Annotated in this window: 59 protein-coding genes and 1 pseudogene (2 of these 60 cut by a window edge); 30 read left to right on the top strand and 30 right to left on the bottom strand. The window is 68.8% G+C overall.

The genetic code is table 11. From position 1 onward, the window contains the following. The 3 genes from rad50 to D1409_RS12975 form a co-directional block, all read right to left on the bottom strand. On the bottom strand, positions 1–1,627 hold the 5' portion of the coding sequence (gene rad50, locus D1409_RS12985) for a DNA double-strand break repair ATPase Rad50 (RefSeq protein ID WP_123537410.1). 1,073 nt of this gene lie to the left of the window's left edge; the window shows 1,627 of its 2,700 coding nt (coding positions 1–1,627); its start codon is at positions 1,625–1,627; its stop codon lies beyond the left edge, outside the window. Continuing rightward, positions 1,624–2,952, bottom strand: a complete 1,329-nt coding sequence (gene mre11, locus D1409_RS12980; protein WP_123537409.1) for a DNA double-strand break repair protein Mre11 — start codon at positions 2,950–2,952, stop codon at positions 1,624–1,626. Before mre11 ends, rad50 begins: the two co-directional genes overlap by 4 nt. A 181-nt stretch (positions 2,953–3,133) precedes the next feature. Then, positions 3,134–3,400, bottom strand: a complete 267-nt coding sequence (locus D1409_RS12975; protein WP_123537408.1) for a MarR family transcriptional regulator — start codon at positions 3,398–3,400, stop codon at positions 3,134–3,136. A 248-nt stretch (positions 3,401–3,648) separates the two neighbouring features. Between D1409_RS12975 and pan1 the strand changes: the two genes are divergently transcribed. Continuing rightward, positions 3,649–4,860: a proteasome-activating nucleotidase Pan1 gene (gene pan1 / locus D1409_RS12970; protein ID WP_123537407.1), complete on the top strand. Its 1,212-nt coding sequence runs from the start codon at positions 3,649–3,651 to the stop codon at positions 4,858–4,860. Between the two features lie 109 nt (positions 4,861–4,969). Then, on the top strand, positions 4,970–5,110 hold the full coding sequence (locus D1409_RS24555) for a hypothetical protein (protein ID WP_164471675.1): 141 nt from the start codon (positions 4,970–4,972) through the stop codon (positions 5,108–5,110). A 94-nt stretch (positions 5,111–5,204) separates the two neighbouring features. Here the strand turns inward: D1409_RS24555 and D1409_RS12965 are convergent, their stop codons facing one another. Beyond that, positions 5,205–5,402, bottom strand: a complete 198-nt coding sequence (locus tag D1409_RS12965; protein ID WP_123537406.1) for a DUF5800 family protein — start codon at positions 5,400–5,402, stop codon at positions 5,205–5,207. Positions 5,403–5,540: 138 nt separating this feature from the next. Here D1409_RS12965 and D1409_RS12960 point away from each other — a divergent pair, with 138 nt between their 5' ends. Genes D1409_RS12960 through D1409_RS12950 form a run of 3 tightly spaced genes read left to right on the top strand, consistent with a single transcriptional unit; the run spans position 5,541 to position 8,339 of the window. Continuing rightward, a complete protein-coding gene (locus D1409_RS12960; RefSeq protein WP_123537405.1) occupies positions 5,541–6,701 on the top strand; it encodes a polymer-forming cytoskeletal protein in 1,161 nt (386 codons plus the stop codon). A 38-nt stretch (positions 6,702–6,739) separates the two neighbouring features. Next, on the top strand, positions 6,740–7,921 hold the full coding sequence (locus D1409_RS12955) for a redox-regulated ATPase YchF (RefSeq protein WP_123537404.1): 1,182 nt from the start codon (positions 6,740–6,742) through the stop codon (positions 7,919–7,921). Between the two features lie 22 nt (positions 7,922–7,943). Then, entirely contained in the window at positions 7,944–8,339 is a 396-nt protein-coding gene (locus D1409_RS12950) for a histone acetyltransferase (RefSeq protein ID WP_123537403.1), read from the top strand. Between the two features lie 24 nt (positions 8,340–8,363). Here D1409_RS12950 and D1409_RS12945 read toward each other — a convergent pair whose 3' ends face one another. Continuing rightward, positions 8,364–8,798, bottom strand: a complete 435-nt coding sequence (locus tag D1409_RS12945) for a DUF7124 domain-containing protein (RefSeq protein ID WP_123537402.1) — start codon at positions 8,796–8,798, stop codon at positions 8,364–8,366. A gap of 156 nt (positions 8,799–8,954) precedes the next feature. On the opposite strand from D1409_RS12945, the gene D1409_RS12940 reads away from it, so the two are divergent. Beyond that, positions 8,955–9,575: a histidine phosphatase family protein gene (locus D1409_RS12940; RefSeq protein WP_123537401.1), complete on the top strand. Its 621-nt coding sequence runs from the start codon at positions 8,955–8,957 to the stop codon at positions 9,573–9,575. Between the two features lie 242 nt (positions 9,576–9,817). On the opposite strand, the gene D1409_RS12935 is transcribed toward D1409_RS12940, so the two are convergent. Beyond that, positions 9,818–10,882, bottom strand: coding sequence for a guanosine monophosphate reductase (locus D1409_RS12935; protein ID WP_123537400.1), 1,065 nt, complete (start codon positions 10,880–10,882; stop codon positions 9,818–9,820). A 109-nt stretch (positions 10,883–10,991) separates the two neighbouring features. Beyond that, complete coding sequence (locus tag D1409_RS12930; RefSeq protein WP_123537399.1) at positions 10,992–11,846, bottom strand: UbiA family prenyltransferase; 855 nt, start codon at positions 11,844–11,846, stop codon at positions 10,992–10,994. Between the two features lie 126 nt (positions 11,847–11,972). On the opposite strand from D1409_RS12930, the gene D1409_RS25745 reads away from it, so the two are divergent. Then, positions 11,973–12,542 carry a lycopene cyclase domain-containing protein gene (locus tag D1409_RS25745; RefSeq protein WP_123537398.1) on the top strand — a complete coding sequence of 190 codons (570 nt, stop codon included), beginning with the start codon at positions 11,973–11,975 and terminating at the stop codon, positions 12,540–12,542. Positions 12,543–12,546: 4 nt separating this feature from the next. On the opposite strand, the gene D1409_RS12920 is transcribed toward D1409_RS25745, so the two are convergent. Next, on the bottom strand, positions 12,547–12,918 hold the full coding sequence (locus tag D1409_RS12920) for a hypothetical protein (RefSeq protein WP_123537397.1): 372 nt from the start codon (positions 12,916–12,918) through the stop codon (positions 12,547–12,549). Between the two features lie 136 nt (positions 12,919–13,054). Between D1409_RS12920 and D1409_RS12915 the strand changes: the two genes are divergently transcribed. After that, positions 13,055–14,368, top strand: coding sequence for an MFS transporter (locus D1409_RS12915; protein ID WP_164471674.1), 1,314 nt, complete (start codon positions 13,055–13,057; stop codon positions 14,366–14,368). Positions 14,369–14,382: 14 nt separating this feature from the next. On the opposite strand, the gene D1409_RS12910 is transcribed toward D1409_RS12915, so the two are convergent. Both D1409_RS12910 and D1409_RS12905 read right to left on the bottom strand, forming a co-directional pair. Further along, positions 14,383–15,285, bottom strand: a complete 903-nt coding sequence (locus D1409_RS12910) for a hypothetical protein (protein WP_123537395.1) — start codon at positions 15,283–15,285, stop codon at positions 14,383–14,385. Positions 15,286–15,352: 67 nt separating this feature from the next. Next, entirely contained in the window at positions 15,353–16,474 is a 1,122-nt protein-coding gene (locus D1409_RS12905; RefSeq protein WP_123537394.1) for a pyridoxal phosphate-dependent aminotransferase, read from the bottom strand. 233 nt (positions 16,475–16,707) lie between these two features. On the opposite strand from D1409_RS12905, the gene D1409_RS12900 reads away from it, so the two are divergent. Then, positions 16,708–17,358, top strand: a complete 651-nt coding sequence (locus tag D1409_RS12900; protein ID WP_123537393.1) for a DUF6517 family protein — start codon at positions 16,708–16,710, stop codon at positions 17,356–17,358. 60 nt (positions 17,359–17,418) lie between these two features. Here the strand turns inward: D1409_RS12900 and D1409_RS24550 are convergent, their stop codons facing one another. The 5 genes from D1409_RS24550 to D1409_RS24540 all read right to left on the bottom strand — a co-directional run bounded on the left by D1409_RS24550 (position 17,419) and on the right by D1409_RS24540 (position 20,176). Beyond that, the gene (locus D1409_RS24550; RefSeq protein WP_164471673.1) at positions 17,419–17,559 is read right to left on the bottom strand and encodes a hypothetical protein; all 141 of its coding nucleotides are present in this window, start codon (positions 17,557–17,559) and stop codon (positions 17,419–17,421) included. A 74-nt stretch (positions 17,560–17,633) separates the two neighbouring features. Beyond that, positions 17,634–18,341 (bottom strand): SDR family NAD(P)-dependent oxidoreductase, encoded by a 708-nt coding sequence (locus D1409_RS12895; protein WP_123537392.1) that lies wholly within the window; start codon positions 18,339–18,341, stop codon positions 17,634–17,636. 54 nt (positions 18,342–18,395) lie between these two features. After that, complete coding sequence (locus D1409_RS24545; RefSeq protein WP_164471672.1) at positions 18,396–18,533, bottom strand: hypothetical protein; 138 nt, start codon at positions 18,531–18,533, stop codon at positions 18,396–18,398. A gap of 273 nt (positions 18,534–18,806) precedes the next feature. Then, positions 18,807–19,970: a thiolase family protein gene (locus D1409_RS12890; protein ID WP_123537391.1), complete on the bottom strand. Its 1,164-nt coding sequence runs from the start codon at positions 19,968–19,970 to the stop codon at positions 18,807–18,809. 56 nt (positions 19,971–20,026) lie between these two features. Next, on the bottom strand, positions 20,027–20,176 hold the full coding sequence (locus D1409_RS24540; RefSeq protein ID WP_164471671.1) for a hypothetical protein: 150 nt from the start codon (positions 20,174–20,176) through the stop codon (positions 20,027–20,029). 115 nt (positions 20,177–20,291) lie between these two features. Here D1409_RS24540 and D1409_RS12885 point away from each other — a divergent pair, with 115 nt between their 5' ends. Continuing rightward, positions 20,292–20,912: a GNAT family N-acetyltransferase gene (locus D1409_RS12885; protein ID WP_123537390.1), complete on the top strand. Its 621-nt coding sequence runs from the start codon at positions 20,292–20,294 to the stop codon at positions 20,910–20,912. A gap of 64 nt (positions 20,913–20,976) precedes the next feature. Then, positions 20,977–21,678, top strand: coding sequence for a metallophosphoesterase (locus D1409_RS12880; protein WP_123537389.1), 702 nt, complete (start codon positions 20,977–20,979; stop codon positions 21,676–21,678). Positions 21,679–22,048: 370 nt separating this feature from the next. On the opposite strand, the pseudogene D1409_RS12875 reads toward D1409_RS12880, so the two are convergent. Beyond that, positions 22,049–23,341 (bottom strand): annotated as a pseudogene (locus D1409_RS12875) (NAD(P)/FAD-dependent oxidoreductase); the annotation flags it as partial. An 89-nt stretch (positions 23,342–23,430) separates the two neighbouring features. On the opposite strand from D1409_RS12875, the gene D1409_RS12870 reads away from it, so the two are divergent. Further along, entirely contained in the window at positions 23,431–24,627 is a 1,197-nt protein-coding gene (locus D1409_RS12870) for a pyridoxal-phosphate dependent enzyme (protein WP_123537387.1), read from the top strand. Between the two features lie 428 nt (positions 24,628–25,055). On the opposite strand, the gene D1409_RS12865 is transcribed toward D1409_RS12870, so the two are convergent. The 3 genes from D1409_RS12865 to D1409_RS12855 form a co-directional block, all read right to left on the bottom strand. Continuing rightward, positions 25,056–25,589 (bottom strand): type IV pilin, encoded by a 534-nt coding sequence (locus tag D1409_RS12865; protein ID WP_123537386.1) that lies wholly within the window; start codon positions 25,587–25,589, stop codon positions 25,056–25,058. Positions 25,590–25,773: 184 nt separating this feature from the next. Continuing rightward, entirely contained in the window at positions 25,774–26,394 is a 621-nt protein-coding gene (locus D1409_RS12860) for a GAP family protein (RefSeq protein WP_123537385.1), read from the bottom strand. A gap of 173 nt (positions 26,395–26,567) precedes the next feature. Continuing rightward, positions 26,568–28,328, bottom strand: coding sequence for a Rieske (2Fe-2S) protein (locus D1409_RS12855; protein WP_123537384.1), 1,761 nt, complete (start codon positions 28,326–28,328; stop codon positions 26,568–26,570). A 165-nt stretch (positions 28,329–28,493) separates the two neighbouring features. On the opposite strand from D1409_RS12855, the gene D1409_RS12850 reads away from it, so the two are divergent. From D1409_RS12850 to D1409_RS12820, 7 genes are all read left to right on the top strand, one after another. Beyond that, positions 28,494–29,093 (top strand): DUF5789 family protein, encoded by a 600-nt coding sequence (locus D1409_RS12850; protein ID WP_123537383.1) that lies wholly within the window; start codon positions 28,494–28,496, stop codon positions 29,091–29,093. A gap of 82 nt (positions 29,094–29,175) precedes the next feature. After that, on the top strand, positions 29,176–29,781 hold the full coding sequence (locus tag D1409_RS12845) for a cupin domain-containing protein (RefSeq protein WP_123537382.1): 606 nt from the start codon (positions 29,176–29,178) through the stop codon (positions 29,779–29,781). Positions 29,782–29,842: 61 nt separating this feature from the next. Further along, positions 29,843–30,643, top strand: a complete 801-nt coding sequence (locus D1409_RS12840) for a hypothetical protein (protein ID WP_123537381.1) — start codon at positions 29,843–29,845, stop codon at positions 30,641–30,643. 89 nt (positions 30,644–30,732) lie between these two features. Continuing rightward, positions 30,733–31,890, top strand: coding sequence for a molecular chaperone DnaJ (gene dnaJ / locus D1409_RS12835; protein ID WP_123537380.1), 1,158 nt, complete (start codon positions 30,733–30,735; stop codon positions 31,888–31,890). 425 nt (positions 31,891–32,315) lie between these two features. After that, positions 32,316–32,831: an Lrp/AsnC family transcriptional regulator gene (locus D1409_RS12830; RefSeq protein ID WP_123537379.1), complete on the top strand. Its 516-nt coding sequence runs from the start codon at positions 32,316–32,318 to the stop codon at positions 32,829–32,831. 177 nt (positions 32,832–33,008) lie between these two features. Further along, the gene (locus D1409_RS12825) at positions 33,009–33,338 is read left to right on the top strand and encodes a winged helix-turn-helix domain-containing protein (RefSeq protein WP_164471670.1); all 330 of its coding nucleotides are present in this window, start codon (positions 33,009–33,011) and stop codon (positions 33,336–33,338) included. 120 nt (positions 33,339–33,458) lie between these two features. Beyond that, positions 33,459–34,175, top strand: coding sequence for a hypothetical protein (locus D1409_RS12820; RefSeq protein ID WP_123537377.1), 717 nt, complete (start codon positions 33,459–33,461; stop codon positions 34,173–34,175). Between the two features lie 12 nt (positions 34,176–34,187). Here D1409_RS12820 and D1409_RS12815 read toward each other — a convergent pair whose 3' ends face one another. The 11 genes from D1409_RS12815 to D1409_RS12760 form a co-directional block, all read right to left on the bottom strand. Then, positions 34,188–34,940 carry a hypothetical protein gene (locus D1409_RS12815; protein ID WP_123537376.1) on the bottom strand — a complete coding sequence of 251 codons (753 nt, stop codon included), beginning with the start codon at positions 34,938–34,940 and terminating at the stop codon, positions 34,188–34,190. 138 nt (positions 34,941–35,078) lie between these two features. Next, the gene (locus tag D1409_RS12810; RefSeq protein ID WP_123537375.1) at positions 35,079–35,918 is read right to left on the bottom strand and encodes an aldo/keto reductase; all 840 of its coding nucleotides are present in this window, start codon (positions 35,916–35,918) and stop codon (positions 35,079–35,081) included. Between the two features lie 61 nt (positions 35,919–35,979). Next, positions 35,980–37,926, bottom strand: a complete 1,947-nt coding sequence (locus tag D1409_RS12805; RefSeq protein WP_123537374.1) for a hypothetical protein — start codon at positions 37,924–37,926, stop codon at positions 35,980–35,982. A 94-nt stretch (positions 37,927–38,020) separates the two neighbouring features. After that, positions 38,021–39,250 (bottom strand): digeranylgeranylglycerophospholipid reductase, encoded by a 1,230-nt coding sequence (locus D1409_RS12800; protein ID WP_123537373.1) that lies wholly within the window; start codon positions 39,248–39,250, stop codon positions 38,021–38,023. Between the two features lie 62 nt (positions 39,251–39,312). Continuing rightward, positions 39,313–39,813: a DUF7519 family protein gene (locus tag D1409_RS12795; protein WP_123537372.1), complete on the bottom strand. Its 501-nt coding sequence runs from the start codon at positions 39,811–39,813 to the stop codon at positions 39,313–39,315. Next, positions 39,804–41,159 (bottom strand): DUF58 domain-containing protein, encoded by a 1,356-nt coding sequence (locus D1409_RS12790; protein ID WP_164471669.1) that lies wholly within the window; start codon positions 41,157–41,159, stop codon positions 39,804–39,806. The genes D1409_RS12795 and D1409_RS12790 overlap by 10 nt, the downstream gene beginning before the upstream one ends. Beyond that, positions 41,152–41,730, bottom strand: a complete 579-nt coding sequence (locus tag D1409_RS12785) for a DUF7269 family protein (RefSeq protein WP_123537370.1) — start codon at positions 41,728–41,730, stop codon at positions 41,152–41,154. Before D1409_RS12785 ends, D1409_RS12790 begins: the two co-directional genes overlap by 8 nt. Beyond that, positions 41,727–42,428 carry a DUF4129 domain-containing protein gene (locus D1409_RS12780; RefSeq protein ID WP_123537369.1) on the bottom strand — a complete coding sequence of 234 codons (702 nt, stop codon included), beginning with the start codon at positions 42,426–42,428 and terminating at the stop codon, positions 41,727–41,729. Before D1409_RS12780 ends, D1409_RS12785 begins: the two co-directional genes overlap by 4 nt. A 31-nt stretch (positions 42,429–42,459) precedes the next feature. Then, positions 42,460–43,140, bottom strand: coding sequence for a DUF4129 domain-containing protein (locus D1409_RS12775; protein WP_123537368.1), 681 nt, complete (start codon positions 43,138–43,140; stop codon positions 42,460–42,462). 298 nt (positions 43,141–43,438) lie between these two features. Then, complete coding sequence (locus D1409_RS12765) at positions 43,439–44,302, bottom strand: 2-oxoacid:ferredoxin oxidoreductase subunit beta (protein WP_123537366.1); 864 nt, start codon at positions 44,300–44,302, stop codon at positions 43,439–43,441. Continuing rightward, positions 44,299–46,077, bottom strand: a complete 1,779-nt coding sequence (locus D1409_RS12760; protein ID WP_123537365.1) for a 2-oxoacid:acceptor oxidoreductase subunit alpha — start codon at positions 46,075–46,077, stop codon at positions 44,299–44,301. Before D1409_RS12760 ends, D1409_RS12765 begins: the two co-directional genes overlap by 4 nt. Before the next feature lie 226 nt (positions 46,078–46,303). Here D1409_RS12760 and D1409_RS12755 point away from each other — a divergent pair, with 226 nt between their 5' ends. The 11 genes from D1409_RS12755 to D1409_RS12705 form a co-directional block, all read left to right on the top strand. Beyond that, positions 46,304–46,933, top strand: a complete 630-nt coding sequence (locus D1409_RS12755) for an FAD-dependent oxidoreductase (RefSeq protein ID WP_123537364.1) — start codon at positions 46,304–46,306, stop codon at positions 46,931–46,933. Positions 46,934–47,020: 87 nt separating this feature from the next. Further along, entirely contained in the window at positions 47,021–47,200 is a 180-nt protein-coding gene (locus D1409_RS12750; protein ID WP_123537363.1) for an HVO_2753 family zinc finger protein, read from the top strand. A 2-nt stretch (positions 47,201–47,202) separates the two neighbouring features. Further along, entirely contained in the window at positions 47,203–47,469 is a 267-nt protein-coding gene (locus D1409_RS12745) for an elongation factor 1-beta (RefSeq protein WP_123537362.1), read from the top strand. Positions 47,470–47,757: 288 nt separating this feature from the next. Beyond that, on the top strand, positions 47,758–50,112 hold the full coding sequence (locus D1409_RS12740; RefSeq protein ID WP_123537361.1) for a methyl-accepting chemotaxis protein: 2,355 nt from the start codon (positions 47,758–47,760) through the stop codon (positions 50,110–50,112). A gap of 71 nt (positions 50,113–50,183) precedes the next feature. Continuing rightward, positions 50,184–50,474, top strand: coding sequence for a 50S ribosomal protein L21e (locus tag D1409_RS12735; RefSeq protein ID WP_123537360.1), 291 nt, complete (start codon positions 50,184–50,186; stop codon positions 50,472–50,474). Further along, complete coding sequence (locus tag D1409_RS12730) at positions 50,471–50,827, top strand: RNA polymerase Rpb4 family protein (protein WP_123537359.1); 357 nt, start codon at positions 50,471–50,473, stop codon at positions 50,825–50,827. Before D1409_RS12735 ends, D1409_RS12730 begins: the two co-directional genes overlap by 4 nt. A 72-nt stretch (positions 50,828–50,899) precedes the next feature. After that, positions 50,900–51,487, top strand: coding sequence for a DUF655 domain-containing protein (locus tag D1409_RS12725; RefSeq protein ID WP_123537358.1), 588 nt, complete (start codon positions 50,900–50,902; stop codon positions 51,485–51,487). Continuing rightward, positions 51,484–52,365 carry a 16S ribosomal RNA methyltransferase A gene (locus tag D1409_RS12720; protein ID WP_123537357.1) on the top strand — a complete coding sequence of 294 codons (882 nt, stop codon included), beginning with the start codon at positions 51,484–51,486 and terminating at the stop codon, positions 52,363–52,365. The genes D1409_RS12725 and D1409_RS12720 overlap by 4 nt, the downstream gene beginning before the upstream one ends. After that, a complete protein-coding gene (locus D1409_RS12715) occupies positions 52,362–52,967 on the top strand; it encodes a HemK2/MTQ2 family protein methyltransferase (RefSeq protein WP_123537356.1) in 606 nt (201 codons plus the stop codon). Before D1409_RS12720 ends, D1409_RS12715 begins: the two co-directional genes overlap by 4 nt. 105 nt (positions 52,968–53,072) lie before the next feature. Beyond that, the gene (locus D1409_RS12710) at positions 53,073–53,876 is read left to right on the top strand and encodes a CPBP family glutamic-type intramembrane protease (protein WP_123537355.1); all 804 of its coding nucleotides are present in this window, start codon (positions 53,073–53,075) and stop codon (positions 53,874–53,876) included. 95 nt (positions 53,877–53,971) lie between these two features. Continuing rightward, positions 53,972–54,762 carry the 5' portion of a 5-methyltetrahydropteroyltriglutamate--homocysteine methyltransferase gene (locus D1409_RS12705; protein ID WP_123537354.1) on the top strand. Its footprint extends 223 nt past the window's final position, so the window shows 791 of its 1,014 coding nt (coding positions 1–791); the start codon lies at positions 53,972–53,974; the stop codon falls past the right edge of the window.

Genomic DNA, 54,762 nt, shown 5'->3' with positions numbered 1-54,762 from the left:
GCTCGGCCTTCTCCTCGAGCGTCGACTCTCGTTGCTCGATCAGTTGCTCGACGTTCGAACGGTTGGTCCGGCAGTCGTCGGCCTCGCTCTCGACCTCGACGAGTTCCTCGGCTCGTTCGAGTCGGTCTTCGAGGTCGCTCTGGCGCTCGCGTGCCGCCGCGAGGTCGTCTTCGAGTTCGGCGAGTCGCTCGCGGTCGTCGTCGATGGACTCGACGTGCGGAGAGTCGTCCACGTCCTGACCGCACTCGGGGCATTTGCCTTCCGCGAGCAGTTCCTCGGCCTCCTCGATACGCTCGCGCTGATTCTCGACTTCCGCTTCGAGCCCTGCGACGGTCTCGCGGACCTCGCTCAGTTCGTCCGCGACGTCCTCGCGGAACGAGTCGGCCTCGCCGAACTCGACCGGGGCGTCCTCGAACTCGGCTTCGAGCGACTCGATGCGCTCGCCGAGGGTCTCGACTTTCTCCCGTCGGTCGGCGAGGTTCGCCCTGGCCTCGGCCACCTCCGATTCGAGGTCCTCGGCCCGCTCGCGCTCGTCCTCGGCCTGCTCGTCGAGGTCGCCGGCGCTCTCGCGCAGGTTCTCCGCCTGATTGGTGTGCTCGGTCACGTCCGCGGTGACCTCCCGGAGACTCTCCTGTAGCTCGTCGTCGCGCTCGTCGAGCGCGTCGAGTCGCGCGTCGACCGCGTCGGGCGTCGGCGGGTCCTGTGCGGACCCCTCCAGGTCCGTCTCGGGGAGCAGTTCGACCAGTTCCTCGCGACGTTCCTCGCGGGCGTCGCGGTGGTCGGCGATGTCGTCGGAGATGTCCTCGCGGTCGCGCTCGGTCTCGGATATCTGTTCGCGCAGATCCTCGATATCGGACTCGAGGTCCGCCAGTTCCTCACGCTTCTCCTCGTAGCGCTCCAGGATGTCGACGGCCTGGTCGCGGGTCTCGACGGCCTTCTCGCGCTGTTCCTCGAAGCGGTCGATGTCGCCCGCGACGTCCTCGTGTTCGGTCCGCAACTCGTTGAGCCGCGCGTGGAGGTCTTTCTCCTCTTTCTCCGCTATCTGGTCGTCGAGCTGGGAGAGCGACCCCTGCTTGTCCTGGCGGACGCGGTCGACGCCGACGCGGGCGTCGCTGGCGCGCTCGCGGTAGTCCTCGAGTTTGCCCAGCTGCAGGAGCGAGTCGAGCATGTCCTGGCGCTGGCTCGGCGAGGCGTTGATGAGCTTGTTCACCTCGCCCTGCCGGACGTACGCGCAGTTGACGAACGCCTCGGCGTCCATCCGAAGGAGGTCCTCGACGTACGCGCGAACGTCGCGCGCCCCCTCGATGGTCTCGCTCGGCGCTTCGAGGACGCATCTGGCGGTCTGAGCCTGCTCGCCGGTCGCGCGGACGCGACGTTCGACGTGGTAGGACTCGCCGCCGTGGGCGAACCAGAGTTCGACCTCGGCGTCGTCGGCACCGATCGTGACGACCTCGTCCAGCGTGTTCTGGAGCGCCTTCGAGCCGTAGAGTGCGAAGAAACAGGCTTCCAGCAGCGAGGACTTGCCGCTGCCGTTGAGGCCGTGGATGACCGTCACGCCGCGGTCGAGACGCACGTCCGCGTCGTCGTAACACTTGAAGTTCGAGAGCCGGATCCGGTCGAACCTCACAGGTACTCACCCATGGTCGACTGGTCTTCGGGGTCTTCCCGTCCGTCCGACCCCGTGTCGGAACCGGTCGCCGAGTCGTCGGGAACCACCCCGCCATCGGCCGTCGTCTCGGCCTCCTCGTCCGGTGCGGACCCGTCGGTCTCGGTGTCGACCGGCTCCTCTGAGTTCCCGGAGTTCGTCCCGCTGGCCTCGTCGCTCTCGGGGGACAGGTCGGCGGATTCGAACTCGGCGGGGTCGCCCGCTTCGACGAGGTCGGCGACCTCCGACTGGACGGTCTCCGCGACGTTGGAGTCGGCGACCTTGCTCGCGCGGACGGTCTCGTCGAGCGACCGGGCCGCGCCGCTGAGACCGAGTTCGCGGACGCGGTCCCGGACGGCGTCGTCGGGGTCGGCGAAGGAGACCTCGCGCTCGACTTCCTCGGGCGTCTCCCGGCGGTCGGTGACGCGGGCGACGAGCGCGCCGCGGTCGAGCGCGAACTCCTCGACCGCGGCCGGCGTCACCGGTTCGCCGTCGCCCTCGATGGTCACGACGACGACGGCGTCTTCGAGGTCGTACTCACCGACGCGCTGGCGGACGCGCTCGACCCCCTCTCCCTCGCCGAGCTCGACGTCGACGAAGACGAACTCGCGGGTGTCGAGGCCGCGGCGTCGGACGTCCACGCCGTCGTCGAAGGTGACGAGGTTGTAGCCGCGTTCGGCGCGCTCGGCGGCGCTGGTCCGCTCGGTCGACCCGCAGTAGGTGACCCAGGTGTCGTCGACCTCGACGGTGTCGGGGTGGTGGTTGTCGCCGAGGAGGAGCGCGTCGAACTCCACGTCAGCGGCGTCGAACACCGCCGTCGGGTCCCACTCGCCGAAGTCGAACGGTTCGAACAGGCCGTGGGTGACCAGCGCGGCGTGGTCGCAGTCGTGCGTCCCGCAGTCCATCTCGAACCCGTCGCGCTGCGAGCGCGGGACGAAGTCGAGTCCGTAGAAAGCGGTCGATCCGACCTCGACCGGGTCGGGGCCGAGTCGGGTCGCGAGGCCGAGCGATTCGAAGAGGTCGAGCCACTGGCCCTCGCGTTTGGCCTCGTGGTTGCCGACGATAGCCAGGAAGGGCACGTCGGCGTCGTCGAGGGTTCGCAGGACCTCGAGGGTCCCCATGATGTCGTCGAGGGTCGGTCGCCGGTCGTGGAAGAGGTCGCCGGCGTGGACGACCGCGTCGACGTCGTCGGCCACGGCGTCGTCGACCACCTGCCGGAACGCGTCGAGATAGTCCCGTTTGCGCTCCGACCGGTGATACTGCCGGTAGCCGAGGTGGGTGTCCCCGGTGTGTATCACGCGCGTCATCTGGGACCGGCTACGAAAGCCCCGCCTAAAGAGGTGTCGCGAGCGCGGTGAAAGTGATTCCGGCGCGTACGATCTATCTACCGGGCGGACCGGCGAAACGAACGGTCACGACGACAGCGACGAAACCGAACGGACCGGGCAGTCATTCGACGTCGAACGTGTACGAAGTCGAGCGCGCCGATCACTCGATGTCGAGCGTGTAGATTCGCTTGCGCGCGTCCGCGAAGGAGAACCGCGAGCTGACCACGTCCACGTCCTCGAGGCGGTTGAGGGCGTACCGGACCGTCCGGGGCGGCAGGAGGGTCTCTTCGGCCAGCTGGCTCTGGGTCAGGGCGTCGTTGTACTCCAGCGTCTTCGCCACCAGCTTCGCGCTGGGGGGCAGGTCACGCACGGCGTCCCAGCCGTCTTCCGACGGCGATTCGGCCTCCGCAGTCTCGGGGGTGCTCATCGTGTATCCGGCTTTTGGATACAGCCTAATAATATTTCCCGTTTCGAATAATAACCCGTGTGAATCTATCGGCAAGAACCGCGCCAGCACTTCGCGAGTAGGACGAGTGAGTGGGTCGTGATAACATGTACCTCGATTTAATCGCCGGAACCGCTGTACGGAGGCCGACGTTCCCGGAATCTGTCCGGTCGGCAATAGACCCGATCGACCCGAAACCTCTTATTATCCCGTCCGCTAGCAGGGGTGTAATGACCGACACCGTGGACGAGGTGGACCTGCCGTACGACGACGACGCGTCCCAGCAGGAGAAGATCGAAGCGCTCGAGGAGCGGCTCGAGGTGCTCGAGTCCCAGAACGAGGAGATGCGGGACAAGCTCCTCGACGCGAACGCGGAGAACAACAAGTACCAGCAGAAGCTGGAGCGACTGACCCACGAGAACAAGAAGCTCAAGCAGTCGCCGCTGTTCGTCGCCACGGTGCAGGAACTGACCGACGACGGGGTCATCATCAAACAGCACGGCAACAACCAGGAGGCCATCACCGAGGTCACCGAGGAGATGCGCGACGACCTCGAGCCGGACTCCCGCGTCGCCGTCAACAACTCCCTGTCGATCGTCAAGAGCCTCGAGGACGAGACCGACGTCCGCGCCCGCGTGATGGAAGTCGAGGAGTCGCCGGACGTCACCTACGCCGACATCGGCGGCATCGAGGAGCAGCTCGAAGAGGTCCGCGAGACCGTCGAGATGCCCCTCAAGAGCCCCGAGATGTTCGAGGACGTCGGCATCGAACCGCCGAGCGGCGTCCTCCTCCACGGCCCGCCCGGCACGGGGAAGACCATGCTCGCGAAGGCCGTCGCCAACCAGACCGACGCGACCTTCATCAAGATGGCCGGCTCCGAACTCGTCCACAAGTTCATCGGCGAGGGCGCCAAGCTCGTCCGCGACCTGTTCGAACTCGCGCGCCAGCACGAGCCGAGCGTCCTCTTCATCGACGAGATCGACGCCATCGCGGCCAAGCGAACCGACTCGAAGACCTCCGGCGACGCCGAAGTCCAGCGCACGATGATGCAGCTGCTCTCCGAGATGGACGGCTTCGAGGAGCGCGGCGAGATCCGCATCATCGCTGCGACCAACCGCTTCGACATGCTGGACCGGGCCATCCTCCGCCCCGGCCGCTTCGACCGTCTGATCGAAGTGCCCAAGCCGGACGCGACGGGCCGCGAGCAGATCTTCAAGATCCACACGCGCAGCATGAACCTCGACGAGGAGCTGGACTTCGCCCAGCTCGCCGAGATGACCGGCGAGGCCTCCGGTGCCGACGTGAAGGCCGTCTGCACGGAAGCCGGGATGTTCGCCATCCGCGACGACCGCACCGAGGTCCGCATGCAGGACTTCCTCGACGCCTGGGACAAGATCCAGTCCGAAGACGAGGAAGAAGACGTCTCGCGCACGTTCGCGTAATCGGTCATCGGTCCACCTCTTTTCACACGAGTCGGTCCGTTCGTTCGACTGCCGCTCTCTGCTGCCCGAGCGCCAGAATCACTAAGGCCTCAGCGTCCGTCCCGTCGGTATGAACGCGTTCGACCGATTCGACCACCCGGCGTGGGTCACGGCCGCCGCGACGCTCGTCAGTTACGGGCTGATACTGCTCCTCATGTTCGTCGCGCTGTTCGTGATTCCCTTCCTCGTCTACTCGCAGGTCGTGGCCTGAGCAGCGCTCGTCGTGGCCTGAGCGGCGCTCGCTCGACCGAGCCGCTGCTATCGACGGCCGTCACGACCCCTCGGGCGGGAGGGCGATCAGCGCGTCACTGAATGATGTCTCTGATCCGCCGCGGCTGACCCGAGAGCGCGGGGTTCTTCTCGACAATCTTCAGCACTTCGTGGTCGGTAATCTCGGGGTATGGTTTGTCGATGGCGTCCTCGACGAGCGACTTCTTCAGGCGGAAGTCGTGGCCCTCGTAGACGACGTCTACCCCCTGCTCGTCGAAAGAAAGTGCGGTCATGTCTCCCGGTAAGCCGCCGACGATTAAATATCTGGAGGTGTGGTCCGAGCGCCGCCGCCGCGGCGCCGTCAGACGAGCGTCAGACGCCCGTCGTGCGCGTCGTGAGGGTTTATTACGCCGGAACTCGCTTGGGAAAGTGTGCCGATCCGCTCGGACCCACTCGACGAACTCGCCATCCCCGACGGGACCACGGTCGAAGAGCACGACTTGGTGACCGACGGGGACGTGATCGTCGGCGGCCAGAGCACCGTCGAGTTCGGGGTCCGCGGCGACGACGTGATGGCCGGCGAGCGCGTGACGTTCGGCGGCCACATCGAAGCGGAAGGCGACTGCAGACTGGACATGTGGAGCGAGGTCGAAGAGGACGTGCTCGTCGGCGGCGACGCCTACCTCGGCGAGCGCGTCCACGTCGGCGGCGAACTCAAAGTCGCCGGCAACGTCGACATCGGCGACGACGTGGACATCGCCGAGAGCTTCGAGGCGAGCGGCCACATCGTCATCCGCAACCCGATGCCGACGGTCGTCTTCCTCGTGGTATACCTCTCGCAGTTGCTCCGCATCGGCGAGGAGGAGGCCGCGGAGGACCTCGCGAGCCAGCTGGTCGACGCCGACGAGGAGGAGGCCCAGCCCGTGGTCCTCCCGCGGGGCGCCCGCGTCAGCGACGACGCGTGGCGCGTCTCGACGCCGGCCACCGTCGGTGACGACTGCCGACTCCACGGGAACATCCGCGCAGAGTCCCTGACCGTCGGCGCCGACAACACCATCTTCGGGAGCCTCCGCGCCCGCGGCGACGTGACCGTCGGCGAAGACACGGAGATCAAAGGCGACGTGACCACCCGCAACGGCGACGTGTCGATCGACCGCGGCGCGACCGTCTGGGGCGACATCTCCGCCGAGGACGTGGCGCTCCACGAGCACGCCGTCGTCGAGGGGAAGATCCGCGTCAGCGGCGAACTCACGCAGGTCCGCGACGCGCTCGGTCCCGACCCCGAATCCGATGGAGAGGACGAGACCGCCGCGGAATCAGAAACCGCAGAATCGGAGACACCGAAGTCCGAGACGGACGACGCCGAGACGGTCGGCGAGGAGCAAGAGACGGGAGACGACGAAGTAGCCGAGGCCGACGACGATGCGGCCGAAGTCGATTCTGACAGCGAGTCCGCGGACGACTCGCCCGCGATCGAGAGCCGCGAGTCCGTCGAGGCGGAACTGGACGGCGTCGTCCCGATGATGGGCGAGGATCCGACACACAGCGAGAACGGTCACGACGAGGACGCCGAACTCGCGGAAGTCGAGTAACCGAAAGCGGCTTTTCCCGGCCCGCAGTACTCCGTAGCATGCTCTCTATCGCGCTTGCCGGCAAGCCCAACGCCGGCAAGTCGACCTTCTACAAGGCGGCGACGATGGCCGACGTGGACGTGGGCAACTACCCGTTCACGACCATCGACGCCAACCGCGGCGTCACGCACGTCCGCACCGACTGCCCCTGTCTCGACCTCGACGAACGTTGCGGCCAGGAGAACTGCCACGACGGCAAGCGCTTCGTCCCGGTCGAACTGCTCGACGTGGCGGGGCTGGTCCCGGGCGCTCACGAGGGGCGCGGCCTCGGCAACCAGTTCCTCGACGAACTCTCCAACGCCGACGCCATCCTCCACGTCGTCGACGCCTCGGGCGGAACGGACGAGGAGGGCGAACCCATCGAGGTGGGCGAGCACGACCCGGTCGAGGACCTCCAGTTCATCGAGGAGGAGATGGACCTCTGGCTGGCGAGCATCGTCGACCGCAACTGGGAGGGGATCGAACGGGCCTCCCGCTCCCCCGACTTCGATATCGACGAGGAGCTGGCGGATCTGTTGACCGGCGTCGGCGCCACCGAACTCGACGTGGCGCGCACCCTCCGCGACCTGGACTACCCGGACGACCCGATCCAGTGGACCGACGAGCACCGCGAGGAACTGGCCGGCGAGATCCGCGAGCGGACGAAACCGATCGTCGTCGTCGCGAACAAGGCCGACGTGGCCCCGCCGGAGAACCTCCAGCGGCTCAAGGAGCGCAACGAGGCGACCATCCCGACGACCGCGGACGGCGAGCTGGCCCTCCGGAAGGGGAGCGAGGCCGGCATCGTCGACTACGACCCCGGCGACCCGGACTTCGACATCGTCGGCGACCTGAGCGACCAGCAGGAGGCGGGCCTCGAACAGATCCGCGAGGTGATGGCCGAGTACGGCGGCACCGGCGTCCAGCAGGCCCTCGACACGGCCGTATACGACGTGCTCGATCAGATCACAGCGTACCCAGTCCAGGACGAGACCCACTGGACCGACGGACAGGGCAACACCCTGCCCGACGCGTTCCTCCTCGGGTCCGGATCGACGCCGAAAGACCTCGCCTACGCCGTCCACTCGGACATCGGCGACGGCTACCTCCACGCCGTCGACGGCCGGAAGGACATGCGGATCAGCGACGAGCAGGAACTCGAAGAGGGCGACGTGATCAAGATCGTCTCGACGGCGAACTGACCCAGCGAAGCACGACCGGGAGATGACAGAGACGATTCCCCCGAGCGATCTCCGACCGAGTCAACTGTACGTCAGCGCCGAGAAACTGGCCACAGTCCTCGACCGGATCGACGGACCGGACCACGAGTTCGGCCCGCTCACGGTCTACGAGTTCGACGGCGAGCGCTATCTGACCGACGGCCACACGCGGGCTTTCGCGGCGTATCTCACCGGCGCCGAGACGGTGACCGTCGAGTACGACGAGGGACTGGCCGAGCAGCACGACATCGCGCTCTACCGGGAGTGTATCGGATGGTGCGAAGAGGAGGGTGTCGAGCGCGCCCCGGATTTCGCCGGTCGCGTGCTGGCGCCCGACGAGTACGAGCGGAAGTGGCTCGACCGCTGTCAGCGGGCGGCCGAGCGGCTCGACGGCGACTGAGTCGGTCCTGGAGCGGTCCGCGAATCACTCAGAGTCCGAGAGGCGTGCCCAGAGTCGGCCGAGGAGCCCCGAATCGGACGACTCCCCGTCAGCGAGGTCCCAGCCGGCCGCCTCCGCGACGTCCGCGGGGCGGCGGAACTCCCACCCGGTCGCGTCGGCCACGCGGCGGTCCTCGGGCGTCGTCCCGACGAAGACGTGCCGCGGCGCGTCGCTGGACTCCCGGATCCCCTCCATCGCCAGCCAGATATCTCGGTCGCCGAGTTCGAAGTCCTGCGCGAGGGCGTGGTCGGCGACGAACGCGGCGACGGCGTCGGTGTCGTTCGAGACGACGCCGACGTATCTGCACCACTCGCGGGCGTCCTCGAACACGGCAGCGGGGTCCGCGAACTCGCGGATGGCCGCGAGTTCGAACGCGAGGGTCATCTCGCCGTCCCGTCCGCCCTCGGCGTCGACGCTCATGGACGGGTGTTAGGCCGCCCCGCGTAAAGCAACTGGCCGCGCGACGCCGAGCGGGACGCGCGTATCCAACAGACGCTGGGAACGGATCCCGGTTGCCTCTCGGGAGCACAGGGGAGTGATCAGAATCCTCATGTCGTCATTGGTCTATCGAAGGATATGACAACGATAGTTGCAGTCCGACACGGTGAGACCACGTGGAACCGGAAGCAGCGGTTGCAGGGCTGGGCGCCTGCGCCGCTCACCGACCTCGGTCGAGAGCAGGCCGGTCAGCTCGGCGCAGCACTCACAGCGGGATACGATATCGACCGCATTCTGTCGTCGGACCTGTATCGGACGGAGGAGACGGTCGAAATTCTGCTCGAACACGTCGACGCGCCCGTCACGTTCGAATCGGCGTGGCGCGAACGCGATATCGGCGTCTACCAGGGCTTGCTGTTCGACGAGATGTTCGAGCGGTTCCCCGAGCACGATCTCGGAGAGAGTGGCCCAGAAGCAGCGCACAGACGAGCGGAAAGCGGTGAAAGTCTCGTCGACGTTCGCGACCGTGTCCTCGAACGGTGGGAGACGACACTGGCCGAGTGTGACTCGAGTGAGACCGTCCTCGTCGTGACTCACGGTGGCCCCATTCGCCTGCTTCTCGGACACCTGAAGGACCTCGACATCGTCGAAGCGATGACGGAGCAGTCACAGGGGTACTGCTCGATGAACGAGTTCGAGTTCGACCACGAGACAGGCGCGGTGCGGATCGTTCGGGAAAACGACACCAGCCACTGCTGATTCGTCAACCTTCGCTGCACTGCATGCCGATGGCACGTCCCACCACGAGTTTCCCCCGGAAGACCGGGAACGTGTCCCTGTAAGACCGGGACCCTTCCCTGTAAGACCGGGACCCTTCCCTGTAGGACCGGGACCCTTCCCTGTAGGACCGAAAACCTGCCCAGAAACCGGCAGCTTGTCAGAGCGGCTAACGCACTGTATCGAACATCCGACGACGGGCCGTTCAGCCCGTACCGGGCCCGTCAGTCGTCGACGACGACGGTCTCCCAGTCGTGGTCGCCGTGGGCGCCCTCGCGCTCCTTGGCGGCCTGGTCGACGCCGATAAACTCGGCCTTCTCGCGAGCGTCCGGGATGGTGTGGCCGCCGCAGTAGGAGAGGCCCGAGCGGATGCCCGCACAGAACTCGGCGGCCACGTCGGCGAGTGGGCCCTTGTACTCGGTGAACCCCTCGACGCCCTCGTCGGCGTCGACGTCGGCGCCCGCGTCTTCCTTATCGGAGCGCTCCTCCGCGGCGGCGGTCGTCGCCATCCCCCGGGACTTCTTGTAGCGTTCGCCGTCGACCTCGACGATCTCGGGCGGCGTCTCCTCCGTGCCGGCGAAGAGCGACCCCATCATCACGGTGTCGGCGCCGGCCATCAGCGCCTTGACGGCGTCGCCCGACGAGCGGATGCCGCCGTCAGCGACGATGGGGATACCCAGGTCGTCGGCCGCGTCGGCGCAGTCGTCGACTGCGGTGAGTTGCGGGACGCCGGCGCCCGCGACCCGTCGGGTCGTGCAGTGGCTCCCGGGACCGATGCCGACTTTCACGCAGTCGGCGCCGGCGGCGTGGAGGTCCCTGACGCCCTCCGGTGTTGCGACGTTGCCGACCACGAGGTCGGTGTCGGGGAACTCCGCGCGGAGGCGTTCGACGGTGTCGAGACAGCGCTCGAGGTGACCGTGAGCCACGTCGACCATCACGCAGTCGGCGCCGGCGTCGACGACGGCGGCCGTGCGGGCGACGGCGTCCTCGGCGATGCCGACCGCCGCGCCGACCTGCTGGCCCGCGTCGACCACGCGCTCGACGGCGGCGGCCTGTTCGTCGGCGCTCAGGAAGCGGTGGATCGTGCCGAACCCGCCGGCACGGCCGAGCGCGATGGCGGCGTCCGGGCCCGTCACCGTGTCCATCGGCGCCGAGAGGAGCGGCGTGTCGAGTTCGATATCGGCGGTCAGACGCGTCGAGAGGTCTACGTCGCTCCGGCTGTCGACGGGCGACCGCTGTGGTACCAGCAACACGTCGCCGTACGACAGTCCGGTTCGGAGATCGTCCATACCGCCACAAGCGTAACCGGTCCGGCGGGAAAACGCTGGCGGTGCTCCGAACGGGTATCCAACCCCTACCGGAACGAACGCTCGCCGGCCGCCGACGCCTCCCGCGAATTCACCCCAGCGGCCGGAACCACACCGCGGCGACGAGGACGGCGAGGAAGAGGTACGAGCCGCGGATGAGCAGCATCGTGGCGAGTTCCGGGTCGGCCCGACGCGCGACGAGCGCGACCGCGCCGAAGACGAGCGGCGCGGCCCCGGCGCTCGGCGGAATCTGTCGGAGGCCAGCGGCGAGGAGGAGGACGGCGACCATCCCCGTCGCCATCAGGGCGTAGGCCGCGCGGTGGGCGCCTCGCTTGCCGAGGACGACAGCGACCGTTCGCTTCTCGATGGAGCGGTCGTAGTCGTAGTCCTGCGCGTCGTCGACGACCTTGATCCCCGAGAGGAACAGCAGGAAGACGCCCGCGAGCCCGAGGACCGCTGGAGTGAGTTCCCCCGCCTGCGCGTAGAACCCACCGAGGAGCGCGAGCGCGATGCCGGTCGGGTACCCGGCGGTCGCACCGACGGTGTGCGTGTCGAGCTGTGGCGCGTGGAAGTAGCCGAGCGCCCACGTCGGCGCCGTCAGCGCGACGGCACCCGGTCCCGCAGTCACCCACAACCCGGCGAGCGCGGTCAGGAATCCCGTGGTGGAGCCGACGAGCGCGCGTCGACACGCCCGGGCCGAGAGCGGGTGGTCGTCGTCCTCACCGCGCAGGTGGAAGTCGACGTAGCCGTCCTTCACGTGAGCCGTGTAGACGGCGAAGAAGAGCGCCGTGACGTGGAGGGCGGCGACGGCGGGCGTGACGCGCCCAGCGAACACCGCGCCGAACAGCGACGCCGCCAGCGGCGGTAACATGAAGACGGGATGCACCTGCGAGAGGAGTGCGCGCGCGACCTCCCCGACACCGCTGGCGTGAGTGGGCTCACCCATGTTGGACGGAACGGGTCATAGCCACAACGTTCTTTCGCAGAGTCAGGTCGTCGACGGCGATCGTTCGGGACTTCCTTCCGCTCCGGGACCACCGCCGCTCATGTGCGTGGCGACGCTTTGGACGGTATGGACAGCGGACGCGGGCGCCGCCCGAGCGCGGCGCTGTTCGGCCTCGGCGTCGTCGTGCTCTGGCTGACGGTCGACGGATTCCTCCCGCCGTTTGGCGCGCTCGCGGCGCCCCTCTGTTTCGCCGGTGCCGCCGGCGCGCGGGTCCTCCCGCCGGACCGAGCGCGGTCGGTGCTCGCTGGCGCCGCGACGCTCGGTCTCCTGGTCCTCGCCGTCGCCGTCGCCGCCGAGCCGTTCGACGGCGTTCCGCTCCCGGACATCGGCGTCCTCGGACCCTACACGTATCTCGCGACGGAGGTTGCGTTCGGGACGGTCGCCCTCGTGCTCCTGGTGCGAGCGGGCCGGGACGCCCTCCGCCGTACGGGCCGGACCGTCGCGGTGATCTATCCGCTGGCGTACGTGTGGGACTGGTACACGCTGGAGGTCGGCGTGTTCGCCATCCCGCTCCGGACGGGCGTGGAGCTCGTCGGCATCCCGCTGGAGGAGCACCTGTTCATGGTGGTCGTCCCGGCGCTCGTGCTCGGCGTCCACGAGACGCTGCACGGCCGGGCGAATGAGGACGAGGAGTGACGACTCAGACCAGGCTGTCGTCGTCGAAGACGAACGCCGAGACGTGAGAGGCGAGGCGTCTGGCGTCGTCCTCGGTCTGAGCGTGGAGTTCGCCCGCGACGTGGCCCGTCTCGCCGCCGACGTGTTCGGTCTCGGAGAGCGGGTCGACGCCGACGGAGTACGAGCGCAGCGACCGCACCTGGTCGCGGAGTTTCCGGAGGGCCGACTCCGAGAGTTCGCTGTCGAGGTGCTGGAGGTCGTAGCGGACGACGAACCCCCGCTCGCCCTCCCGGACGGCGACCACGGGGAGCCCGCGGTCCGCACAGCGGTCCCACAGCGACCGCCCCTCTGCCTTGCTCTCGTAGGTCGGGACGTTCGACGGGGCCAGTTGGTCCATTACAGTCGAATACGGCTGCGAGACGTTTTTACGTTGCGCCTGCGGCCACCGATCCCGCCGTCCGCTCACCTGTCGGACAGATTATTTCAACGGCGTTCAGGGAACCGTGAAGTCACCGCCGGTCGTCCGTCCGACCGTGCGCGTCGACCTGTCGAGTCCGCGGGCGCTTATCCGCCGATACTACCTGTTCCAGGCGCTCGCGGCGGTCGGGTTCATCTCGCCGATCTTCGCGCTGTTCGTCCTCCGCGACCTGACGTATCCGCAGTACGGGACCCTGAGTGCAGTTTACTCGCTGCTCCTCGTCGCCGGCGAGATCCCGACGGGGTACGTCGGCGACCGAGTCGGGCGCCGGGACACGCTCGTTGCGAGCAAGGTCGCGCTAGCCGCCTCCCTGCTGGGGTTCGTCGCAGTCGACTCCTTCGCGTCGTATCTCGTCGTGTACGTCGTCTGGGCGCTGGGGATCGCGCTGACCTCGGGGACCGGGAGCGCGTGGCTCTACGAGGTGCTGGAGTCGACGGTCGGCGAAGACCAGTTCACCCGCGTCCGCGGTCGCGGACAGGCGATCGCCCGCTGGTGTTCGGCCGTCACGACCGTCGGCGGCGCCGTCCTCTACGGGCTGGACCCGCGCTACCCGTTCGTCGCCGCCGGCGCGCTCATGCTCGTGGGCGCCGGCGTGATCGCCACGCTCCCCCGAACCGAGCAGTTCGAGAGCGGCGAGACGGGCGGCCCGACAGTCAGGGAGGCGCTCCCACTGCTCCGCGACCGGATCGCGAAGCCCCCGCTCCGGACGTTCGTCCTGTTCGCCGCGCTCCTGTTCGGCGTCGTCGGCGCCGGCAACCAGTACGTCCAGCCGATCGCCGTCGCCGTGGTCGAAGGCGTCGACCTCACGGGCCTGCCGGGCGTCGGCGCGCTCGCGGGTGCGGTCGGTGGCGGCTCGCTCCTGGCGGGTCTGCCGGTGACGGCCGCGACCGGGCTCGGGCCCCTCTACGCGAGTTTCGCCGTCGTCGCCGCGGCGGTCAGCTACTACGCCGGACCGATCGAGGCGCGGTTCGGTCTCCGTCGAGTGATGGCCGCTGCGGCGCTCGCGCTCGTGGCCGCGACGCTGGTGCCGCTCGCCGTCCCGCTCGCGGCGTTCGCGACCTTCTACCTCCTCCGGGCGGTCCACTACCTCCTCCGGCCGATGGTCGAGGGGTACGTCAACGACCGCGTCGAGGACGTGGGGCGCGCGACGGTCCTCAGCGCCGTCTCGATGGTGTTCGGGCTGGCGCGGACGCCGTTCGTCGTCCTCGCGGGCGTCGCCGCGGGAGCACGCGGCCCGGTCGCGGCCTACGGCGCGCTCGGCGTGCTCCTCATCGCGACCGCGGTCCCCCTGGCCGTGTTCGGATCGCCGTTCCCCTCGGCGTCCCGCGCCGACACCGCCGACGGCTCCGTCGGCGAATCGGTCGATTGAATCGCTCTCGACGGTCAGATCGCGCCGCTCAGGAGCGCCGCGACGCCGAAGGAGACGAGCGCGAGCGCGACGCCGGCGGGCCCGGCCCTGACTCGACGACGGATCTGCCGACGCACCGTCTCGCCGGACCGATCCGCGAGGACAGTTCCGGGACCGCCGACCGCCATCCGACCGTCGGTGCTCCCGAAGACGGTGACGGTGTCGCCGGGTTCGATGCGGACCTCCGAGTAGCCCCGCGAGCGGTCCGGGTCGTCGAGGCCGGCGTCGTTCGCGTACTCCGTGACGCGTTCGGAGACGCCGTCGCGCTCCCGGGCGACGAAGTCCGGGGACGACCGACCGCCGACGGACCACACGTCGAACGTCGCCGCGCTCGGGTTCACCCGGATCCGCTCGGTGTCGGACTGGACGACGAACGTCGTCCCGCCCGAATCGTGGCGGATCGCCGGGGGTCCGCCGCGGCGAAAGAACCCGGAGTGCTCGCTGACTCGGATCGCCCACGCCAGACACGATTCGCCGCTGAGCGGCGCCGAGACCGTCTCCCCGCCCCCTGCCTCGGCGACACCGGCGACGAACTCGCCGTCGCGGAGTCGGCGGTACCGACGCAGGTTGCTCAGGGCGAGCGCGACGCAGAACAGGCCCACGCCGAAGCCGAGAACCGCGAGGTTGGCCGGCAGCCAGAACCGCTCGCCCTCGTCGGGGATCTCGCCGACGGCGGCGAGCCAGGCGAATCCGGTGAAGAAGACCAGCATCGCCCCGAACCCGGCCCAGCGGTCGAACCCCAGCGGACGAGTGAGCGTCCCGACGCGTGCGAAGAGGTTCGCGTACCGGGCGAAGAGGTAGCCGACCGCGAGCGCGGGGAGGAGGACGGTGAGCAGAAAGACCGCGGCGACGACCACGGTGACTGCATCTGCGAGCATACCCGGTCGTGTCTCGCACGCGCCGATAAAACCCAGTGACTCACCGCGACACCCTCGCAGACGGGCGCTACCTGACGGCCTCGTACGCTTCGCCCATGACGTCGAGCGCTTCCTTCAGCGTCTCCACGTCGACGGCGTAGGAGATGCGGGCGTAGCCCGCGCCGTGTTCGCCGAACGCGTCGCCGGGGACGACGACGACGCCGCGGTCGATGACCTCGTCGACGAACCCGTCGGGCACTTTCGGCATCGCGTAGAAGGCGCCGTGGGGCGTCGGGCAGTCCAGTCCGATGTCGGCGAGGCCGTCGAGGAGGACGTCGCGGCGCTGTTCGAACGACTCGACCATCTCGTCGACGCAGTCCTGCGGGCCGGTCAGCGCGGCCTCGGCGGCGTACTGCGAGGCGGCGGTCGCACAGGCCTGTCCGTACTGGTGGACGCGGAGCATCCGCTCGATCCGCCGATTGCTCCCGGTGACCCAGCCCAGCCGCCAGCCCGTCATCGAGTACGTCTTCGAGCAGGCGCCGACGACGACGACGTTGTCGGTCTCCGCGAATTCGAGCGGCGAGCGGTGCTCGCCCTCGAAGACGATGTGTTCGTACACCTCGTCGGAGAGGCAGAGCACGTCGTGTTCGTCCGCGATGCGGGCGAACTCGCGCATGTCGTCGGGCGACTGGACGGCACCGGTCGGGTTCGCCGGGCTGTTGACGACGAACGCCGCCGTGTCGTCGGTGATGGCCTCCTCTACCGCCGCGGGGTCCATCGTCAGGTCGTCGCGGAGGCCGACGGGTTTCGGTTCGCCCCCAGCGAGTCGCGTGAGCGGGTCGTAGGAGACGAATCCGGGGTCGGGGAAGATGACCTCCTCCCCGGGGTCGACGTGGGCCTCCAGGGCGATGTGGAGCGCCTCGCTCCCGCCCGCGGTGGCGATGACGTCGTTGGGGTCGACGTCGATGCCGCGGTCCTCGTCGTACCGGCCCGCGATGGCTTCCCGGAGCGACTCGGTTCCCTTGTTCGAGGTGTACTCGTCCGCCTTCCCCGCCCGGATCGCGTCGATGGCGCCCTCGCGGGCGTGTTCCGGCGTCGGGAAGTCGGGCTGGCCGAGCCCGAGGTTGATCGCGTCCTCGCCCGCGGCCTCGAAGACCTCGCGGATACCGCTTATCGACATCTGCTCGACTCGACGAGAGAACTCCGTCATACCATCACCGGGGGCGCGCTCCCCGATAATTGTTGAGGGTCCGCCCCGGTCGATCACCTCCCGGATCCCCCAGCCCCGACCGAATCGTCTCGAACCCACCCAGTTATTGATGTTTAAATTACACACTCGGATCGACCGACCGGCCGAACGCCCGAGAGCGGCGACAGGTCAGTGAAACTGACCGAATATCGGTCACCAGCACGTTTACCCGGATGCTGATACAATAGCGGGTAATGAGTGCCCATCGAGTAGTCGCGGCGGTGGCCGTCGTCCTCCTGACGGTGACGGCCGGTTGCGGGTTCATCACGGGACAGGACGCGGCGACGTTCAGCGCGTCGCCGGCGACGGTCGGCGACAGCACGCAGTCGGACACGGGATACGAGGAGCAGGCCGTCGAGGCGTCGGTCGTCACGCGGAACTTCAGCGCCGCGGGCCAGACTCGACAGGTCGAGGTGACCAACCAGCAGGCGAGATACGAGCGGGCGGTCGACCTCGGGCCGCTGGGCTCGCAGCGAGCGGCGGTGTTCGTCACGTTCGCCAGCCCGGAGGTCGAGGTGGCGACCCGGACGTTCAACCCCATCGCGGACATGTCCACGCGCGAAGTGCTCCAGCAGTTCCAGTCCCAGTACGAGGGGCTCACCGTCGGCGACCGCGTCGAGGAGCGAAGCGTCCGAGCGCTCGGCTCCGACCGAACGCTCGAGAAGTACGAGGGCACGGCGACCATCGGCGGGAGCGAGATGGACGTGTACGTCCACGCCGCGAAGTTCAAACACGACGGCGACTACGTCGTGACGGTCGCGATCTACCCGCAACAGCTCGACGGCGAGGAGGAGAACGTCGTCGCTCTGATGGGGGGCATGGAACACGACAGCGGGGAGGAGTGAGCGACCGCCGGTCCGCACCGGGGCGAGACTGACCGGCTGTCGGTACTCGGGTCGCTCTGTTCAGATCAGTACGAGCCAGGCGACGAACACCGCCAGGAACAGCGCGGCCGTCAGTAGCAGTACCCGACCGCTCACCATCAGTTCCGGCCCCATGGGCGTGGATTGCTGCCGCGAATCGTCGCCACCACCGATACCATCCATACAGACACGTGGCGCCAGCGACAGTTACCTGTTTCCTCCAGGCCCGCGAACGCCCGAGGACGTGCCGATAGCAGTCAGAACTCCTCGACGTGCGGGCGCAAGTCGAGTTCGAGCGTCCACGCCGATCGGTCCTGTTCGACGAGGTGCCAGTAGCTCTCGGCGATCTCGTCGGGGTCGAGGAAGCTCTCCTCGTCGCGGTCGGGGTTCGCCTCGGCAGCACCGGGTGTGAGTATCTGCCCGTCGATCACGACGTGAGCGACGTGGACGCCTTCGGGGCCGAGTTCCCGCGCCATGCTCTCGGCCATGCCGCGAGCGGCGAACTTCGCCGCCGAGAACCCGATGGCACCGTCCCGCCCACGGAGCGCAGACGTGGCGCCGGTGAAGACGATCGTCCCGCCGTCCCCCGCGACCATGTCCCCCGCCGCCTCCTGTGAACAGACGAACGCGCCGCGGCCGTTGACGGCCCACGCGCGGTCGACGTCCTCGACCGACGCGTCGAGGAGCCCGTTCCACGACCCCGCGCTCGCGTGATTGACGAGCACGTCCACGGGGCCGAATTCCTCGCGGATCGTCTCGAACGCCTCCCTGATCTCCCCGGGGCGTTCGAGGTCGGTCGGGACAGCGAGTCCCTCGCCCGATTCCGGCAGGTCGTCGGCGAGGTCTCGAAGGTACTCCGCCGACCGCGCGAGGAGCGCGACCTGACAGCCCTCGCCCGCGAACTTGCGAGCGAGCGATTCACCGAGTCCGGGACCGACGCCGGCTATCACCGCTGTTCGTGTCATACTCGGATCTCGGGCGCCAGCGACTAAGTGGCTCGGGCGACCGGGCCGGTCCGCTCAGAGGAGCCAGAACAGCCCGGCGACGAACCCGATCATCACTACCAGCATCAGTATCAGGAAGAGTCCACTCGGCGAGGAGTCCGATCCGTCCGGCGGGCGGGACGAGGAGAGGGGACCGTGCGATCCGATATCCATGGATCAACACTATCCTGTTGACCTAATAATATTTCGCCGGGGGTGGACCGCCGACGCTCACTCGCGACGGCGCTGGCGGGTCCATCTACCGCAACACCGCCTACCGCGACAGCAACACCATCACCGCCCCGCCAGCGCCGACGCTCACTCGCGACGGCGCTGGCGGGTTCCACCACGGCCCCGCCCTTACCGCGACAGCAACACCATCACCGCCCCGCCACCGCCGACGCTCACTCGCGACGGCGCTGGTGGGTGCATCTACCGCAACACCGCCTACCGCGACAGCAACACCATCACCGCCCCGCCACCGCCGACGCTCATCCCCACCACCCCGTAGTCGTGGTCCTCCCGGACCATCGCGTGAGCGAGTGTCGTCGATAAAATCCCGCCACTGGCGCCGATGGGATGGCCCAGCGCCACCGCGCCGCCGAGGGGGTTCAACCGCTCCTCGGGGATCTCGAGTCGGTCGCGGACGTACACCGTCTGGGCGGCGAACGCCTCGTTCACCTCGTAGTGGTCCACGTCGTCGACCGCCAGGTCGTTCCGGTCAAGGAGTCGCTCGATCGCGTCGCCGACGGCCTGCGAGAACTCCGCGGGGTCCCGGTAGGCGACGGCGTAGTCCTCGACGTGGACCATCGGCCCGAGCCCGTGTTCGCGGGCCGTCTCGGCGCTCGCGAGCAGGACGCCGCCCGCGCCGTCCGCGAGTTTCGACGCGTTGCCGGGCGTGATCGTCCCGTCCTCGCGGAACGCCGTCGGGAGCTGGGCGAGCCTGTCGAGGGACGTGTCACCGCGCGGCCCCTCGTCCTCCGTGACGAGGTGGTCGCCCACCTCGACGGGGACCAGTTCCTCGTCGAAGCGACCCTCCTCGATCGACTCGGCGGCGCGGCGATTGCTCCGAAGCGCGTACCGGTCCTGTGCCTCCCGGGAGATATCGTGTTCCTCGACCAGGTCCTCGGTGAGCCCGCCCATGTGAGCGTCGTAGCCCACGTCCCACAGCGCGTCGAACACCATCGCGTCCACCATCTCGGTGTTCCCGTGGGGCCGCCCCTCGCGCATCTCGCGGACGAGATACGGGGCGTTCGACATCGACTCCATGCCGCCCGCGACGGCGATGTCGGCCCGGCCCGCGTCGATGCGGTCCGCGGCGAGCATGATCGCGCGGAGTCCCGACCCGGAGGCTTCGTTGACCGTCGTCGCCGCCGTGTCGTCGGGGAGACCGGCACGGACGACCGCCTGTCGTGCGGGGACCTGTCCGACGCCGGCCTGGACGGCGTTCCCGAGTCCCACCCAGTCGAGGTCGTCGGGCGCCACGCCCGAGCGGTCGACGAGGTCTTCGAGCACAGTCGCGCCCAGGTCCGGCGCGCGCACGTCCGAGAGCGAGCCCAGCATCGCGCCGTGAGCGGTCCGCGCACCGTCGACTATCACTACGTCTGCCATACCGACAGGTTCGCGTGGCTACAGTATCGTCCTTTCGCCGGTTCAGCGGTCGCGATTCACTCTTCCGCCGCCTCGCGCAGGTCGGAGATGTGGTCTCGCAACACCGTCAGCGTCGCGTCGGCGTCGGCGTAGCCCTGGTCGTACTCCCCGAGCGTCGTGTCGGTCCTGTCGAGAAACTCCTCGACCGCGTCGTCGAGATCCGTCATACTCGCCCGTCGAAGCCCCACGGGGATAAGTCTCCCCGGACCGGTCGCGTCGAGTCGCGCCACGCCCTCCCACGGGCGGGAAAGCGCTTTTCCGCTGGCCCGCACCCGTAGACGTATGTCCGACCTCTTCCCCGAACGCATCGAGACCGAGCGCCTGGTGCTGGAACCGGCGACGACGGAGACGCTCGACCCGCTCGACCAGTACGAACACGTCCGCGAGGGCGCGCCCCACATCGACGATATCACGGAGTACGTCACGTGGGAACCCCACGAGACGCCGAAGGAGACCGAGGAGTTCCTCGAACTGATCACCGAACAACGCGAGAGCGGCGAGGGTGCGACGTACGCGATCCGGCCGAAACCCGGAGAGGACGGCGCGGGCGAGTTCGCCGGCTTCACCGGGATCACCGTCGACTGGGACGCCAGAAGGGCGACCTTCGGCGCGTGGCTCCGCAAACCGTTCTGGGGACGGGGCTACTCCGGCGAGCGCGCGGCGGCGTTCATGCCGGTCGCCTTCGACCGCCTCGACCTCGACGCCGTCGTCGTGACCGTCCACGAGGGCAACGAGAAGTCCCGCAAAGCCGTCTCGCGGTATATCGAGGCCCACGGCGGCCACCGCGAGGGGCTCCTGCGGAACTTCGAGGTGAACATGGACGGCTCCGTGGTCGACGTCCACCGCTTCACCGTCACCGCCGATGAGTACCGCGAGGCGACGGGCGACGGGGGCGACGAGTAGCGAATCCAGATGCGGGCCGGCGGGTGCGTCAGGCATTTGCCCGCCGGGCGCAGAGTGGACAGCGATGGACCCCGACTACCGCGACCGGGCGGTGTACGTCGACGGCACGCTCGTCCTCGCGGACCTGCACTTCGGGAAGGGGGCGGCCTCGTCCGTCGAGTTCCCCATCGGCGCCGGCGAGGACTGCGCGGAGCGCCTGACCTCGTTACTGGAACACTTCGAACCCGAGGAGGTCGTGCTGGCCGGCGACGTCTTCCACTCGTTCGATTACGTCCCGGATTCGGCCGAGGACGCGCTCTCGCTGGTCTCGGAAGCGGTCCGCGACGCGGGCGCCCGCCTCGTCGTCGTCGAGGGGAATCACGACACGATGCTCGACTCGGCCTACGCGGGCGACCTGCACGCCGAGTACGTGTTGGAGACCGAGGGGACGGAGACGGTCGTGGTGACCCACGGCCACGAGGAGCCCGAACGGACGGCCGACAGTTACATCGTCGGCCACGACCACCCGGCCATCGAGATCGAGGGCCAGAAGCGCCCCTGTTTCCTCGTCGGCGGCGGCGCGTATCGCCGGTCGGACGTGTTCGTCTTGCCGCCGTTCAACCGCCTCGTCGAGGGGCTGTCGGTGAACGGTCGACTCGGTGGGTCGCGGCCGGAGTTGTCGCCGCTGGTGACCCGTGTCTCGCAGTTTCGCCCCGTAGTGTACGATGAAGAGAGCGAAGAGACGCTAACCTTCCCCCCGCTCGGCCAGTTCTCTCGGATGCTGTAGTTTCGGTCTCTTCTGTTCGTGTTCGAGTTGGATCGTCTGCAGTGGACAGTTGGCGTCGAAAGCTCTCGACCCGCTCGCTAGGTGTTACATCGACCACGACTGACAGCAAGCGACGAAAGCCCTCGACCCGCTCGCGGGCGCTGTGCGGGATATCCCCACTCCGTTCGGATAGTGCCCGCACAGCGCCTCCCCTTCGGCGCGACCGGGCCTCGCCCTTTCAATCCGCCAGGACCGCACGGCACCGCGCCTCACACCTCCCCAGCCGACTCGCTCGCTCCTGCCGTCGCTCGCTCGTCCCTCGCACGATGCTGTCGCGGGACGAGACCCGCGACAGCGCGCGCCAGTTCGGTAGTCCGTCGGTTTCAGCCGCTCAAACGTCGTCTCTGACCGCTTCGGCAGCGACCCGTCCGCTCTCCAGCGCGCCCTGAATCGAGGACCACTGGGTGTAGTCGCCGGCGAGGTAGACGGAGCCCTCGGGCGCATCGACGGCGGGGAGGTCGTCCCTAAACCCGGGCGGCTGGTCGAACTGGGCGAACTCGATCCGGTCCGTGGCGACGAGTTCGAGGTCGTCGAAGCGGTGTTCGGGGTACCACGTGACGAGCGCGTCTTTGACGGCGGTCGCGAGTTCCTCGTCGCTCCGGTCGGGGACGCCGAGCGTCGTCGCCGAGAGGAGGGCGTGGCCGTCGGGGGCGTACTCCGGGGCGACGGTCGAGAGCGGCGCGACGGTGTTCGGACAGCTATCGACCGCGTTGAGGAGGAGCCGGTGCCCGGTGTCGAGCGAGCGGTGCTCCCGCATCGAGAAGTACTGAGTGACACAGCTCCGCGCGTCCGTGGGAATCGCGTCGACGCCGGTCAACTCGCTCGCGCGCTTCGGGTCGGTCGCGACGACGACCGCGTCCGCGTCGACGGTCTCGCCGCCGGTCTCGACCGTCGCAGCCCCCTCCTCGCCGTCGACGGCCGAAACCGCCCGCTCGGTCTCGATGGTCACGCCAGCCTTGCGGGCGCGGGTAGCGAGTTGTGCGGGGATTGCGCCCATCCCCCGGGCGGGGACGGCGGTCTCGCCGCGCGAGAGCATCGAGAACGTGTAGCGGAAGACGCCGGCGTCGGTCGACAGCGAGCGGTCGAGCGTGATGCCGCCGTAGAACGGGGCGGCGAAGTTCTCGACGAAGCGCTCGGAGAACCCCTTGCGGTCGAGGTACTCGCGGATGCTCTCGGCGGGACCGTCGAGGAGCGTCTCGGGGTCCGCGTTCCCGAGCTGGCGGCGCAACTGCAGGATGCGGACCTTGTCCAGGACGGTCACGTCCGGGTTCAGCGCCGACTGGATGGCCGCGAACGGGGCCCGGAGCGGGTCGGCGAGCACCGAGCGGTGGTCCGGGCGGGCGATGGTCGCGCCGGGGGCGAAGCCTCGCAGGTCCAGCGCGTCGAGGTCGAGTTCCTCGCGGACGGCCGGGTAGGCCGTGAAGAGCACCTGGAACCCGCGGTCGAGGGTGAAGCCGTCCACCTCGCGCGAGCGGACCCGCCCGCCCAGTTCGTCGCGGCGCTCGAACAGCGTCACGTCCGCGCCGTCTTCGGCCAGGCGCCGCGCGGCGACCAGACCGGACAGTCCTCCGCCGACGATGACGACCTCGCTCATATCTCGACCTCGGACCGGACCCACTAAACGGCCCTGTCTCGGTCCGCGACGGCCGCCCTTGGCCCGCGCATCGGCCGCGAACGAACAGTGCTTAGTCGATGGCAACCCGCGCTCCGGGTATGGACACCACCGCCGCGCTCGACGGCCTCGCCTGCGTCGACTGCGAGGCGACCCACGACCCGACCGAGACGCCGCGACGCTGCCCCGACTGCGGCGGCGTGCTCGTCCCGACGTACGACCACTCCGCCGTCGAGGTGACGCGAGACTCCCTCGCCGACGAACGCTTCGACGGCGTCGCCCGCTTCGGCGAGTTGCTCCCCTTCGCCACGGAGGCGCTCGTCACGCTCGACGAGGGGACGACCCCCCTGATCTCCTGTCCCGAGTTCGCCGACGACCTCGGCGTTCGCGCCGTCTACGTCAAAGACGAGGGCGCCAACCCGACCGGAACGGCTGCCGACCGTGGGGCCGCGCTCGCCGTGACGGCCGCCCGCGCCCACGGTGCCGAGAAGGTCGCGCTCCCGACGACCGGCGACGCGGGCCAGAGCGTCGCCGCCTACGCCGCACGCGCCGGCCTCGACTCGGAGGCGTTCGTCCCGACGCGCTCGACGTTCGTCGCCAAGGCCATGACCAACGTCCACGGCGGCGACATGAGCGTCGTCGAGGGCCGCTACCCCGACGCCGTCGAGGCCTTCGAGAGCGCGATGGCCGACGACGACAACGCCGACTGGCACTCGCTCGCCCCCTTCGACTCGCCGTACCGCCACGAGGGCGCCAAGACCCTCCTCTTCGAAGTCGTCGAGCAGTTGGACTGGGAGGTGCCAGACGCCGTCGTCCACCCGACCGCTCACGGCCTCGGCGTCGTCGGCAGTCACCTCGCCGCTCAGCAGTTGGTCGGCGCGGACCTCGCCGACGAGACGCCCGCGCTCCACGTCGCACAGCCGGAGGACTGCGCGCCCATCGTCGCCGCCGACGACGCCGGCGACGACGACACCGAGGTCTGGGAGCGCCCGGACACCCTCGTCGGATCGCTGGAGGTTGACGACCCCGAAGGCGGCGCGCTCGCGCTCGACGCGGTCCGCGACACCGGCGGCTGGGCAGTCGGCGCCAGCGACGACGACGCCCTCGAAGCGGCCGTCACGCTCGCGAAAGAGGGCGTCGAGGCCAGCGCTACCGGCGGTGTCGGCGCCGCGGCCGCCCAGGAACTCGCCGCCGGCGGCCACCTCGGGAGCGACGACGTGGTCGTGCTCGTCAACCCCGTCGCCGGCAACAAGGAGAACGACGTGCTCCGCTCGCACCTGATGCGGAAGGGCATCTGACCGGTCGAAAGCCCTCTATTTTGCCGCAGTGGCGCGCGCTGTCGAGCGTCCTGAGCGATAGCGAAGGCGCGAGACGTAGTCGTGCGAGGGATGAGCGAGGGAACGAAGTGACTGAGCGAATCGGCTGGGGAGGGACGAGGCCGTCTGTGGTGCCGTGCGGTGCTGTGCGGGTGCAATCGCGGTCCTGGCGGACTGAAAGGGCGAGGCGCGGTCGCGTTTATTTTAGTCGTCTGAGCGGGCACTATCCGCGCGAGTGTGGTGCGGTGCTGGTGTCCGAGCGCGGATATCCCGCCTCAGCGACCGCGAGCGGGCCGAGGGCTTTCGTCGCTTGCTGTCTCCTGCGGTTAGTACAATTCATAGCGAGCGCATCGAGGGCGTTCGTCACTCGCGGTCGTCGGCAGCACCAGAAACAGAAAAACGTGCGACAGTCACGACCCGAGCGTCGCGTTCGCGAGCGTCACCGACCGAGTCTCGCTGCTCCGCATCGAGCCTTCCCAGACGACGCGCACGCTGTCCCCGTCCTCTAGATGGAAGCCGACGCTCCGCTCGGCGTCGAGGTAGTTCTCGTCGCCGTCGGAGTCCACGCTCGGGTCGTCGATCCTCAGCGAATCACCGGACCTGACCGGGTACCCGCCCCCACGCTTGGTCGGCCCCGCCGAATCGCTCACCCACACGACCTCGTCGCTGTTCCCGGTGCTCCCGTCGACGACGACCACCAGCAGGCGCTCTGTCGTGCGGTCCGAGATGGAGTCGCCGCCGACGTGTTCGACGGTCAGCGCGCTCGCGTCGCCGTCGAACGACACGGAGAAGTCGGCGTTCGGGCTGTCGCGGCGGAACTCGTCGCCGAAGTAGACGACGGAGCCGACGACCGCGGCGGTGATCGCGAGGACGACGAGCCAGACGACCCACCGCTCGACCGCGAGTCCGCGTTCGTCGCCGACGAATCCGAGACGTCCGCTCATCAGTACCCGAACTCACTCGCGCCGGGTAGTTAGCTGTCGGGGATCGGTGCCGACGGTACGGGAGGAAACGAACCGATTCAGTCCGCGCTCCCCTCGCGGAGGTTCCCGCCGCGGTACAGCGATAGGCGATAGTGAACGTCCCCTCGGACTCGCGCGGGGTCGGGAAGTCCGCGGCCATCGCCGGTCAGGTGAGCACCAGCACGAGGAAGAAGACGAGGACGACCTCGTTGACGATCCAGGCGTTGTCGTTCATCCAGTCGCGGACCTGTGGAAGCAGGGTCTCGGCGCGAGCACCCAGCAGCACTACCGCGAGCGACGGAATCGCCAGCAGCGAGAGCGTGAGGGCGACGAACGGGGCGGCGTCGACCAGCGGGAGGTCGTTCGCGGCGAGGTACGACCCGACGGCGACGGACGTGACGATGTCGGTCGGGAACACGCCGAGCAGGAGAAATCCGAGACGGAAGGAGAATCGCGGGGTCGCTCGCTCCAGTTTCCCGATCCACTTCGGCGGCTCGGACTCCTCGCGCCCGAGGAACGTGGATATCATCGCCGCGACGATCAACACGAGGACCACCGTCGAGAGGGGACCGTTCGACTCCTCGCCCCCGCCCGCACCCCCGCCCACCGACACGCCGCCGAGGAGATAGGTCAGCGTGACCACCGCCGAGATCGAGATCGCCGCGCCGAGTACGAACAGCGCGGAGTTGCGCCGCCAGTCGCGACTCGTCGCCAGAAAGATGGCGCTGAGAAACTGCGGCCCGGCGACCATGACGATCGCGAGCGGGAGTATCGTGAGGAAGCTCATTCGCGTGCCCACCGCGGGCTCGCAGCCTGCTCGTTGACCGCCGGTCCCCGCGCGGACCCGGTGACGTGTGAACGCACGCACACATCTGCGCCTGTGACCGGAATCAGGCTACTGCAGGCGATTTCAAGGTCGGAACTGGCCGGCGAGGGCGGCGGTCGACTCGACCGCCGTCGTCAGTCCGCGCTCCCCTCGTGGAGGTTCTCGCCGCGATACAGCCGATGGGCGATGGTGAACGTCTGCTCGGCCTCGCGGCGCGTCGGGAAGTGGGCGGCCATGTACCGCGCCGGTGCGACCAGCGCCAGCCGCCGCTCGTAGTCGCTCCGGGCCGACTCGAACTGCGCGAACCCGCCCTCGACGCTCTGGAGGGTGTGGAAACCCGCGTCCTCGCGGAGCAGCCCTTCGGCCATCGTCCGCTTCAGCGCGTCGGGGTCGCCGCCGGCGTCGAAGTGGCGGCTCACGATCCGATCGGCCTCGTCGACGCGACCCTGTTCGTCGAAGGTCGCCAGCAGTCGCTCGCGCAACTCTGCGGGGTCCTCGTCGCCACCTTCCCCGGGTTCCGGGAGGGGCGCCTCGGGCTGGTTGAGGAAGCGGTCGAGATACACGGACATCGCGCCCTGCCAGCACGCTCGATACAGGTCGTCGGCGTCGGTTCGCCCCGCGAGTCGCTCGACGGCGTTCGCGAACGAGAACGTGTGATACACGGTGTTCCAGTCGCCGAACTCGTTGCTGGTGGCGAAGTGAGCCACCCGTCGGAGCGCCGCGACGGCGACGGCGTGGGCCAGTTGCTCGGTCGTCGCGCCCGCCCTGATCGCGTCCCGGAGCGCCTCGTCGATGGCGTGGGGGTCGTCCGAGAGCAGCGTCTCGACGAAGTCGTCTGGACGCTCCCACGACTTCCCGTCCCCGGCGGCCGAGAGAGCCGGGATGTCCTCGTCGGCGTCGAAACACAGTTCGGCGACGTCGACGGGCTGGCGCCACGCGTTGGTCTCCTCGGCCCGCGAACCGTCCGTGATCGTGTCGACCGTCGACGCGAGCACGTCCTCCGCCCTGTCCCACCCGACGTGGTCCAGCGTCTCGAACGCCTTGTTGACGAAATCGATCGTGTGGCTCGCGTTCATATAGAGGTGGTCGGTCGCGGCGGCGACGAGGATCTCCACGAGGTCCTCCGGGGGTAGCGTCGCCGTCGCCGCGCGGAGACAGCGTTCGGCGCCGTCGGCGTCGCGCACCTCGCAGGTCTCGCGGAACCACGACTTCAGTCGCGCCTTCGAGAGGTCCTCGTTGCTCAGCGCGTACTGGTCGAATCGCGGCGGCTGACCCGCGCAGTTATCGGCCACCTCGCGGACGCCGACGAACATCGCCCGCTGTTTCTCGTCGTGGTCGACCCGGTCGTAGAGGTTCGCCATCGCGCCGAGCGTCGTCAGCCCGCGCCCCCAGCCGTCGGCACGGTACTTCGTCCCGAAGTCCACGGCCGTTTCGAGCGGCGTCGCGAACCCCTCACCGTGGTGGTCGAGGTGGATCGCGGCCTTCGCCATCACCAGCGAGAGGTTCTCGCGCATCCCGTCCACGAGTCGATTCCGCCAGTGGACCTCCGGCGCCACGTCGGTCTCCGGGTCGGGATCGACGTACACCTCGCCGTCGCGCACCTCCGTCGGGAACGTCTGCACGTCGTCGGCCCAGATGTCGAACGTGTCGCCACAGGAGAGTTCGAACCGAGCGTGGTGCCAGTGGCAGGTCAGCAGTCCGTCCTCGACGGTCCCCTTCGAGAGCGGAAAGCCCATGTGCGGGCACCGGTTGTCGACGCCGTACACCTCGCCGTCGTGGTGAAACAGCGCGATGCTGTGCCCGCCGACCGTCGTCACCGTCCGCCCCTCCTCCCGGAGGTCGTCGAGAGCCGCGACCCGCTCGAACGCCGAACCGGACGTGCTGTCTGATGACATACGACACGGTTCGGCCGGACGGGATATAGGCGTTCGCTGAAGCGGGTTTTTGAAATCGAACGGTCAGGTCCGGCGTCACTGTCGCGAGCGGATGGTGTGAGGATACTCACAGGTCGAAAACCGGCGGCCACAGGCTTACCCGCGCAGGACTCGAACACTTCAGGGATGCCAGACGACAAATCGGGGAGAGACAAACAGGCGCTAGACGAGGAGAACCGACAGCGGATGCGGGCGATGCTCGAAGAGCTCGAACGCAACGACGAGACCGAACCGCCGGTCGAGGAGCGGGAACTCGAGAACCTCGACGCGGAACTCGACACGGTCGAGTTCCCGGCGACGGGGCTGGAGCTCGTCGAGGCGGTCGGCTACCACGAGATCGAGTCGGAGGGGGAGACCCACGACCTGGCGGATCTACTGCCGCGCTCGGAGCGCGAGGAGTACGACTCGCCCGAAGCGGTCCGTGACCGCGTCAGGCGACCGACGATCGCCGCGGCGATGCGACGGATCGTCGAAGCGGCCGACGACCTCCAGGGCGTCGACTTCGGGAGTTCACAGCGGGAGGGGTACGAGCGGACGTTCCGGGAACTCAAAGCCATCGACGCCGTCGACGACGACGAGGGGATCCCGGTCATGGCCGACTGGATCGTCGAGCGCATCCGCGAGAAGGAGAAGCTCCCGGGCTCGCGCGACGTGCGCCGGGAGGCCGCGAAGTACTGCCGGAAGAACGGCTACGAGGTCAGTAACGACGAGTGGCTCGGTGTGTAGCGCGGGTCTGACCGAGTCACGCCACCGCAGTCCCGACAGCCCGTCCCACAGACACTTTTCGGTCCCGGTCGACCGTCCGGGCATGGAACGAGTCGTCATCGACGACCTGTCGTCCAGTCCGTCCCCCGACGCCGACCGCCGCGGCCTCACCGGCCCCCTCGGAGCGACCGACGCGGCGCTCAATCAGTATCGCATCCCGCCCGGCGACGGCTTCCCCAGCGGCCTCCACACCCACGTGGACCAGGAGGAGATTTTCGTCGTCCTCGACGGCGAGGCGACGTTCGAGACGCTCCCCGAGCGAGACGGCCCCGTGGACCGACCACGCACCGGTCGCGTCGTCACCGTCGAGAGCGGCGAGGCGATCCGCTTCGCCCCCGGCGAGTACCAGTCCGGCCACAACCGCAGCGACGGGGATCTGGTCGCGCTGGCTATCGGCGCGCCGCGCGACAGCGAGGACGTGCGCGTCCCCGTCGCCTGTCCCGACTGCGAGCGAGCGGACTTCGCGCTCGACACCGGCGGCGAGACGCTCTCGTTCGTCTGTCCCGACTGCGGCGCCGAGCGCGTCCCCGCTCCCTGTCCCGACTGCGGCGCGGACGCGATGACGCTCGGTCTCGACGACGAGAACGAGGTCGTCGCGGCCTGTGACGAGTGCGGCGCCGAGTTCGACCGGCCGCCGTACCGGACGTAGCACACGGCCGCACGTTCGTTACTGCCAGAAAACACTTACCGTCGACCCCGAGAGGAACCGTATGCGTCGCCGTCAGTTCGTCGCCGCCCTCCCGCTCGCGAGTGGATTCGCCGGCTGTGTCGGCGGGTCGTCCCGCTTCGGTGCGACCGAAACGCGGTCGCCAGCGCCCGACGAACCGGTCCAGACCACGCTTCGCTCGTCGTATCGATACGGTGTCAACGACGACGCTATCGGGGTCTCCGCGCCCGAGCACGCGCAGTTCGCGTTCGTTCGCCCGCCAGACACGGACACCGACCACCCAACGGACGCCTACACGCTCGAAATCGGTTCGGAGCGATTCGCGCCCGCCACGTCTGTGTCGGGATTCATGTCCTGGACACCCGACGTCGACTCGGTGTACACGGACGAGCGCAGGTCGGGAGCGCTCAGGTTCGACGTTCCCAGGGTCGAGGCAGACAGCGCGGCGCTGCTCCGCGACGGTCGCCGCTGGCCGCTCGACGAGTCCACCCGCGAACGCCTCCCCACTGCACCGGATCTCGGCCTCGACTCGATCGATATCCCGGAGTCGGTCGAACCGAACGAGCGGTTCGAACTCGGCGTGACCGTCACCAACGACGGCGACCGAACGGGCACGTTCCTCGCTGGCTTCCGGACCGGCGGACTTCCGAAGACCGTCGAGGTCGAAGTCGACCCCGGTGACACGGGCGCCGGATCTGCAACGTTCGAAGCGTACGACGGCGAGGGTGAGATTCCGTTCGCGTACAGCGGTCCAGGAGAGAGTCGGCGGGTCGCGGTCGACATCGTCGCCGGTACGGAGACGTCCCACTCGGCGACCAGCGGTTCTGGCACCGACACGCCGTAGTCGACCACCGGGGGTTCCGACGTCGGCGCGGGGGACGAATCCAGACCCGTTCTATTCAAGTATCTCAACCATCTACACCGCGACAAGTAATGAGCGAGGACTTCTACGAGGTACTCGGCGTCTCCCGGGACGCCAGCGAGGACGAGATCCAGGAGGCCTACCGGGAGAAGGCGCGCGAGTATCACCCCGACGTGAGCGACGAGCCCGACGCCGAGGAGAAGTTCAAGCAGGCCAAGAAGGCGAAGGAGGTCCTCACCGACGAGGAACAGCGCCAGATGTACGACCAGCTGGGCCACGACCGCTACGTCGAGGCCGACAAGCACGGCGCCACCGACAACGGCGGCCGCGGCGCCGGCGGCATGGGCGGTATGGGCGGCATGGGCGGCGGTCAGGGCCCCTTCGGCGACATGTCCGACATCTTCGAGACGTTCTTCGGCGGCGGTGGCGGCGGCGGGTCCAACCGCCCCCGTCAGGGTCGAGACCTCCGCACTGGACTCGAGATCGACCTCGAGGACGCCTACCACGGCGTCGAGAAGGAACTCAACGTCACCCGCCCGGACACCTGTTCGGACTGTAACGGGCAGGGCCACCCGCCGGACACCGACTCCCGGCAGTGCCCCGAGTGCGACGGCCGCGGGCAGACCACCACCGTCCAGCAGACCCCGATGGGTCGCGTCCAGCAGCGCCAGACCTGCCGGCGCTGTGAGGGCGAGGGAACCATCTACGACGAGACGTGTTCGACCTGCCGCGGCGACGGCGTCGTCCGCGAGGACGCCTCCCTCTCCGTCGAGATCCCGGCCGGCATCGAGGACGGCCAGACCCTCCGCATGGAGCGCGAGGGCGCCCCCGGCGAACGCGGCGGCCCCAAGGGCGACCTCCTGATCGAGGTCTCGGTGCGGGACCACCCCGACTTCGAGCGCGACGGCGCGGACCTGCACCACCAGGAGCCCATCTCCTTCCCGCAGGCGGTGTTCGGCGACAGCATCGAGGTGCCGACCGTCGACGGCAAGGTCGAACTCGACGTCCCCAAGGGCACCCAGAGCGGCGAGACGTTCCGCCTCTCCGGCAAGGGCATGCCCCGTCTCCGCCGGCGCGGCAACGGCGACCTCTACGTCCAGGTGCAGGTCGTCACCCCCGACTCCCTCAACGAGGAGCAGCGCGAGGCCCTCGAAGCCTTCGCCGAGGCCGGCGGCGAGGAGGTCGAGGTCGAACAGGGCTTCTTCGAGAAGATCAAGAGCTCCTTCTAGACCATCTTTTTCCGCCGGGGGCATCCTCGGCGCGCTTCGCGCGCCTGCGGGTACCCCCGACGCAAAAACATGGTCTTACCGAGCGAAGCGAGGCAAGGCTCGGAAGTCGGAGCCGCGAGCGAAGCGAGCGGACCGCCTTCCGGTGGTGAAAAAGCCGGACGCTTCAGTCGCTCCGCTCCTTCGCGTCCGGTGAGTCACGCTCCCTCCGCTCACTGGCCCCCCTCACGAGCGACGTCCGAAGGAGTGACCACCGCGAACGACTCCGGACGTATCAGAGCATGCTCTGACGGTGAAACCGCGCCTCGCTTCGCTCGGCCCGGTACGATCCCAGCACCGCCGTAGAACCGCTCGTAGCCACGTATTCACCACGTACGTAGGGTTACTCCTCGAAGGCGACAAGTGTCGGCGGCCCGTGCCTGTAAGCGATGTGCGCGTCCCCCGAGTTCACGCCGCTCGACGACATCGACCGGGCGATCCTCCAGTTACTACAGCGGGATGCCCGACACAGGACCGCGGTCGAGATAGCCGAGCAGGTCGGTGTCAGTGACGGGACCGTGCGAAATCGCATCGAGGACTTGGAGGACCGGGGTGTCCTCGAAGGGTACGTCCCGGTCGTGGACTACGAGGCCGCGGGCTACCAGCTCGAGGTCCGGTTCACCTGCACGGCCACCATCGTCGAACGGGAGCAACTCGCCCGGAAGGCGCTCGAAATCGGCGGCGTCGTGGAAGTGATGGAACTGATGTCCGGCCGGGAAAACGTCGATATCGTCGCCGTCGCCCCGAAAAGCGACGACCTGACACGGATCGCGGAGGCTCTCCACGAACTCGGGCTCCAGATCGAGAGCCAGGAACTGATCCGCCACAGGTACATTCGGCCGTTCGACCACTTCGGCACAGAGAACGTCGCCGGGGACGACGAATCCGGGTCCTACGAAGTGTAGCTCTATCGAGGCGTCGCGCCCGAATTCCGTTTTTCGAAATCTCTCGTCTTCTCGCACCGCTGGGCCGGTACCGACTCGCCGAGATTTCGATAATACGAGCCTTCAGGCCTACGTTTGCCATTTTCCAAGTATCACCCTGGCGAAAGCAATATACGTACACGGAGCGGACAATAGGTGATGAGTTCCATAGACGGTCGAATGAAACACAGCAACAAATCGCTGGTCTACGACGCGCTCTCGAATCCTCGGCGACTGCGTGTCGTCCGCTGTCTGAAGGAGGCCGGGGAGACGCTCGCGCTGGAGGAACTCGCGGAGCGAGTCACCCGATGGGAACGGGAGGAGGACGGTGCGGACGACGTCGACGTCGACACCGTACACGCGTCGCTCTACCACGTCCACGTCCCGAAGCTCTCGGAGGCGGGCATCGTGCGGTACAGGAAGGACGAATCGAAAGTGACGCTCGGCGACTCGGTGTCGTTCGACGCGATCGATATCTTCGGCGAGTAGACGTGCTGGACTCTCGCGTTCTGCAGTTCCGTTTCCGGTAGCCGTCACCCGACAGCCCGGTGGGCGGCGCGAGCGCGCCCTATCGCCCAGCTTTTTGCCGATTCCGACCGAAGCGCCGCCATGGACGTGATCGGGGACCTGGTCGCGCGCGAGCGGCGCACCGACGAACTGGCGGTTCGGACCGACAGCCGCGCCGGCTCGTACAGCTACGAGAAGTTCTGTACGAACGCCTGGAAGACCGGCAACCTCCTGCGCCACTACGGCGTCCGCGGCGGCGCCACCGTCGCCGTCGACGCCGGCGAGTCGCTGACGCCGTCGCCCCTGCTCGCGCTGTTCGGCGCCGGACTGCTCGGCGCGCCGGTCCGGTTCGACCCGTCGAGCGACTGCGACGCCAAAGCGCTCCTCGTCCCCGCCGAACGGGCCGACGCCTACGACCCCGAACCGGGGACGAAGACGCTGGTCTACGGCGACGTGCCCGACGACCCCGAGTTCGCCCACTTCGAAGCCGAGATGTGGAGCGAGAACCCGACGAACCCGCCGGACGTCGTCGAACCCGACGCGCCCGCGCTGGACGCGGCCGGGGAGACGTTCACTCACGAACGACTGCTGGACGCGAGTGCGGCCGTCGTCGACGAGTGGGGGCTTGACGAGAGCAGCGAGGTGACGATCCGCGCGCCGCTCTCGAACCCCGGGACCGTGGTCGCGGGCGTGCTCGCGCCGATTCGCGCCGGTGGCACGGTACTCGTCGATCGCACCCGGACCGGGACGGTCGCGGTGGCTGACGGGAGCGGAGACGTCCCCGAATCGACGGTGATCGATCCGTCGGACCTGCTGTGAGAACTGGGTGGGCTACTCGTCGGTCGGGCGGATGAAGTCCGCCAGCGCGACCGTGGTGCCGAGCAGCCACCCGAGCGGGACGGAGATCCCGAGCCAGATGATGACGTAGGCGAACTCCGTCATGTCGAACCGGTCGGCGACCTCGTCTCTGAGCCCGAGCGGTTCGAGCACTTCCGCGCGGAACAGCTCCGCGAACTCCTCTGCGTAGACGATGCTGAACTGCGCGACGTCCTCGGAGACGAGCGCGGCGACCACCGGCGGCAGGAATATCGCCGTCATCCCGAACGGGTAGGCGAAGACGACGGTCGTGATCCGTCCGCCGATGCTCCTGAAGAGCACCGCGAGCGCCGAGGAGACGACGGCGACGACGCTGGCGGCGATGATCGCGTTGGCCTGCTGGGACGAGAACTGTGCGTCGAGCCGGAACTCGACGAGCGCGGAGAGCCCGCCCCAGACGAGGATGGTCAGCAGTATCACGCCGACCGCGCCGAGTTTCTCGACCGAGACGTCGATCTTGCGCGCGTGGAAGCGGACGATCACGCCGAACAGCGCGAGCGGGTAGAGCACGGCCACGACGAGCGCCCCCAGCGCCGCCCACACGTTGTACGTGACCTGCTCGCGAGTCGTCTGTGGCTGCCACTTCCCCAGGACGGTGTCGCTCGCGCCGCGCTGGCGCGGATACAGCAACCCCATCCACGTCTCGTGGAACTTGTTCAGGTCGAAGCGTATCGCTTCGACGACCCCCTGCCGATTCCCGACAGACATGTTCGTCAGTTTGGCAAGCCCCCTGTATACTTCTTCTGTTGGCCGTCCAGCGCCGCTACTGTTCGCGGTCGACAGGTCCTCTCGCCGACAGGATCGAGGGTTTCCGACGTTCGGCGCTCTGTCCGTAGATTCCGTCGCTCAGTCCCAGGCGGCCGGTCCGAATCCCGGGTTTATCTGGCGCTCGGTCCGGTCGATGGCGTCGATGGTCGACACGTCTTCGTCGTCGAGTTCGAGCGCCAGGCTCTCCCAGTTGTCCCGGATGTGCGCCTCGCTCGTGGCCTTCGGGATGGCGGTGACGCCCTTCTCGCGGAGCCACGCCAGCGACACCTGCGCCTCGCTGACGCCGTGTTTCTCCGCGATATCCGAGAGTTCGGGCACGTCGAACACGCCACCGCGGGCCAGCGGCGAGTACGCCACCAGTTCGATGTCCGTCCCCTCGACGTACTCGCGCAGTTCCGTCTGCTGGAGCAGCGGGTGCATCTCGACCTGGTTGGCGAACGGCGGTTCGTCGAGCACATCGCGGGCCTCGTCGAGGTGGTGCGGTTCGAAGTTCGAGACGCCGATGCGGTCGACCAGCCCGCGTTCCTTCAGTTCTTCGAGGGCCGGGAGCGTCTCCGCGGCCTCGTAGGTCCGCGAGGGCCAGTGGACGTACAGCATGTCCAGCCGGTCGACGCCGAGTTTCGCCACGCTCTCCTCGGTCGTCTCGACCACGCCGTCGCGGTCGAGGTGGTCGATCCAGACCTTCGTCGCCAGAAAGACCTCCTCCCGGGGCACGTCCGCCGCGGCGATGCCGTCACCGACCGCGTCCTCGTTGCCGTATATCTGGGCGGTGTCGACGTGGCGATACCCCATCTCCAGCGCCGTGCTGACGCTCGCGACGCACTGTTCGGGGTTCTCGTTCTGCCAGGTGCCGAGTCCGAACCGCGGCATCCCGTCGACGCGCGGCACGCTCTCCGGGGACAGTGACTCCTGAGACATACCTGATACTGAGGGAATGCGCACAATAGGGGTTGCGACTCCGGAAGTCCGCCCGAAAGCGCTACTCCCCGCTCGTCTCGTCCGAATCCGTGTCGCCCGCGTCCGTGTCCGCGTCCGTATCGCTTCCGTCCGTGTCCGTGTCGCCTCCGTCCGTGTCCGTGTCCGTGTCGCCTCCGTCCGCGTCCGTGTCCGTGTCGCCTCCGTCCGCGTCCGTGTCCGTGTCGTCCGCGTCGGCGTCGGCGGCCTCGGTCGACTCGCCGGCGTCCGCCCCGCCCGACGCGTCCTCGCCTTCGACGACAGTCTGTGCCGACTGGACCTCCTCGGTCCCCTCGGTGTCGGGTTCGGTGGTCTCGACGCCGCCGGAATCGCCGTCGCCGCCGTCGCCGTCACCCGTGTCCACGGGCGCCGCGCCGCCAGTCCCTTCGCCGGGGCCGGCCACGTCGGCGTCGTCGTCGCCCGCAAGGAACCGGTTGTACAGCAGGCCGCCCCCGCCGAGCGCGAGGATCACGGCGCCGATACCGATGGTCGTGGGCGAGATTCCGCCGTCGCCGTCGGCCGCGTCGGTCGTCTCGGTTCCGCCCCCCGTACCGCCATCGCCGGGCGTCTCGGTTCCGGCCGGTGTCGGCGCGGCGGTGTCCGTAGCGTCGGTCTCGCCGCCACCGTCGGTTCCGCTGGAGGTGTCCGTCGGCGTCGGGGTGAACGTCGGCGTCGAACCGTCCGACGGCGACGGCGTAGGGGTCGGACTCGGAGTCGGCGACGGCGTCCGCGTCGCGACCTCCTCGCCGCCGACCTTCACGCCCCAGCCGCTCGTGTTCGCACCGGCGAAGTCGGCCGTACTCCCGACACAGACCATCCCCTCGGCCTCGGTCAGGTCGAAGGCGGAGAACTCGCTGGAGCCCGAGCCCCAGGTCCCCTTCCACTTCATATCGCCCTCGATCCCGAGGTTCGCGGCGTAGCCGCGCGCGTTGGTCCCGTTCCCGTCCGTCGCGGTCTGGCCGGCGACGTAGTACTCCAGGTCGCCGTACGAGACGCTCCTGAGTTCCGTGTAGTTCTCCTCGGTGTAGCGCTTGTCCCAGAGCTTCCCGCCGTTGACGTTGAACTCCAGCGCCCATCCGCGCTGCTCGTTCGTCTTCGGGTCGAACGCGTTCGCACCGACCGCGACGAACCCCTTTCGCGTCCGATCCACGTCGTAGAAGGCGTTGAAGTCGTCCTGGGGGTTCGTCGCGCTGTCCGAGCTCTTCTTGAACTGCTGGGAGAACACCTGTCCCCCCTCCTCGTCGAGTTTGTTGGCCCAGCCGGCAGTGTCGCCGGACGTGTCGTCCGTCTCACCGACGACCACGTACCCGCCTTCGGGGTCCGCGACGACGCCGTGATACTGGTTTCGCGACCCCGGACCGTACCGCTTCGCCCAGTTTATCGACCCCGAGTCGTCGAGTTGCGTGACCCACGCGTCGTCGAAACGGCTCGTCCAGCCCACGAAGACGAACCGACCGTCCGAGTCGACGTCGACCGCGCGCATGGTGTCGGTCGTGCTCGGCCGTGCGTCGAAGGTCCGCCGCCACTGTTCCGTTCCCTCGGTGTCGACGCGGACGGCGAACGCGCTCTGTGCGGTCGCGCCCTCCTCACGGGTGTGGCCGACGAGGACGAAGCCGTCCGGCGCGGCGGCCACGCCGAACCCCTCGGTGACTTCGCGGTCGGAGAAGGTCGCTTCCCAGACGAGTTGCCCGGCCGCGTCGACCCTGGCGAGCCACGCCTCGCTGACCGTCTCGTCGCCGGAGGACTCGGTCGTCCCGACGAGGACGAACTCGCCGTCGCTCGCCGGTGCGACCCCGTTGACGTCGACGCTCGTCCCCCGGTCGTACGTCCGTTCCCAGCGCGTCTCGGGCGTCGACTGCCGGTCGTCGGTCTCGGCCGTCGCACCGCCCGCCAATCCGCCCGCCGCGAGCGCCCCCGCGCCCGCGACACAACAACCCGTTATGAATCGTCGCCTGCTCGGTTCCCGTTCCATGCCATCCACGGCGGACGGGAGCGATAAAATCCTGTCGCACGCACGATCGGTCACCGGAGACGGAGAGAACGCCGTCGTCCGGCCGCCTCCGCCGTCAGTAACCCAGGCGTTCCCGCGCGAAGCGCGCGAGCAGCGGCAGGTCGCTCAGGTGGATCAACTCGTGCATCGCCAGCCGGTTGCCGTCGTTGACTTTCGCGAGCGTGTCGCCGTCGGCCGCTTGGAGGTCCGCCATCAGCCTGTCGTAGCGCTCGTTGGGCGCGTGATACAGCAGCTGGGTCATCAACAGGCGCGTGTTCATCTTCGGCGCGACCTCCGTGTGCCAGAGCTTCTCGTAGATCTGCATCTGCTCGGCCGACGTGTCGCGTTCGCCGGTCAGTGCCCTGTCGGCCACCGCGGCAGCGGCCCGCGCCGAGCGCATGCCCTTGTGGATCCCCTCGCCCCACAGCGGGTCGATGGACGGCACCGTGTCGCCGATAGCCATGAAGCTGTCAGTGTACAGCTTCCCCGGTTTCTGGATGTGGGCCGAGCCGCGGTGTTGCTTGTCCTGCAGCCGGACCGCGTCCTCGAAGCGTGGGTCCGACTCCAGCCAGTACTCCAGGTAGTCGTCGATACCCATCCCTTCCTTCGCGTACGAGCGGTGGCTGTCGTTCTGGATGTAACAGAGCCCGACCTTCGCCGTGTCCTCGCCGGTGTGGAACAGCCAGGAGTACCCGCCCGGCGCGAGGTCGTGGTCGAGGCGGAGCATCATCGCGTCCCGGCAGTCCGCGAAGTCGGGGTGGTCGGCGTCGACGCCCTCGAACTCGTACTCGACGCCGATGGCCTGACGACCGCGCTTGAGGTCGCTGACGCCGAGTTCCTTGGCGAGGGGCGCCGCCGGCCCGGTGGCGTCGATCACGACGTCGGCGTACACCTCCTCGTTCCCGTCGTATCGGACGCCGACGACGTCGCCGTCCTCGGTGATCGGCTTCGAGGCGCGCGAGTCGAAGCGGTACTCCGCGCCGTTCGCGCGACCCTCGGCGACGAGCCACTGTTTGAACTCGGCGAACTCCAGGACGGCGCCGGGCTGTTCGCGGACGAAGTGGTCGTTCGGGGACTCCAGCACGACGGTCTCGGTGAAGTTCATCACGACGTCGTCCGGGACGTTGAACGACGCCATCATCGAGGGGAAGGTGCCGGCGGTCGACTTGTTGCTCTGACGCGGGAAGCCGTCCTCGGGCTCGGTCTCGAGTACGAGCACCTCGTAATCTCTCGCCGCCAGATCGCGTGCGCACTGCGCCCCAGCGGGCCCCGCCCCCGCTATCACCACGTCAAAGCGATCGCTCATAGGAATTGGTCCGGCGTCTCCGTAATCAGTGTTGCTGAACGCACCGAACGGGTGTGTCGCGTTCACTCCCGCAGGAGCGCCGCGAGCACGACCCCGCCGAGCAGGAGCGCGACGACGCCCAGCGACCCCCCGGTCGGCGCGCTCTCGAACAGCACGTATCCGACGCCGGCGGTGAGAGTCGCGACGCTCGCGCTCCCGACCGCGTGGAGCAGTTCGACCCGCGTCGTCGCGACCGCCGCGTCGGCGTCACGGTCGATCCCGAGCGCGAAGGTGCCCACGTCGGCCGCGAGCACCGCACCGAACGCCCCGACCAGTACCGCCTCGGGCCCGGCCGGCCCGGTCCCTGCGAGCACCGTCGCGGCGAACAGCGTCGCGCCCGCGAAGACGACCGTCGGCTCCGACCGGCGGACCAGTGCCGCCGCGAGCGTGAGGCCTCCCGCCGCTCCGATCAGGACAGCGACTGTCGACCCCTGCACGGCCGACAGAACGGCGAACGAGGCCAGCACGGCGAGCCCGTGACTCACTCGCGGTCGCCGCCTGTCGTCGACGCGCCTCACCGCCATCCGGCACCACCTCCGTCGGTCGCGACGGCCCTGTCGGACTGCGGCGACGCGTCCGACGGCCGCGCCGAACGGGTGCCGCCGCCACCGTCGCCTTCCGACCACTCGACGACGGGGATGCCGGTGCGCCGGCACTCGTCGAGCCTGAGCCGTCGTTCCGTCCCGGCGAGGCGTCGGTAGGCGGAGTCCGTCGCGGTCACGTCCGGGCTCGCGACGGTCACGTCGTGGCCGCGCGCGTCGAGCGCGCGAGCGACGTCGACGGCCCGGTCGTCGACGAACGGCGAACAGAACACCACCTGCGCGTCGCCGGGCAACTGCGAGCGCAGTCGGTCGAAGCCGTCGTCCGTCGCCGACTCCGGGGGGCGCCAGCCGAACGCCTCGTCGGTCGTGAGCGCGTCGAGGAGTCGTTCGCGGTGGGTCCGACCCGACGCCGGCGGGAGCCACAGCGACCGCGGGGAGAGCGCCGCCAGCCCGACGTGACAGCCTCCGTCCGTGAGTCCGCCGACGAGCGCGCCAGCCGCGTGTGCACAGACGTCGACGCCCGGTCGCCGGTCGCCCGCCGCCGTCACGTACGCCGGTCGCCGGGCGTCGACCAGCAGGACGACTTTCACCGTCCGGGGCTGGTCGAATCGCCGCGTCGCGAGGGCGCCGTCCTTCGCGAAACGGTTCCAGTCGATGCTGGCGAGGGAGTCGCCGGTCCGGTACTCGCGCAGCGAGTGGAAGGCGAGCCCCTCGCCGGTCGCGGAGACGGGCCGGCTCCCCGTCAACTGGGTCGCCAGGTCGCCAAGGGGGACCGAGCGTTCGTCGTAGCGCGGCCGGCAGACGACCGTCGAGCGGTCGGTCGCCTGTCGACTGACCCGTCGGCTCGCGCCGCTCAGATCGCGGGTCACGACGGTGAGGCTGTCGAACTCGTGGCGCCCGCGCACCGCCTCGAACTCGTAGGCGATGGAGGCGCGTTTGCCGGGCCGGAGCGCCGTCGTGTGTCGGGCCGTCCCCTCGACGACTTCCAGTCCGGCGGGCACGTCGTCGCAAAACCGGAGGTCCGGCAGCGTGGCGCCGCTCTCGTTCGTCACGGTGAGTGTCACCCGGACGGTGTCGCCGGGGTCCGGGTCGGTGTCGCTGACGTGGCGCTCGACGGCGAGCGCGGGGTCGGGCGCGTCCGTGAATCGGCTGTACGCGGCGAACCCGACGCCCGCGAGGCCGGCGAGGATCACGACGGGCGTGCCGACGAGGATGCCGACCGCCGTCGCGACGAGCGCGAGGCCGTAGACGCCGTTCCAGCGACCCGTCCGTTCGAGCCGTTCTTCCCCGCGAGCCAGTCCCGCCCCCAGCGCGGCCCCGTCAGTCATCGGCGACACCTCCGCGTCGCCGGGCCGTGGCGTCCCCGTCAGTTCCGTCCCGGAGTCGAGCGACCGCCGCGGCGGCCCGCTCGGCCCGCCGGTCGAACCCCGATTCGACGCCCTCGTGTGGGGAGTCGTCAACGTCCGTGAACAGCGCCGCTGCCTCGGAGTCACCGGTCCACGACCCGTCGACCAGTCGCTGTTCGGCCTCCGCGGGTGGGACGCCCTCGTACCGGTCGAGCGCGTCGACGGCGGCGTCCCGCAGGCGTTCGCGGATGCGGTCGCGTTCGGCCGCGTCGCGTTCGCCGACGCCGACCGCGCCGACCGCCGCCGCGAGGTCGTCGCCCGGCACGTCGTAGTCGGGCCGTTCGCCCGCCCGCGGGAGTCCGCCGCCGGTCGTCCGCTCGCTGCCGAGGCGTTCGAACGCCGCGAGCGCGCCCCCGACCAGCGCGACGGCCCAGATGCCGAGCGTCAGCAGCGTCGCGAAGTCGAATCGGACGAGCCCCGGCCGGAGCGTCAGCGCGACGCCGACGGCGACGGCACCGAACCCGACGCCGAGCAGCGCTCGGCGAGCGTTCACGCGCCGTCACCTCCGTCGCCGCGCTTCCCGTTCGCGCCGCTCCGGTGCTGGTCGACCGCGTCGAGACGCCCCGCGAGTTCGCTGGCACGGCGCTCGCGCTCGCTGTTCGCCTGTTCTCGCCCGTAGCGCACTGCTTCGAACTGGCCCGTGATACCCTCGACCGCCTCGGTCGGGAAGCCGCGGTCGACGGCCGCGGACGCGGCTTCCCCCGGCGTCGTCGAGTCGTCGACGCCGTCGACGCGCTCGGTGAGTCGGCGCCAGGCGCCCACGACGGCGTTCTCGGCCGGCGAGTCGTAGGCCGGGTCGACTGCGGGCGTAGGGGGTTCAGTGGTCTCGCCGCCGTCGTCGTCATCCTTGCGTGGTGGTGCTCGCGCGTCGTCGTCGGTCAGTAACACGGCCAGCGCCGCTGCGAGGAGGAGTCCCCCGACGAGCGCGACGACGAAGAGCGACGAGATACCGCCGTCCCCGTCGCCGGATTCGGCCGGAGCAGTCGCTTCCGTGTCGACGACCTCGGCGGACTGGGTCGCGTTCGGGCCTTCTCCGACCCCACCTGCGCTCGGGGATTCGGGCGCGGGTGCGACCGTCGTCGACTCGACACCGAGTCGTGGCTGGTCGACACCGTCGCCGAGCGACCCGGCGGCGGTGACGAGTGCGACCAGCGCGAGGAGGGCGATCAGGGCGGTCGCGAACCGTTTCACGAACGGGAGTGTTCACCCCATCTACAAGTTTTTATCGACCGTGGTCCGGCGGAGAATCGGGCTGGTCGTCGGGGGGAGCGCCCGCCTCGGAGAGAGTCGCCGCCGCGTCGGTCGCGTTCGAGACCCGCTCGTCGGTTGCGGGTTCGTCCCCGTAGCGCACGGCCCGGAACTCGTCCGTGAGCGTCGATACCGGTTCGTCCGGGAGTCGCCGGTCGAGGGCGCGTGCGGCGACTTCGCCGGGAGTGGCCGTCTCGTCGTCCGCGTCGACGCGCCCGCGCAACCGCTGCCACGCTCGGGCGACCGCGTTCTCTCCCGGTGAGTCGTAGTCGGGTTCGACGGTCGGTTCGGGACCGGTCTCGGCGTCGTCGGTCGCGGCGGGAGCGTCTGGAGCGCGCTCGTCGTCGCCGGTCAGGAAGACGGCGAACAGCGCGCTCGCGAAGAGGGACCCGACGACGGTCGGGACGACGATCGGCGAGACGCCGCCGCTGTCACCCGCACCGGCGGCCGTCTCGGTCGGTGAGTGTCGAGCGGCGGAGTCGTCGGCGCCGCCGGGCGCGCCGGTGGGCGGCGGTACGTCGGTGAATTTCGGGCCGTCGACCGGGGTCTCCTCGTCGGTGAACGACGGCTCCTGGACGGCGTCGAACGTGCCCGCGGCTCCCGCGAGCGCGACCAGCGCGAGGAGGGCGACCAGCGCGGTCCCGAGACGCTTCACGTCGAGAACTGAGAGCGGGACCGGTCAAGTGATTTCCGGCTGAAAGGAGTGGAAGGCGGTAGTGAGGGGGTTGCGGTAGCGGAGGCGGTCGCGGTGGCGGAGACAGTTGCGGTCGCGGTAGCCGTTGCGGTCGCGGAGGCGGTTGCGGGTAACGTCCGGCGCCGCAGGCGCCGGTTCACCGGACGCGAGCGAACGGAGTGAGCGAGGCGTCCGGCCTTTTTCACCCATGTTTTTGCGTGCGGGGTTCCCCGCAGCGCGCCGGAGGCGCGCGAGGAAACCCCGCGCGGAAAAAGATGGTTTAGTAGAACTCTCGAACCAGGTCCATCGCGTCGTCGGGGGCGCCGTCGGGGATGTCGGACATGTTCTGGTCGATGCCCTCGCGTTCCTCCCACGGGACGGAGTTCTCGTCCTGGTAGATGACGCCCATGTACTCCTTGTCGCCCTCGAGGATCTTCTCTTTGGCCGCCTGTCGGTCGGTGGGGTCGTGGCCCTCCTCCTCGAGGTCGACGATGGAGTCGCGGAAGTAGTCGTAGGTGTCGACGTCGTTGAAGGTGACGCACGGCGAGTACGTGTTCACGAAGCCGAAGCCGTCGTGCTCGATGGCCTCCTGGATGATCTGGGCGTGACGCTGGGAGTCCGAGGAGAACGACTGGGCGATGAACGTCGCGCCGGAGGCGAGCGCGAGGGCGAGCGGGTTAACCGGGGGCATCTGGGGGCCCTCGGGAGTGGTGCTCGTCTCGAAGTCCTGGCGCGAGGTCGGCGACGCCTGGCCCTTGGTGAGGCCGTAGATGCGGTTGTCCATGACGACGTAGGACATGTCCACGTTGCGGCGGACGGCGTGGACGAAGTGTCCGGCGCCGATGGAGTAGCCGTCGCCGTCGCCGCCCGCGACCATCACTTCGAGGTTCGGGTTGGCGAGTTTGACGCCGATGCCGACGGGCAGGGCGCGGCCGTGGACGCCGTGGAGCGCGTAGCTGTGCATGTAGGTGCCGATCTTGCCGGAACACCCGATGCCGGCGACCACGAACGTGTTGTCGGGGTCGTTGCCCGTCTCGGCGAGGGCCTTCATCATGCCGTTCATCGTCCCGAAGTCGCCGCAGCCGGGACACCACGTCGGTTGCTTGTCGGATTTGAAGTCTGTGAATCGAACGTCGGAGCTCATTCTGCCTCCACCTCCGTCGTGCCGGTGTCGGCACCGGAGAGTGTGTTCTCGATGTCCGTCGCGAGTTCGTCCGCCTTGAAGCGGACGCCGTTGTACTTGTTGACCCGCTGGACGCGTTCGAGCACGTCGTGCTCGATGACGTCCGCGAACTGGCCGGTGGCGTTACACTCGACGACGATCACGTCGTCGGCCTGCTCGATCTCTTCCGACAGATCGGGCCGGGGGAAGATGTAGGGCACCGAGATGAAACGCACGTCGTGACCGCGGTCGTCGAGGAATCCGAGCGCCTCGCGCATGGCGCCCTCGTTGGAGCCCCAGGAGATGACGAGTGTGTCCGCGTCCGGGTCGCCGAACTCGCGGTAGTCCCAGTCCTCCTCCTCCTTGGCGGTCTCGACCTTCTGCGTGCGCTTGTCGACCTGCTCGATGCGGACCTCCTCTTCCTCGGTCCGGCGACCGAGTTCGTCGTGTTCGAGGCCGGTGGTCATGTGTGCGCCGTCGGTCGTGCCCGGGAACGTCCGCGGGCTGATGCCGTCGGCGGACGGGAAGTGGGGCTGGAACTGCCCTTTCTCGTTGAGCCAGCTGTCGATCTCGGACTCGTCGACGACCTTGCCGCGGTCGATCTCGACCTCGTCCATGTCGAAGGTCTCCGGCGAGAACGTCTGCTCGGTGACCGCGAGCGCGAGGTCCGACACCAGGTAGACCGGCGTCTGGTACTTCTCGGCGTAGTTGAACGCCTCGACGGTCTTCCAGAAACACTCGGAGACCGAAGTCGGCGCGACGACGAACCGCGGAATCTCGCCGTGGCCGCCGTACAGCGTCATGTTGAGGTCGCCCTGTTCCTGCTTGGTCGGCATCCCGGTCGAGGGACCGGAGCGCATCACGTCACAGATGACGAGCGGCGTCTCCGTGGTGGCGACCAGGCCGAACGTCTCGGTCATCAGGTCGATCCCCGGCCCGGAGGTGGCCGTCATGGCGCGTGCGCCGGCGCGGGCGGCGCCGAGGGCCATGTTGATGGCGGAGAGTTCGTCCTCCGCCTGGACGACCTTGCCGCCGTACTGCTCGATGCGGCCGGTCAGGTACTCCATCACGTCGGTCGCGGGCGTGATCGGGTAGCCCGAGTAGAACCGACAGCCCGCGGCGATGGCGCCCATGCCGATGGCCTCGTCGCCGTTGAGCAGGACGTAGTCCTCGTCCGTGGTCTCGATGTCGTAGTCGAACTCGTGGTCGTACTCCTCCTGGACGTGCTGCTGGCCCAGTCGGGCGGCCTCCTTGTTGTTCTCGACGATGGCCTCGCCCTTGTCGCCGAAGCGTTTGTCCAGTGATTCGTCCAGATTCTCGATGGGGAACTGCGCCACTTCGCAGGCCGCGCCCAGGGCGACGATGTTCGCCATGATGGCGCCACCGGCGTCCTCGGCGAGTCGCTGGAGCGGAACCGACAGGCCGATCATCTCATCCGGAACTTCGACGTCCTGCATCGTGGAGCGCTCGCCGTCGTAGATGACGACGCTCCCCTCGTGCAGTTCGTCCATGTTCTCGTCGATAGTGCGCTCGGTGAGCGCGATGAGGATGTCGAGCCTGTCGACGACGCTCTCGACGCGGTCGACCGACGTGCGGATCTTGTAGGCGGTGTACCCGCCCCGGATCCGCGACGCGAAGTCCTTCGAGGTGAAGACGTGACGGCCGGCACGCGAGAGTGCCTGTGCGAATATCTTCCCGGTAGACGCGATCCCGTCACCGGCTTCACCGCCGATGGCCCAGTTAAGGTCCTCGGGCATACTGCATTGGAGTATCCTCTGCCCGGCAAAAAGACTTCTGTAATGGCCCCGGATTTCGACCCATACTTCCGTCGCAGAAGTGGACGCACGGGCGGAAATCGGCAGTTTCGAACAAGCGGTAACACTGTCCTCTATTTATGAACGCGTTCGGTCGACGAACGTCCAGCGCCGTCCGTCGGCCGCACGGAACGAAAGTGCCTTGCGCCGCGGCCTGTGAACGCCGAGCATGGAAGACACCGAGGTCACCGTCGTCGCCGTCGAGTCCGTCGGCGAGGACGCCGTCGCCATCGACTTCGAGACGCCCGACGGGTTCGCCGCTCGCCCCGGCCAGTTCGTCAAGGTCGCGCTCGAAGGCGTCGAGGAGTCCCGCTTCTACACCATCTCTTCACCCGACGTGCGCGAGACCTTCGAGATCACGGTCGGCATCGACCCCGAGGGCGAGGTCGGGCCGGAGCTCGCCGAGCTGGAAGCCGGGGACACCGTCGAGGTGTCGGGCCCCTTCGGGAACGCCTACTACGAGGACGAGGAGCACGTGTTGATCCTGGCGGGCGGGCCGGGGGTCGGCCCGGCGATCGGGATCGCGGAGCGCGCGCTGGACGACGGCGGGGAGGCGGCCATCGTCTATCAGGACGGGGCGCCGATCCACGACGAGCGACTGACCGCGCTGAGCGAGCGCGGCGTGTCGGTCGCCGTCCTCGCCCCCGAGTCGCCCCTCGAATCGTCCGTCGCGGACGTGCTGACCGACGATACGCAGGTGTTCGTGTACGGCTTCGCGGAGTTCCTCGACGACGCCACGTCGGCCATCGCCACTGCCGGGGGCGAGCCCGACGCCGCGAAAGTCGAGAACTTCGGTTGATCGGGTCGCTGTTCGGCCGAGTGCGACGATCGCGCCTGGCCGACGCAGGTAATAACGGTTAAAACCCGTGAGAGGATACGGACTGGTATGAGCGAGAGCCAACAGAAACGCAAGCAAAAGTGCGTCTCGTGTGGCATCAACATCGCCGGCACGAACGCGGCCGCGTTCAAGTGTCCCGACTGCGGCCAGCAGATCTACCGCTGCGCCAAGTGCCGCAAGCAGAGCAACCTCTACGAGTGCCCGGACTGCGGGTTCATGGGGCCGTAACGATGGGGAAAGTCGCCGCGCAGATCAAGGTCATGCCCCAGAGCCCCGAGGTCGACCTCGACGCGCTCCAGGAGCGCCTCGAGCAGTCCCTCCCCGAGGGCGCGAAAGTCAGCGGCTTCGAGCGCGACGACGTGGCCTTCGGCCTCGTCGCCCTGCTCCCGACCGTCGTCGTCCCCGACGAGGCCGGCGGTACCGAGGCCGTCGAGGAGGCCTTCACCGACGTCGAAGGCGTCGAGTCCGTCGAAGTCGGCGACGTCGGCCGCCTCTGAACCGTCGACGCGACAGTCTCCGTCCTTACAGCACGACCCCCCAGCAGCGCCACCGTCGCGTAGCCTTCCCTCTCCGTGGCGACAACTCTCCGTCTCCGTAGCGCCAGCCTTCCCTCTCCGACGCGACAACTCTCCGTCTCCACCGGCAGCGACCACTCCCGGTTCCCGGTATCAGGCATTCCAGTACACTCCTGAGCCGTATCGGAGCTCGCCCTGTCAGCAACAGAGTCTTATCAACTCTGAGATTGGCTAGGAATCCTTAACTCGCGGTCCGCGGACGGAGTAGGTATGGACCGTCGGATATCGACGTACCTCCCCGACTCGATTCGGCGCAGTTACGTGCGCCAGTTCGCAGCGGCAGTTGCGCTGATACTTCTCGTCCTCATGGTCGTCCTCGGCGGCGTCTACGTGGCCGAGCAGCGGTCACAGCGGGACGCCGTCCAGGACCAGTTCCAGTCGACGACGGAGCGCAACGCCGAACAGGTCGCCAACTGGCACAGTCAGTACACCGCCTCGACGCAGCTGGTCTCCCAGTCCGGGAAGCTACGACCGGACGAGGAGGCGTCGCTGGACACGCACCTCAAGAGCGTCGAGCGCTCGATGCCGGGCGAGGTCGTCGGCGTCCACTACATCTCCTGGGACGAGGGGAGCCTCGTCGCCAGTTCGAACTCCCTCGGTGATCGGCCCACCGAGCGGCTCCCGTGGCTCGCCGCCATCGACCTCGAACGCTCCGGCATCACGTCGGTTCGGACGACCGACGCCTACCGGGTGAACGACGACACCCGCATCGCGTTCGTGAGCCAGACCCAGTACGGCATCGGCTACGCCGCCGCGGTCGAGGTGTCGATCCCGGAGTCGTTCGACCTCGACGACGCGACCGCCGAGAGCCGGACGCAACTGCTCTATCGGAACGCGACCTATCTCCACGGTGACGACCCCGACCGCTTCCGCACGGCCTACGGGGGCCCCGGCGCGGAGAACCTCCACAATCGGACGGAGTACTTCCCGTCGCTCGCCAGCCTGAGCCCCAGCGACGACTACCAGAACGCGACGCTCGTCGAGCAGGACGGCGAACTCGTCAGTTACGCCGGCGTCGACGGCGCGCGGATGGCGGTCGTGACGACCGCGACGACCGACGCCTACGCCGTCCCGACCGAGACGAAGCTCTACCTCGCCCTGGTGCTCCTGTTCGTCGCGTTCAGCCTCGGGACCGTCGGCGTCGTCGTCGAGCGACCGGTCGCTCGTTCGATCAGCGGGCTCGCCGACAGGACCGAAGCCATCGAGAACGGCGACCTGGGGGTCGACCTGGAGACCCACCGGCGCGACGAGATCGGGGTCCTCTACGAGCGGTTCGCCTCGATGCGCGACTCGCTGGCCGACCGCATCGACGAGATCGAGACCGCCCGCGAGGAGGCCCGCGCCGAGGCCGAGGAGGCACGGAAAGAGGCCGAACGGGAGCGCGAGACTGCCGAGCAGTTCACGGAACACCTCGAAGCGACCGCCGACGACTACGGCGAGACCATCAGGGCCTGCGCCGACGGCGACCTCACGCGACGGCTCGACGTCGACGAGGAGAGCGACGCGATGGCGGAGATCGCCCGGGCGTTCAACGACACCATGAGCGACCTGGAGGAGACGGTCGCGCGGGTGCGCTCGTTCGCCGACGAGGTGGCCGAGTCGACGACGCGAGCGACGACGGCGACCCAGGCGGTCAGGGAGACGAGCCGGGAGGTGAGCGACGCCGTCTCGGGGATCGCCGACAACGCCGACGAGCAGGACGAGTACCTCGGCGAGGTCACCGAGGAGATGAACGACCTCTCGGCGACCGTCGAGGAGGTCGCCGCCACGACCGACACGGTCGCGGAACTGGCCGCCGAGACGGAGTCGCTGGCCTCGGACGGGTCGACGGCGGCGACGGACGCGATGTCGGAGATGGAGACCATCGAGTCCCGGACCGCCGAGACCGCCGAGGAGATCCGCGCGCTCGACGAGGAGGTCGACCGCGTCGCCGAGATCGTCGACCTCATCGACGACATCGCGAGCCAGACCAACACGCTCGCGCTGAACGCCTCCATCGAGGCGGCCCGCGCGGGCGAGTCCGGGCAGGGCTTCGCCGTCGTCGCGAGCGAGGTCAAGGAACTCGCCGAGGAGACCAGCGAGGCGACCCAGCAGATCGACGACCTGCTCTCGCAGCTGTCCGAGCGGACCGGCGAGGCGGTCGCGGACATCGAGTCGATGCGCTCGGACGTGGTCGGCGGCGTCGAGACGACGCAGGACGCGCTGGACGCCCTGGACGATATCGCCGAGCAGGTCCGCGAGACCAACGACGGCGTCCAGGAGATCAGTTCGGCGACGGCCGACCAGGCCGACACCGCACAGGAGGTCGTCACGCTGGCCGACCGCGTCGCCGAGATCAGCGCCCGGACCGCCACGAGCGCCGGGACCGCCGCGGACCGGACGGACGAACAGGTCTCGAGCATCGACGAGGTGACCGACACCGCCGCGTCCATCGAGTCACAGGTCGCCGAACTCGGGGACCTGCTGGGGAGTTTCACCGTCGAGTCCGGCGGTCCGGCGGGGACGAGCGCGGGCGAGACGCGGCTGGAACCGATCGCGGACGGCGCCGGCGAGGGCGGCGACTGACCGACCGCGGCCCGCGCGACGACCGCGTAACGCACGTTTTATATGCGCGACCGGATAACGCAACCGCACGAATGCCTAACTCCAACGGACCCCAGAAGAAGACGCGCAAGAAGCTCCGGAACAAGCCGCGAGAGAGCGGAACGTCGCCGCCCCAGCGGGCCGTCGCGGAGTACGAGACGGGCGAGAAAGTTCACCTGAAGATCGACCCGAGCGTGCCCGAGGGGCGCTACCACCCGCGCTTCGACGGTCGCACGGGCGAGGTCGTCGGCGAGCAGGGCGCCGCGTACAAGGTCGCCATCGTCGACGGCACGGTCGACAAGACGCTCATCGTCAAGCCGGCCCACCTCCGCAGCCAGGAATGACGATATTCAAGGAGAAAGTCGACGAAGAGTACCTCACGGTCGCCGAGACGAAGGCGATCCTGGAGGAACTCGAGCGCGAGCGCGCCGCCGACGAGGACCGCGAGATGCGCTACGAACTCGCGCGCGCCATCGAGCACGTCAACCGCTTCGCCGTCCTCGACCCCGAGGAGTCCCTCGAGTTCGTCGAGGAACTGCTCGAACTCGAGAAGGTCGACGAGCCGACCGCCTACAAGATCGCGAACCTCCGCCCGATGGATCGGGACGAGCTCCGCGCCATCTACGCGCAGGAGCGGTTCACCCTCTCGGGCGAGGAACTCGACGCCATCCTCGAAGTCGTCGCGAAGTACGCCTGACGCGGCGCACCGTTCTCCCCGCGACCACCCGACTGCGGGGGTTTAAGTTCCGTCTCGCCCTACTCGTCTGTCATGAGCGACACCGAGCGCGGCGACGACGCGTCGGGGGGTCCCACGGCCGTCGTCCTCGACTTTCTCGCACACGGCCGGACCGAGGACGACCGTCCGCAGTACCAGAAACAGCCCCTCGCCTACGCGCTCGACCGCGGGGACTTCCGCCTATACGAGGTGGTCCTCTCGGCCGACGCGGACGTCTCCATCGGCGACGACCTGGTGATCGACCGGTCGGCCGACGCCATCGAGCGCACCGGCGAAGTGGAGTACGAGGACCTCCCCGGCGGCGCGCAGTCCGAACTCGACTACGCCGTCGAAGACCTCGTCGACGAGGAGGAGCGCCGCTTCGTCGACTTCTACAACGACGCCCAGCCGATCACCCTCCGCCTCCACCAGCTGAACCTCCTGCCCGGCATCGGCAAGAAGCTCCGTAACTCGATCCTCGACGAGCGAAAGCGGGGCCCCTTCGAGAGCTTCGACGAGCTCGAAGACCGCGTCGACGGGCTCCACAACCCCCGCGAGGTCATCGTCGAACGGATCCTCGAAGAGATCCGCGAGGACGACCTGAAGTACCGGACGTTCGCCCGCCGCGAGGACGAGGAATGAACGGCGAGAACGCGACCGAGACCACGGGCGAGCGCGACCCCGACGCCCTCCTCGCGCGCGCCGGCGTCCGCGGCGACCCGGACCACGACCAGCACTTCCTGGTCGACGACCGCGTCCTCGACCGCCTCCCCGGCTACGCCGAGGCGGTCGACGTCGACCTCTCCCACGTCCTCGAGATCGGCGCGGGGACGGGCGCGCTGACCGACCGCTTGCTCGCGGTCGCCGACCGCGTGACGGCCGTCGAGCGCGACCCGGATCTCGCTGCCTTCCTCCGCCGGGAGTTCGCCGCCGAGATCGACGAGGGACGGCTCACCGTCCTCGAGGGTGACGCACTCGAGGTCGACCTGCCGGCGTTCACGGCGTCTATCTCGAATCTCCCGTACGGCCCCTCCAGCGAACTGGCCTTCCGGCTGTTGCCCGAGGGCCGGCCGATGATCCTGATGTTCCAGCGGGAGTTCGCCGAGCGGATGGCCGCCGACCCGGACACGGACGACTACGGCAGACTCTCCGTGACCGCGGGCCACTACGCCGATGTGGAAGTCGTCGAGCCCGTGCCCAAGGAGGCGTTCTCGCCGCCGCCGGCCGTCCAGAGCGCGGTCGTTCGGACCACGCCCAGGGACCCCGATTACGAGATCCCCGACGAGGAGTTCTTCATGGAGTTCCTGAAAGCCGTGTTCACCCAGCGCCGGAAGACGATGCGCAACGCCGTCAGGAACACTGCTCACATCTCCGGGCTGGACAATCCCGACGCCGTCGTCGAGGCCGCGGACGAGGACCTGATGAGCGCCCGCGCCGGGAAGGTGACGCCGGCGGAGTTCGCCGATCTGGCGACGCTGGCGTACGAGGTCGGGGAACCGGGCGAGCACCCGTCGGCATGACCGACGGGGGCGGGACCGACGGAGCGCCGAGCCTCGCCGACCAGCGAGACGTCGAGCAGGTGTACCAGCCCGCGGAGGACTCGAAACTGCTCGCGGACGCCGTGGTCGAACGCGTCGAAGCGGGCGATTGCGCGCTCGACGTGGGCACGGGGTCGGGTTACGTCGCCGCGCGGCTGCGGGACGCGGGCGCCGACGCGGTGGGCGCGGACCTCAACCCACACGCCTGCCGCCAGGCCGCCGACAGCGGAATTCCCACCGTACGGGCGGACCTCACGACGGCGTTTCGCGACGGCGCGTTCGACGTGGTGACGTTCAACCCGCCGTATCTGCCGACCGAGCCCGAGCGGGAGTGGGACGACTGGATGGAGCGGGCGCTCTCCGGCGGTGAGGACGGCCGCGCGGCCATCGAACCCTTCCTCGACGACGTCGCGCGAGTGCTGGCATCCGACGGTGCGGCGTACCTGCTCGTGAGTTCGCTCACCGACCCCGACGCCGTGCGAGCACTGGCGGCGGCGAACGGGCTCGAAGCCGAGGAGATAGCCAGCGAGTCCCACCCCTTCGAGACGCTGCTGGTGATGCGGTTCGCTCTCGACGACGGCTGAACACGGGCCACAGCCGCACCGGCCGCGTCGACCGCGACAGTTCGAGGGCGGCCCGGGGTCGCGAGGCCTACGCTTTGATTGCAGTCGGTCCCGAATTCGTCCGTGATGAGTGACAGAACTCGATCGTCTCCGGTCGCGTTCGGTGTCTTCCTCCTCATCGCGTTGGGCTGGTCGTGGGCGTTCTGGGGACCGCAGGCGCTCGTCGAGACCGGCTACCTCGCCAGTTCCCCGAGTCTCCCCGCACTGGGCGCATTCGGTCCGTCGGTGGCCGGAATCGCCGTAGTCGCGTGGCGACGCGGGCGCTCGGGACTCGCCGACCTCGCTCGCAGGGCCGTCGACGTCGGGTTCCCCCGGTGGCTCTGGGTGCCGATACTCGGCCTGTTTCCGCTCGTCGCCGCCGTCGCCGCGGGCTACGCCCGCTTCGCCGGTGCGGGACTCCCGACGCCGCCCTGGGCGGGAGCGCCGGTGGCCCTCCCCGTCGCGTTCGGGTACATCCTGCTCCTCGGCGGGCCGCTCCAGGAGGAGTTCGGCTGGCGCGGGTTCGCGCTCGAACCCCTGGTCGACCGGGCCGGACGCCTTGGTGGGAGCGTCGTCCTCGGGCTGCTGTGGGGACTGTGGCACCTCCCGCTGTTCTACATCCCGGGAGAGACCATCTACTACCAGACGGCTATCTGGGGGTTCGTCGCCTCGATCGTCATGCTGACAGTCGTGATGACGTGGCTCTACGACCTGACGGGCGGGAGCCTGCTCGCGATGCTCCTCGTCCACACGTCGTTCAACTGGACCACCTGGGCGATTCCAGTACTGGAAACTGATCCCGGATCGCTCGCGTTCGTCCTCGGCCAGTTCGCCGTCACCGTCGCGATCGTGGCCGCGTGGTGGTCGGGCGACCGACGGACCTCCGCGTGACGGGTCGCCGGCCCGTGGACGACCCGCCAGAAATTACTCTAACGCATCAAAAGAGATGAGAAATATTATAGGGCGTCATGTCCTATCTCGGTTCAATGACGGAGGTAGTTTCCACGACGCCCGGGCTGTTCCCGTTACCGGACTGGGCGAAGGACGAACTCGCGGATCTGAAGGGGCGACAGAAAGGCGGTCTGGTCTCCGGCGACGAGAGCGCGGAGATCACCGACGCCTACGACCGGGCGCGCCGGGAGATAGTCGAACTGCAGACCGACGCCGGTATCGACCTGCCGGTCGAGGGCCAGTTGCGGTGGGACGACATGCTGACCCACCCGCTCTCGGTCGCCGATTCGGTCGAGACGCGCGGCATCGTCCGCTACTTCGACAATAACAACTTCTACCGAGAGCCGGTCGTCACCGACGACCTGACCGCCACGGGCGACGTGGCCCACGAGCTCGACGCCGCCGGTGAGCTCACCGACGACGGCCTGAACGCCGTCCTCCCCGGCCCGTACACGCTCTCGCAGCTCGCGACCGACGAGCACTACGGCGACGAGGCCGCGTTCCAGTCGGCGCTCGCCGACTTCCTCGCGAGCGAGGCCGAGCAGTTCCCCGAGGTGGAGACGCTGTTCCTCCTCGAACCGTCCCTGCTGGAGTCGCCGCCCGGCGACGGCGCGGACGAGCGCGCCAGCGAGGCAATCGACACCGTCGCGCAGGCCGCAGACGCCGACGTCGTGACCCACACCTACTGGGAGTCCCACGGCGGCGACGGCGCCCTCGACGAGAAGGTGTACGCGCACCTGCTCGACGCGGATATCGACGCGGTCGGCTTCGACTTCGTCGCCAACCACGAGGACAACGCCTACCTCGTCGGCGAGTACGGCTGTAC

Origin of the sequence: Halosimplex salinum (assembly GCF_003730195.1) — an archaeon.
Lineage (GTDB): Archaea > Halobacteriota > Halobacteria > Halobacteriales > Haloarculaceae > Halosimplex > Halosimplex salinum.
Note: the sequence above shows the minus strand (reverse complement) of the source record. Positions and strands in the feature narration are given on the sequence as shown.

Bases quoted from the DNA above. Each gene is read 5' to 3' on its own strand.
- mre11 (WP_123537409.1), bottom strand. From the start codon at position 2,952: ATGACGCGCGTGATACACACCGGGGACACCCACCTCGGCTACCGGCAG.
- D1409_RS12975 (WP_123537408.1), bottom strand. From the start codon at position 3,400: ATGAGCACCCCCGAGACTGCGGAGGCCGAATCGCCGTCGGAAGACGGC.
- pan1 (WP_123537407.1), top strand. From the start codon at position 3,649: ATGACCGACACCGTGGACGAGGTGGACCTGCCGTACGACGACGACGCG.
- D1409_RS24555 (WP_164471675.1), top strand. From the start codon at position 4,970: ATGAACGCGTTCGACCGATTCGACCACCCGGCGTGGGTCACGGCCGCC.
- D1409_RS12965 (WP_123537406.1), bottom strand. From the start codon at position 5,402: ATGACCGCACTTTCTTTCGACGAGCAGGGGGTAGACGTCGTCTACGAG.
- D1409_RS12955 (WP_123537404.1), top strand. From the start codon at position 6,740: ATGCTCTCTATCGCGCTTGCCGGCAAGCCCAACGCCGGCAAGTCGACC.
- D1409_RS12950 (WP_123537403.1), top strand. From the start codon at position 7,944: ATGACAGAGACGATTCCCCCGAGCGATCTCCGACCGAGTCAACTGTAC.
- D1409_RS12945 (WP_123537402.1), bottom strand. From the start codon at position 8,798: ATGAGCGTCGACGCCGAGGGCGGACGGGACGGCGAGATGACCCTCGCG.
- D1409_RS12940 (WP_123537401.1), top strand. From the start codon at position 8,955: ATGACAACGATAGTTGCAGTCCGACACGGTGAGACCACGTGGAACCGG.
- D1409_RS12935 (WP_123537400.1), bottom strand. From the start codon at position 10,882: ATGGACGATCTCCGAACCGGACTGTCGTACGGCGACGTGTTGCTGGTA.
- D1409_RS12930 (WP_123537399.1), bottom strand. From the start codon at position 11,846: ATGGGTGAGCCCACTCACGCCAGCGGTGTCGGGGAGGTCGCGCGCGCA.
- D1409_RS25745 (WP_123537398.1), top strand. From the start codon at position 11,973: ATGGACAGCGGACGCGGGCGCCGCCCGAGCGCGGCGCTGTTCGGCCTC.
- D1409_RS12920 (WP_123537397.1), bottom strand. From the start codon at position 12,918: ATGGACCAACTGGCCCCGTCGAACGTCCCGACCTACGAGAGCAAGGCA.
- D1409_RS12910 (WP_123537395.1), bottom strand. From the start codon at position 15,285: ATGCTCGCAGATGCAGTCACCGTGGTCGTCGCCGCGGTCTTTCTGCTC.
- D1409_RS12905 (WP_123537394.1), bottom strand. From the start codon at position 16,474: ATGACGGAGTTCTCTCGTCGAGTCGAGCAGATGTCGATAAGCGGTATC.
- D1409_RS12900 (WP_123537393.1), top strand. From the start codon at position 16,708: ATGAGTGCCCATCGAGTAGTCGCGGCGGTGGCCGTCGTCCTCCTGACG.
- D1409_RS24550 (WP_164471673.1), bottom strand. From the start codon at position 17,559: ATGGATGGTATCGGTGGTGGCGACGATTCGCGGCAGCAATCCACGCCC.
- D1409_RS12895 (WP_123537392.1), bottom strand. From the start codon at position 18,341: ATGACACGAACAGCGGTGATAGCCGGCGTCGGTCCCGGACTCGGTGAA.
- D1409_RS24545 (WP_164471672.1), bottom strand. From the start codon at position 18,533: ATGGATATCGGATCGCACGGTCCCCTCTCCTCGTCCCGCCCGCCGGAC.
- D1409_RS12890 (WP_123537391.1), bottom strand. From the start codon at position 19,970: ATGGCAGACGTAGTGATAGTCGACGGTGCGCGGACCGCTCACGGCGCG.
- D1409_RS24540 (WP_164471671.1), bottom strand. From the start codon at position 20,176: ATGACGGATCTCGACGACGCGGTCGAGGAGTTTCTCGACAGGACCGAC.
- D1409_RS12885 (WP_123537390.1), top strand. From the start codon at position 20,292: ATGTCCGACCTCTTCCCCGAACGCATCGAGACCGAGCGCCTGGTGCTG.
- D1409_RS12880 (WP_123537389.1), top strand. From the start codon at position 20,977: ATGGACCCCGACTACCGCGACCGGGCGGTGTACGTCGACGGCACGCTC.
- D1409_RS12870 (WP_123537387.1), top strand. From the start codon at position 23,431: ATGGACACCACCGCCGCGCTCGACGGCCTCGCCTGCGTCGACTGCGAG.
- D1409_RS12865 (WP_123537386.1), bottom strand. From the start codon at position 25,589: ATGAGCGGACGTCTCGGATTCGTCGGCGACGAACGCGGACTCGCGGTC.
- D1409_RS12860 (WP_123537385.1), bottom strand. From the start codon at position 26,394: ATGAGCTTCCTCACGATACTCCCGCTCGCGATCGTCATGGTCGCCGGG.
- D1409_RS12855 (WP_123537384.1), bottom strand. From the start codon at position 28,328: ATGTCATCAGACAGCACGTCCGGTTCGGCGTTCGAGCGGGTCGCGGCT.
- D1409_RS12850 (WP_123537383.1), top strand. From the start codon at position 28,494: ATGCCAGACGACAAATCGGGGAGAGACAAACAGGCGCTAGACGAGGAG.
- D1409_RS12845 (WP_123537382.1), top strand. From the start codon at position 29,176: ATGGAACGAGTCGTCATCGACGACCTGTCGTCCAGTCCGTCCCCCGAC.
- D1409_RS12840 (WP_123537381.1), top strand. From the start codon at position 29,843: ATGCGTCGCCGTCAGTTCGTCGCCGCCCTCCCGCTCGCGAGTGGATTC.
- dnaJ (WP_123537380.1), top strand. From the start codon at position 30,733: ATGAGCGAGGACTTCTACGAGGTACTCGGCGTCTCCCGGGACGCCAGC.
- D1409_RS12830 (WP_123537379.1), top strand. From the start codon at position 32,316: ATGTGCGCGTCCCCCGAGTTCACGCCGCTCGACGACATCGACCGGGCG.
- D1409_RS12825 (WP_164471670.1), top strand. From the start codon at position 33,009: ATGAGTTCCATAGACGGTCGAATGAAACACAGCAACAAATCGCTGGTC.
- D1409_RS12820 (WP_123537377.1), top strand. From the start codon at position 33,459: ATGGACGTGATCGGGGACCTGGTCGCGCGCGAGCGGCGCACCGACGAA.
- D1409_RS12815 (WP_123537376.1), bottom strand. From the start codon at position 34,940: ATGTCTGTCGGGAATCGGCAGGGGGTCGTCGAAGCGATACGCTTCGAC.
- D1409_RS12810 (WP_123537375.1), bottom strand. From the start codon at position 35,918: ATGTCTCAGGAGTCACTGTCCCCGGAGAGCGTGCCGCGCGTCGACGGG.
- D1409_RS12805 (WP_123537374.1), bottom strand. From the start codon at position 37,926: ATGGAACGGGAACCGAGCAGGCGACGATTCATAACGGGTTGTTGTGTC.
- D1409_RS12800 (WP_123537373.1), bottom strand. From the start codon at position 39,250: ATGAGCGATCGCTTTGACGTGGTGATAGCGGGGGCGGGGCCCGCTGGG.
- D1409_RS12795 (WP_123537372.1), bottom strand. From the start codon at position 39,813: ATGGCGGTGAGGCGCGTCGACGACAGGCGGCGACCGCGAGTGAGTCAC.
- D1409_RS12790 (WP_164471669.1), bottom strand. From the start codon at position 41,159: ATGACTGACGGGGCCGCGCTGGGGGCGGGACTGGCTCGCGGGGAAGAA.
- D1409_RS12765 (WP_123537366.1), bottom strand. From the start codon at position 44,302: ATGAGCTCCGACGTTCGATTCACAGACTTCAAATCCGACAAGCAACCG.
- D1409_RS12760 (WP_123537365.1), bottom strand. From the start codon at position 46,077: ATGCCCGAGGACCTTAACTGGGCCATCGGCGGTGAAGCCGGTGACGGG.
- D1409_RS12755 (WP_123537364.1), top strand. From the start codon at position 46,304: ATGGAAGACACCGAGGTCACCGTCGTCGCCGTCGAGTCCGTCGGCGAG.
- D1409_RS12750 (WP_123537363.1), top strand. From the start codon at position 47,021: ATGAGCGAGAGCCAACAGAAACGCAAGCAAAAGTGCGTCTCGTGTGGC.
- D1409_RS12745 (WP_123537362.1), top strand. From the start codon at position 47,203: ATGGGGAAAGTCGCCGCGCAGATCAAGGTCATGCCCCAGAGCCCCGAG.
- D1409_RS12740 (WP_123537361.1), top strand. From the start codon at position 47,758: ATGGACCGTCGGATATCGACGTACCTCCCCGACTCGATTCGGCGCAGT.
- D1409_RS12735 (WP_123537360.1), top strand. From the start codon at position 50,184: ATGCCTAACTCCAACGGACCCCAGAAGAAGACGCGCAAGAAGCTCCGG.
- D1409_RS12730 (WP_123537359.1), top strand. From the start codon at position 50,471: ATGACGATATTCAAGGAGAAAGTCGACGAAGAGTACCTCACGGTCGCC.
- D1409_RS12725 (WP_123537358.1), top strand. From the start codon at position 50,900: ATGAGCGACACCGAGCGCGGCGACGACGCGTCGGGGGGTCCCACGGCC.
- D1409_RS12720 (WP_123537357.1), top strand. From the start codon at position 51,484: ATGAACGGCGAGAACGCGACCGAGACCACGGGCGAGCGCGACCCCGAC.
- D1409_RS12715 (WP_123537356.1), top strand. From the start codon at position 52,362: ATGACCGACGGGGGCGGGACCGACGGAGCGCCGAGCCTCGCCGACCAG.
- D1409_RS12710 (WP_123537355.1), top strand. From the start codon at position 53,073: ATGAGTGACAGAACTCGATCGTCTCCGGTCGCGTTCGGTGTCTTCCTC.